We start from the raw sequence: 57,671 nt of genomic DNA, 5'->3' as shown, positions 1-57,671 counted from the left end.
TCCGGGCGCAACGCGCCGTAACACGCGCCAGCCGCACCACGACAGCAGAGCGCCATTGTCCGAAAAGCCACTATTCATTTCATGTGCATGTGGCTATAACGCACAATGACATGGGCAATAATGCATAAAAAGCACATAGCCCAGCCACGAAACAGCATCGCCACACTGCCCATGCCACCGCGCACGGGCCGACCAGCGCACCGGCCGCCACCGCCGGGCCTTGCCACGTGAAAGGTGATTCGACCCATGCGCCAACACCCCACCCGCAACTCATCGCACCTGCTGGGCATTGTCTGGCCGTTCATCGTGGTGGCACTGCTGCAGGCGGCCATCAGCGGCGTGAGCCTGAATGTGATGTCCAGCGTGCGCGCCTATGTCAGCGGCGAAAGCCTGTGGTCCAAGGCCCAAAAAGACGCCATCTACTACCTCAAGCTGTACGCCGATACCCGCGACATCAACTACTACCAGCAATACCAGCGCGCCATCGCCATTCCGCTGGGCGATCACGAGGCCAGACTGGCGCTGGATCGCGCGGAGCCGGACCTGGCCCGTGCCGAGGCCGGCTTTCTGCAAGGCGGCAACCACCCGCAGGACATCCCGGGGCTGATCTGGCTGTTCCGCAACTTCCGCCACTTCAGCTACCTGGAAACCGCCATCAACCACTGGAGCACCGGCGACCGCCTGGTGCTGCAGCTCACCCAGATCGCCGAGCAGATGCACCACGGCCTCGGCCGGCAGCAGGCCAGCACCGCGGACGTCGCCCGCTGGGCACTGCAGATCCAGCAGATCAACGCGCAGGTCACCCCGATTGAAAAAGCCTTCTCCGACACCCTGGGCGAAGGCTCCCGCTTCATCCAGCTACTGCTGCTGGCGGCCAACCTTACCACCGCCAGCATCCTGATCCTGCTGGCGGCACTGCGCACCGGCAAGCTGCTAAGCCAGCGCCGCTCGTTCGAGGCTGCACTGGATGCCGAAAAGGAACGCGCCCAGGTCACCCTGGCCTCGATCGGCGACGCCGTGATCACTACCGACGAAACCGGCTTCATCTCCTACATGAACCCGGCCGCCGAACAGCTCACCACCTGGCTGGACGAGCAGGCGCGCGGCCTGCCGCTCACCTCCATCTTCCGCATCATCGACGAACATTCGCCGCAGAACGACTGGCGGCTGATCGACCAGATCCTGGCCGGCGAGTGCAGCGACGGCAATCTGCACGCCCAGCTGATGGTGCGGCTGGACGGCAGCGCCATCGCGGTATCGCTGGTGGCGGCCCCCATTCACAGCAACAACCGCATCAGCGGCGCCGTGCTGGTGCTGCACGACATGACGCGCGAACGGCAGTACGTGGCCAACCTGTCCTGGCAGGCTACCCACGACGCCCTCACCGGCCTTGCCAACCGCCGCGAGTTCGAACACCGGCTGGAGCAGGCACTGGGCAAGCTGGAGCAGCACAGCGGCCAACATGCCGAGCATGCGCTGATGTTCCTCGACCTGGACCAGTTCAAGGTGGTGAACGACACCTGCGGCCACGCCGCCGGCGACGAACTGCTGCGCCAGATCTGCACCCTGCTGCAGCAACAGCTGCGCGATGGCGACACCCTCGCCCGGCTGGGCGGCGACGAATTCGGCATCCTGCTGGAACACTGCCCGGCACTGCCGGCCGAGCAGATTGCCGAAGCGCTGCGCCAGACCGTGCAGGATTTGCACTTCGTGTGGCAAGGTCACCCGTTCAATGTCAGCGTCAGCATCGGCCTGGTGCACATCAACCACGCCATGACCACCCTGGCCGAAGCGCTGCGCGCCGCCGACGTCGCCTGCTACATGGCCAAGGAAAAAGGCCGCAATCGGGTGCAGATCTACCATGCCGACGATTCTGAGCTGTCGCTGAAATTCGGCGAGATGGCCTGGGTGCAGCGCATCCATCTGGCACTGGAGGAAAACCGCTTCTGCCTGTATGCGCAGCAGATTGCGCCGCTTGGCGACACGCTGGAAGCCGGCGCCCATATCGAATTGCTGCTGCGCCTGCATGATGAATTCGGCCGGCTGGTGCCGCCGATCAGCTTCATCCCCGCCGCGGAACGCTACGGTCTGATGCCGCTGATCGATCGCTGGGTGGTGCAGAATGCCTTTACCATCCTGGCGGCGCGGCAACGCTGCGGCAAACCGGAAGCCATCACCACCTGCGCCATCAATCTGTCCGGCACCACCATCGGCGACGATGCCTTCCTTGACTTCCTTCGCGATCAGTTCCGCCTGCACGCCGTCGTGCCGCACACTATCTGCTTTGAAATCACCGAGACCAGCGCCATCGCCAACCTCAGCGATGCCATCCACTTCATCACCGAGCTGCAGAAGATCGGTTGCCGCTTCTCGCTGGACGATTTCGGCTCCGGCATGTCCTCGTTCAGCTACCTGAAGCACCTGCCGGTGGACTATCTGAAAATCGACGGCAGCTTCGTGAAGGACATGCTGGACGACCCGATAGACCACGCCATGGTCTCGGCCATCAACCACATCGGCCATGTCATGGGCAAGCGCACCATTGCCGAATTTGTGGAAACGCCGCAGATCATGCAGGCGGTGGCGGCGCTGGGCATCGATTACGCGCAAGGCTACGCCATCATGCGGCCGCAGCCGTTTACCTGCGAATGCGAAGTGCAGCACCAGTTTCAGCGCAACTGCCTGCCCGCCCCCGCCGTCACACCACAAATCGACCCGCTGCAGCAAGACCTGCAGGCCACCAGCAAAGGAAGCCTTTAGTGAATGATTTTCAGCGCCAGGGCCCGCTGCGCGACCCCGCCAGCTACCCGCAATGGACGCAGCAATTGCTCAGGCAGTGCCAGCCGGCCAAACAGCAGGTCGTGGCGCACGAGCTGTTCCGCCGCATGGCTGCCGGCACACTGAGCCAGCCGGCCATGCGCCTGTTCCTGCTCGGCACCTGGCCGGTGATCGAGCAGTTCCCGCTGTACATGGCGCAGAACCTGCTGAAGACCCGCGCCGGCCGCCAGCGTGGCGAAGACCTGGCACGCCGCTATCTGGTGCGCAACATCCGGGTGGAGCAGAACCACGCCGACTACTGGCAGGCGTGGGCGGAGTGCTACGGCATTACCATGGCGGAACTGCAGGCGCAGCAAGTACCGCCGGAGATGCACGCGCTCAGCCACTGGTGCTGGCATTGCAGCGCCAACGACGAACTGCTGCTGGCGATGGCCGCCACCAACTACGCGATCGAAGGCGCGACCGGCGAATGGTCGCAGCTGGTCTGCGCCAGCGGGCGCTACGAGGCATCACTGCCGGAGGCGCGGCGCAAGCGCGGCATGAAATGGCTGAAACTGCATGCCCATTACGATGACGAGCACCCGTGGGAGGCACTGAACATCATCTGCACGCTGGCCGGCGAACAGCCATCCAGCTGCCTGCAATACCAGCTGCAGGCCGCCATCAGCAAAAGCTACAGCTATATGCAGCTCATTCTCGACCGCTGCCTGCAGCTGGATAGCGACAACCGGCACGCCAGGCATGCGGCCAACGTTTGCCTGACTGGCAGCAAATAAAAAAGCCGGGGAGCAACCCGGCTTTTCTGTGCAGCGCGACGAGGTGATTACACCACGCCGGCCTCGTGCGCCTGCACGTCGGCATGATAGCTGGAGCGCACCATCGCCCCCACCGCGGCATGCTTGAAGCCGATCTGGTACGCCTTGTTCTCGAACGCCTTGAACAGGTCCGGGTGCACGTAGCGCAGCACCGGCAGGTGGCTGTCGGTCGGCTGCAGGTACTGGCCGATGGTGATCATGTCGATGTTGTAAGCACGCATGTCGGCCATCACTTCGTACACTTCCTCGTCGGTTTCGCCGAGGCCGACCATGATGCCGGACTTGGTCGACACCTCCGGGCACAGCTTCTTGAAGTCTTGCAGCAGCTGCAGCGAGTGCAGGTAATCCGCCCCCGGACGCGCCTGCTTGTACAGCCGCGGCGCGGTTTCCAGGTTGTGGTTCATCACGTCCGGCGGGGTCTTGCTGAGGATGTCCAGTGCGATGTCCAGGCGACCGCGGAAGTCCGGCACCAGCACTTCGATCTGGGTTTGCGGCGACAGCTTGCGAATCTCGCTGATACAGTCGGCAAAGTGCTGGGCACCGCCGTCGCGCAGGTCGTCGCGGTCCACCGAGGTGATCACCACGTACTTGAGCTTGAGCGCGGCCACGGTCTCGGCCAGGTGCTTCGGCTCGTTCGGGTCCAGCGGGTTCGGGCGGCCGTGGCCGACGTCACAGAACGGGCAGCGGCGGGTGCAGATGTCGCCCATGATCATGAAGGTGGCGGTGCCCTTGCTAAAGCACTCGCCGATGTTCGGGCAGGTGGCTTCCTCACACACGGTGTGCAGCTTCTGCTCGCGCAGGATCTGCTTGATCTCGTTGAAGCGCTGGCCGTTCGGCAGCTTGGCGCGGATCCACTCCGGCTTTTTGAGCTTTTCGTCCAGCGGCACGATCTTGATCGGGATGCGCGCGGTCTTGTCGGCGCCCTTGTGCTTTACGCCGGCCTGGTTGTCCAGTTTCATGCAGTCTCCTTCATCACCGTCAGGTTGCGCTCCAGGTGCGGCAACAACTTCTCGGCAGTTTGCGCCACGGTAAGCGATACACCGTGATTCTTCAATTGGGTCACCCTGAGGCCGGCATAGCCGCAGGGATTGATCCAGCTGAACGGGGTCAGATCCATGTCCACGTTCAGGCTCAGGCCGTGATACACCGCACCGTTCTTGATGCGCAGCCCCAGCGAGGCGATTTTCTCGCCGGCCACGTACACACCGGGCGCATTCACGTCGCCGTAGGCTTCGATACCGCATTCGGCCAGCAGGTCGATCACCGACTGCTCGATACGGCGTACCAGTTCGCGCACGCCGATGCCCATGCGTTTGAAGTCGATCATCAAATACACCACCAGCTGGCCGGGGCCGTGGTAGGTCACCTGCCCGCCGCGGTCGCACTTCACCACCTCGATGCTGCTGGGCATGATCAGGTGCTCGGGCTTGCCGGCCAGGCCCAGGGTATACACCGGCGGGTGCTCCAGGCACCACAGTTCGTCCGGGGTGTCCGCGCCGCGCTGCTCGGTGAACGCCTGCATGGCGTGCCAGGTCGGGGTGTATTCCACCTGGCCCAGGTATTTGACGATGCGACTCATGGCAGCCTTACAGCACCCACTTCACCAGCGCGTGGCCGGTCAGCGAGCGGTAGATGTTGTCCAGGTGCTCGCGCGAGGTGGCGGTCACGGTGATGGTCAGCGATACGTACTTGCCGCTGGAACTGTCGCGCGAGGCAATGTGCGCGTGCTCCAGGTCCGGCGCGTGCACACGCACCACTTCAAACATGATGAGCTGGAAATCCGGGTGACTCTCGCCCATCACCTTGATGGGAAAGCGGCAGGGAAACTCCAGCACGTCATTGATATCGATTGCTTGCTTGCTCATGTTACTTCCTGTCCTGCAAAAGGTTGGCCGCATCCGGGGCCGGCATGCCCCACTAGATGCGGCCAAATGTGGGAATTACCAGCCCAGCCAGAGCTTGATGCTATCCCACAGGCGGCTGATGAAACCACCCTCTTCCACGCCCTGCAGCGCGACGACCGGTTTTTCCGACAGCACCTTGCCATCCAGCGACACGGTCAGCTTGCCCACCTGCTGGCCCGGCTTCACCGGCGCGATCAGCGGCTGCACCGTGCTCAGCTCGGCCTTCAGGTGGCCGGACTGGCCGCGCGGCACCGTGGCGTACACGTCACGGGCAAAGCCCACCGGCAGCTGCTTGCTGGCGCCCTTGTACACCGCGATCTCTTTCACGGCCTTGCCGGCAGCATACAGTTTCGGGGTCTCGAAGAACTGCAGCGCGTAGTTCAGCAGCTTGCTGCTTTCCACCGCGCGCGCTTCCTCGCTGGCGGTGCCCACCACCACCGATAGCACGCGACGGCCGTCACGCTTGCTGGAAGCGATCAGGTTGTAGCCCGCCGAATCGGTGTGCCCGGTCTTCATGCCGTCCACGTTCGGGTCGCGGTACAGCAGCAGGTTGCGGTTCGGCTGGGTGATGTTGTTGTACGCGAACGACTTGATCGAGTAGATCGGGTAGTACTGCGGGAAGTCGCGAATGATGGAGGTCGACAGTGTCGCCAGGTCACGCGCCGTGGTGTAGTGCTGCGGATCCGGCAGGCCGGTGGCATTGCGGAAGCTGGTGGCGGACATGCCCAGGCGCTTGGCTTCGGCGGTCATCATCTGCGCGAACACTTCCTCGCTGCCGGCAATGGCTTCGGCCAGCGTCACGCAGGCATCGTTGCCTGATTGCACGATCATGCCCTTGATCAGGTCATCGACCTTGGCCGGCACTTTCGGGTCCAGGAACATGCGCGAGCCTTCCTGCTTCCAGCCGTGCTGGGACACAGTCAGCATCTGATCCAGCGTCAGGCGCTTTTCCTTCAGCGCCTTGAAGGTCAGGTAGGCCGTCATCAGTTTGGTCAGCGACGCCGGCTCGATGCGTGAATCCGGGTCACGGGCGGCCAGCACCTGGCCGCTGTAGAAATCGGTAACAAAATAGGCCTTGCCGGCAATTTCCGGCACCGGCGGGACAAACCCGGTCGCGGCTTGGGCCAGGGCGGACAGCGACAGGGCTGCCGCCAGCAATACGGTGGTGGTGGTTTTTTTCATTGGAACATCTATGGACGTGAGTTGCCGCAAAACAGCCCGCCATTATACACGGCGATCGGCGGCTGCCCTGCCCGGCAGGATACAAAATGTAGCGTGACAGCCGCCACCGGCCACCACACCCGGAGCAGGCTTGACCGGGGCCGTCGCGGCAAGTTTCGTGTGCCGGCGTTTTTTGCCACCGGCCCCGAAGCCGCCAGCCGCCCGCCGACGCGACAAAACCGGCCGCCATGGCACCAACCGTCGCCAGCCGCGCCCGTGCATTGCGCTGCACAAATCTGTCCCGTACAAGCATTCCACCGCCGGGTGCTTCCTGCTACTCTGCCCCTTCAAGGGACAAAAATACGGAATCACCAACCATGTCGCACCCTAAGGACTACCTGGAACGCATCCTCACCGCCAACGTCTACGACGTGGCCATCGAAAGCCCGCTGGAGCTTGCGGCCAACCTTAGCCGCCGCACCGGCAACACCATTCTGCTCAAGCGCGAAGACTTGCAGCCGGTGTTCTCCTTCAAGCTGCGCGGCGCCTACAACAAGATGTCCAAGCTCACTGTCGAGCAGCGTGAAAAAGGCGTGATTACCGCCAGCGCCGGCAACCACGCCCAGGGCGTGGCGCTGTCGGCGCAGCGTCTGGGCTGCGAGGCCACCATCGTGATGCCGGTCACCACCCCGCAGGTGAAGATCGACGGCGTCACCCGCCGCGGCGGCAAGGTGGTGCTGGCCGGCGAATCGTTCAGCGATGCCTACCAGCACACCATGAAGCTGGTGGCGGAAAACGGCATGACCTACATCCCGCCGTTCGACGACCCGGACGTGATAGCCGGCCAGGGCACCATCGGCATGGAGATCCTGCGCCAGCACGCCGGCCCGATCGACGCCGTGTTCGTCGCCATCGGCGGCGGCGGCCTGGCCGCCGGCGTGGCCAGTTACATCAAGCGCCTGCGCCCGGAAACCAAGATCATCGGCGTGCAGCCGGTGGATTCCGACGCCATGAAGCAGTCGATCGCCGCCGGCCAGCGCGTGGAGCTGAAGGACGTCGGGTTGTTCGCCGACGGCGTGGCAGTGAAGCTGGTGGGCGAAGAGACCTTCCGCATCTGCCGCGAGCTCTTGGACGAGATCATGCTGGTGGACACCGACGCCATCTGCGCCGCCATCAAGGACATCTTCGAGGACACCCGTTCCATCACCGAGCCGGCCGGCGCGCTGGCGGTGGCGGCGGCCAAGGCCTACGTGGAACGCGAAGGCTGCAGCGGCAAGACGCTGGTGGCGATCAACTGCGGCGCCAACATGAACTTCGACCGCCTGCGCCACGTGTCGGAGCGCTCCGAGCTGGGCGAGCGCCGCGAGGCCATCATCGCGGTAACCATCCCAGAAAAACCGGGCAGCTTCAAGAAGTTCTGCAGCGTGATCGGCAACCGCAACATCACCGAGTTCAATTACCGCTTTGCCGACCCCAGCATCGCCCACGTGTTCGTCGGCGTGCAGATCAGCGGCAAGGAGGACGTTGGCCGCATTGTGACAGACCTGCGCAGCAACGAGCTGGAAGGCCTGGACCTGACCGACAACGAGCTGGCCAAGCTGCACATCCGCCACCTGGTGGGCGGCCATGCACCGCAGCTGAAGGACGAGCGCGTGTTGCGCTTCGAGTTCCCGGAGCGCCCGGGTGCGCTAATGCGCTTTCTGGAGGCGATGCAGACCGACTGGAACATCAGCCTGTTCCACTACCGCAACCACGGCGCCGACTACGGCCGCGTGCTGATCGGCATCCAGGTGCCGGCGGAAGACAACACCGCCTTCACCGCCTTCCTCGACAACCTGGGCTACCCGTGGGTGGAAGAGACCGACAACCCGGCCTACAAGCTGTTCCTCGGCAAGACACTGCGCTGAGCCTGGCGTAAACTCGTGCGGCCAACTGTCCAAACGTTGGCCGCATTTCTTTTGGAGACCGCAGCAACATGATCAAGGCCGTACTGTTTGACCTTGACGGCACCCTGGCCGACACCGCCCGCGACCTGGGCGCCGCCCTCAACCGCCTGCTGGCCGAAGAAGGCCTGCCGCCGCAGCCGTACGAGGCAGTGCGCCCGATCGCCAGCCACGGCGCACGCGGCCTGGTGAGCCTGGGCTTCGGCATCGACAAGAGCCACCCGCGCTTCGAAGAATACCGGCTGCGCTTTCTCGACCACTACGAGCACAGCTTCGCCGACGAAACCGTGCTGTTCGACGACATCAACCCGCTGCTGGACGCGCTGACCGCGCGCGAGCTGCAGTGGGGCATCATCACCAACAAGCCGATGCGCTTCACCGACCGGCTGGTACCGGCACTGCCGTTTGCCAGCACACCGGCGGTGGTGGTCAGCGGCGACACCGTGGGCGTGGCCAAGCCGGACCCGGCGCCGATGCTGCACGCAGCCCAGCAGCTGGGCATCGCCCCGGAGCAATGCCTGTACGTCGGCGATGCCGAGCGCGACATGCAGGCCGGCCGCGCGGTGGGCATGAAGACCGTGCTGGTGAACTGGGGCTATATCTCCGACGACGACGACACCGCCAGCTGGCCCGCCGACATCGCCATCGACCATCCGCTGCAGCTGCTGCAGCACCTGTAAGCCTGCGTGCCGGCCCGCCCGGCACGCCTCATCCGACACCGCCGCCATGACCAGCCACGACGCCGCCACGCCCAGCAAGAAAACCGCCCCACGCCGCAAGAACGACCCGGAAGGCATGAAGAAGCGCATTCTGGATGCCGCCGTGGCCGAGTTCGCCCAGGCCGGGCTCAGCGGCGCCACGCTGGACGCCATCGCCGAGCGCGCCGGCACCATCAAGCGCATGGTGGTGTACTACTTCCGCAGCAAGGAAGAGCTGTACATCGCCGCGCTGGAACGCTGCTACGGCGAGATCCGCGACATCGAAACCGGGCTGGTCTTGAAAGACCTGCCGCCGGTGGAGGCGGTGATCCGCCTGGCCGAGTTCACCTTCGACTACCACGCCAGCCACACCGACTTCATCCGCCTGGTCAGCATCGAGAACATTCACCACGCCAAGCACATCGCCCAGTCACAGAAGATCAAGTCGCTGAACCGCAGCATCATCAACGAAATCGACGCGGTGCTGTCGCGCGGCAAGGCCGAGGGCCTGTTCCGCCCGGAAGTGGACGCCACCGACCTGCACATGCTGATGAGCTCGTTCTGCTTCTTCCGCGTCGCCAACCGCTACACCTTCGAGACCATCTTCGGCCGCAATATGGTCAGCGATGCGGCACGCGAATCGCACCGCAAGATGCTGGTGGAAGCGGTGCTCGCCTACCTGCGCCAGCCCTGAACTGCTCCGCGGCCGAACGTTGGCCGCAGGCAAAAAAAAACGGCCTTGCCGGGGGAGCCGGGCAAGGCCAAAGCAACGCCGAGAAGAAAACGGGAAAAACGTAACGGGATCAGCCCGCGGCGATCATGCGGCGGAAATGCTGCTCCATGCGCTCGCTATCCGGCGCGCGGCCGGTAAACAGCGCGAAGGCGCCCACCGCCTGCCACACCGCCATGCCGCCGCCATCCAGCACGCGACAGCCGCGCTGGCGCGCCAGTTGCAACAGTTCGGTTTCCAGCGGGAAGTACACCACCTCCGCCACCCACAGATCACCGTGCACCAGCTCCGCCGGCAGCGGCAGGCCCGGATGGCCATACATGCCGGTAGGCGTGGCGTGCACCAGCCCGCTGGCCCCCTGCATCGCCTGTTGCACATCGGTCAGCCCGCTGACGCGGCGATCGGCAAAGAAGCCCTGCAACCGTGCGGCCAACGTTGCGGCACGACTGGCGTCCTGATCGACGATCACCAGCTCCTGCGTGCCGGCCACCAGCAGCGCATGCGCCACCGCCGAGCCGGCACCGCCGGCGCCCAGCAGCACCACGCGGCGCAGGTCGTCGCCGGCGAAATGGCGACGGAACGGCTCGGCGAAGCCGGACCAGTCGGTGTTGTGGCCGTAGCGTTTGCCATCGCGGAACACCACGGTATTCACCGCGCCGATCTGGCGCGCGTCTTCCGACAGCTCGTCCAGATACGGCATCACCGCCTGCTTGCATGGGTGGGTGATGTTGACGCCGGCAAAACCGCAGGCTTCGGCGGCGGCCAGCAGCTCCGGCAACGCTTCCACTCCCTTGCCCAGCCGGGTCAGGTCGATCAGCTGGTAATGCAGGTGAAAGCCGGCGGCCGCCGCCTCCTGCTCATGCAGATAGGGCGACTTGGAGCGCTGGATGTCGGCACCGATCAGGCCGACCAGCACCTTGTCGTGTGCCGCCGCCTCGGTAGCGAAAGTGGATACTTCAGTGATCATGTGTTGCCTCGGTAAGTTAGGTCCGGCGCCGCCGTGGCGCCGGATAGCGCCGCTACCGGCTTAACGCAGCTTGGCCAGCTCGCTGTTCAGCTCGCTCATCAGCGGCTCGCCGACATCGGCGCTGAATTTCTTGGTCACGCCCTGCAGCTTGATGCGGATGCGGGTTTTTTCCGCTGCCGACAGCTCGTTCACCTTCATGGTGGCCTTGAGCTTGGTCAGTGCCTGGCTGGTGGCATCGCGGTTGACCTTGCGCTGGTACAGCGTGGCGTCACGCGCCGCCTTCTGGATCAGCGCCTTTTCGTCGGCGGACAGCTGGCTCCACAGCTTCTGGCTCACCAGCAGCACTTGCGGGTTGTAGGTATGACCGGTCAGCGACAGGTATTTCTGCACCTCGTTGAGCTTGGTACCCAGAATGGTGGCTTCCGGGTTTTCCTGACCATCCACCGCCTTGGTTTCCAGCGCGGTGTACAGCTCGGTGAACGGCATCGGCACCGGGTTGGCACCCAGCGCGGAGAACATCTCGATGTACAGCGGCGACTGCACCACGCGCAGCTTCAGGCCGGCGATGTCTTCCATCTTCACCACCGGGCGCACGTTATTGGTGACATGGCGGAAGCCCAGCTCCCAGTAGCCCAGCCCCACCAGGCCCTTGCCGTTCAGCTTGGCCAGCAGCTTGCTGCCCACCGGGCCATCGACGATGGCATCGGCTTCCTTGCCGCTGTTAAACAGGAACGGCAGATCGAACAGCACGAATTCCTTGGACTGGCTGGCCAGCAGGCCGGCGTTCAGCACGGTGAAATCCACGGTGCCGCCCTGCAGCGCCGACACGGTCTGCACGTCGCCGCCCAGCATGCCGGACGGGAACAGCTTGACCTGTATCTTGCCGCCGGAGGCCTTGCCGATCAGCTCGGCAAACTTGGCGGCGCCCAGCCCCTGCGGGTGTTCCTTGGCGTTGAGGAACGAGAAGCGCAGCGTGCGTTCCTTGATGTCTGCGGCCAACGTTTGGCCACTGGCCGCCAGGCCCAGCAGGGCAACGCCGGTCAGCACGGCAATCTTGTTGAATTTCAGCATGGTGTCTCTCCTAGTGTTATGGGTGCCCGGGTTCTCTCCTCCCCGGGGTACGGCTTGAAAACAGATCAGTGCGCGAACCAGGCCGCCGGCACGGTAACCAGGCTGGGGAACAGCACCAACAGGAACAGCACCGCCAGTTCGGCAAACAGGAAGGGGTTGATGGCACGGATCAGGTCGCCCATCGAGGTACGCGTTGCGCCGCACACCACGTTGAGCACCGTGCCCACCGGCGGCGTAATCAGGCCGATGGCGGTGTTGATCACGAACAGCACGCCGAAGTAGATCGGGTCGATACCGGCTTGCTGCACCACCGGCACCAGCACCGGCGCCAGGATCAGGATGGTGGGCGCCATGTCCATGGCGGTGCCCACCGCCACGATGATCAGCATGATCACCAGCAGCAGCAGCGTCGGGCTGTCCATCAGCGGCGCCAGCAGGCCGGCCATCTGCGACGGCAGGTCGGCGATGGTGATCATCCACGCCGATACCAGCGAGGCGGCCACCAGGAACATCACCACGCCGGTGGTCTGCGCCGACTGGGTGAACACGTGGAACAGCTGCGACGGTTTCAGCTCGCGATACACCACCATGGCGACGAACAGCGAGTACACCGCGGCCACCACCGCCGCTTCGGTGGGGGTGAAGATGCCGAACTTCAGGCCGCCGACGATGATGCCCGGCAGCAGCAAGGCCCAGAAACCGTCGCGGAACGCGGCCACCACTTCGGCACGCGACTTGCGTGCGCTCGGCTGCACGTTCTCGCTGCGCGACACCCACCACCACGCCAGGCACAGCGCCAGGCCGATCAGGACGCCTGGCACGATGCCGGCCAGGAACAGCTTGGAGATCGACAGGTTGCCGGCCACCCCCAGCAGGATGAAACCGATGCTGGGCGGGATGATCGGCGCGATGATGCCGCCGGCGGCGATCAGCGCACTGGAACGCGCCTGGTCATGGCCGGCGCGCACCATCATCGGCACCAGCAGCACCGCCAGCGCCGCGGCATCGGCCACCGCCGAGCCGGACAGGCTGGCCAGGATGCAGGAGGCGATGATCGCCACGTAGCCCAGGCCGCCCTTGACGTGACCCACCAGCGCCAGCGCCACGTTGACGATGCGGCGCGACAGCCCGCCGACGTTCATCACCTCGCCGGCCAGCAGGAAGAACGGCACCGCCAGCAGAGTGAAGCTGTCTGCACCGTTGATCAGGTTCTGCGCCACGATCTGCGCATCGAACATGTCCATGTGATACATCAGCGCCACGCCGGACAGCAGCAGGGCAAAAGCGATGGGCATGCCGATCGCCATGGCACCCAGCAGGGAGCCCAGGAAAATAGTCAGTACCATGATTGCTTGCTCCCGCTCACTCGGCCATGTTCAGCTGGGTACCCACGTCGGACAGCGGTGCGCCGCCCAGTACCCGCACGATATCCAGCGCCACCAGCAACGCCGACAGCGCGCTGAACACCACCCCGGCCGCGTACAGCAGGCCGCTCGGCAGGCCGGACATCGGCGCCGGCACGCTCATGTTGATCTGCATCTGCTGCCAGCTGCCGCTGCCGAACAGCCACAGCAGGTACAGGATGCTCACCTGGCACAGCAGGTGACAGGCCTTCTGCCCGAACATCGGCAGGTGGCGGGTCAGGCTATCGACATTGAGGTGGCCCTTTTCGTACACGGCCACGATAGAGGCGAGAAAGGTCATCCACACCATGCTCCAGCGCGACAACTCTTCCGACAGGGTGATGCCGCCGTTGAAGGCGTAGCGCAGCACCACATTGGTAAATACCAGCACCACCATGCTGGCCAGCAGCAGGGCCATCAGCCCCTTGAGTACCAGCAGTACCCGCTTGATCCACTTATCCATACAACCTCCGCACAGGTTGGCCGCAGGCACCGCCCGGCGCCGCGCCCTGCCCGTTTCCGTTACGCTTGCTTGTTCAAGTGGCAGGCCAGGTGATGCACCGCCAGGCTGTAGCCGTTGATCCCCAGACCGCAAATCACACCACTGGCCACCTTGGAAACATAGGACAGGTGGCGGAAGGCTTCGCGGCGATGAATATTGCTGATGTGCACCTCGATGATCGGGCCGCTGAACGCGGACAAGGCATCCATCAGCGCGATCGAGGTGTGGGAATAGCCGGCCGGGTTGATCACGATGCTGCGATGCTGCTCGCGCGCCTCGTGTACCCAGTCGATCAACTGCGCTTCGGAATTGCTGTGACGGAAGTCGATGGTGAAACCGTATTCGCGCGCCACGCTGCGGCAGCCGCGCTCGACATCGGCCAACGTTGCGTGGCCGTAGATTTCCGGCTGGCGCTTGCCCAGCAGGTTCAGGTTGGGGCCGTTAAGCACCAGGATGTCGGTGGCCATGTCACACCACCTGCCGTGCTGCCGCGCGCTGCGGCGGATTGAAACGGAACATGCTGTTCTCCTCTTGGTCTGTGTTGCTTTTTTATTTTATGTACCGCACGGTACATAACTAGAGAATGGTACAGCGCTTGATGTGTGTCAATGCGTATCTGCCGCCACAACCAATTTTTGTACCACGCGTTACATTCTTGCCACGCCGTGGCACAGCACCGCCGGCTGCTTATGCCGAAGGCAAGCCATGACAGCGCCGACCACGCCGGGCGCCCGGCGGACACAGCGGCCGGCCGACACCATAAAAAAAGCGCCCCGCAGGGCGCCAAGGAGAGATTGCCGGCGGGCCGGCAAAGAGCATCACACCGGTTGGCGGCGGCGCAGCTGCGCCTGTGCGGCCAACCTTACCGGCGCATTGGCGGCGCCATACTGGTCGTAGCTGCCGATGCGCTGCACCATCTCGAAGAAGAAGCGCTCTTCGAACGGCGCCGAATACACGTGCAGGAATTCGCCGCCCTGCGCGTCGCGGTCGTACAGCACGTTGTGCGCCTGCAGCCGGGCCACGAAGTCGTCGTCCAGGTTGAAGCGCGCCAGCAGGTCGTCGTAGTAGTTGTCCGGGATGTCCAGCAGCGGTACGCCATTGCCACGCGCCTGCGCCACGGCGGCAAAGATGTCGGCAGTGGAAAAGGCGATGTGCTGCAGGCCGGAGCCCTTGTAGGTGGACACCGAGCGCGCGATGGCGGTGTTGCGGTTTTCCGAGATGTTGAGCGGGATGCGCACACTGTCGTTGCTGCTGCGCACCACCCGGCTCTTCATCAAGCCGTACGGGTCCGGCAGCGTCCACTCGTGCTCGGTGACAAAGCCGAATACCGCGCGAAAATGCAGGATCCAGTTGTCCATGCTCTCGGCCGGCAGGCCGATGGCAAAGTGGTCGATGCGCTGCAGCAGCGCCGGGCCGGAGGTTGGCCGCAAGTCGAAATCCGACTGGTAGATCGAGCCTTCGCCGGCATCCACCAGGTATTGCAGGCTGCCGTCCGGCGCGCGCACCGCCGGGATGTGGCGCTCGTTCGGCCCCACCCGGCTTTCGAACGACTTGCAGCCATACAGCTTGGCGCGCTGCAGCGCCTGCTGCGCATGGTCGGTGCTAAAGGCGGCGGCACACAGCGACGGGCCGTGCGACACGTAGAAGGCGTGGGCGAAGGAATCGGTTTCCGCATTCAGAATCAGGTTGATGTCGCCCTGCTGGTACAGCGTCACCGCCTTGGACTTGTGCTCGCCGCTGCGGCTGAAGCCGAACCCCTGCAAGGCTTTGCCCAACCGCGCACCGGATTCCTCGTCCACCGCGAACTCTAGGAACTCCACGCCCTGGTACTGCGCCGGCGGCGGCGGCGCAAACAACGGCACGTCCGGCAGCGGCTGCTGTTGCCGCGCCAGCGTGGCCAGCGTCATTTCTTCCAGGTAGCGCAACGAGCGCAGGCCGTCGCCGGCGGTGAGCCGGGTCGGCGCGGCGCGGAAGCCGTCGTTGAATACTTCCAGCGACAGTGGGCCGCGATAGCCCGCCTGCAGGATGGGCGCCAGGAAGGCACCGAGGTCGAAATCGCCCTGGCCGGGAAAGCTGCGGAAGTGGCGACTCCACTCCATCACGTCCATGTTCATGACCGGCGCGTCGGCCAGCTGCAGGAACACGATCTTGTCGCCGGGAATCTGCGCCAGCAGCGACAGGTCGTCCTTGATCGACAGGGTGTGGAAGCTGTCGAGGATGATGCCGAGGTTGGGATGGTTGGCCGCCTGCACCAGCTGCCAGGCATGGCGGTAGGAGTAGACATGCTTGCCCCAGGCCAGCGCCTCGTAGCCGACCTGGATGCCGCGCTTGCCGGCGCGCTCGGCCAGCTGGAACAGGTCGTCGGCAATCAGCGCATCGTCGCGGCTGGTGTCCGGCGCCACGCTGCTGCAGACCAGGATGCGATCGGTGCCCAGCTCGCCCATCAGGTCGAACTTGCGCTCGGCGCGGTCCAGATTACGGCCCAGGCGCTCGCGCGGGCCGCCCTCGAAATCGCGGAACGGCTGGAACAGCATGATTTCCAGCCCCAGGTCGGCGCACATCTGCCGCACGGTGGCCGGGGTGCCGTCGAAGTACAGCAGATCGTTTTCAAAGATTTCGACGCCGTCGAAACCTGCGGCGGCAATGGCTTCCAGCTTTTCCGGCAGCGTGCCGCTGAGTGACACGGTGGCAATGGAATGCTGCATGTCGTCCTCCGTCTTGTGGGTTGCGTGAAATCATTATGTACCAAACGGTACATAGATCACAACCCGACGCGACGGTCACGCACGGCAAAAAACACAGCGCGTCAGCGCGCCATTACAAATGCATTTTCACGCAATAAAAATCAGAAAACCACTCAATGAACAAATAAAAATGCCCGACCACAAGGCCGGGCATGGCAACAACGGCGGGCAGGCCGTCTCAATCCTGCAACAGGGCAAAACCGAAACCGCCCCGGCCATTGGCCTTGACGCTGTACATCGCCCGGTCTGCCGCCATCAGCAACTGCTGCGCGGTAACGCCATGCTGCGGGAACATGCTGATGCCGATACTGGCCGCCACGCGCAGGGTGCCGCCCTGGAACGGAATGCCCGGCGCCAGGCAGTCGATCAGCTTGCCGGCAATCAGCGCACTATCGCGTTCGGTGTCCGGGCCGTCCAGCAGCACCACGAACTCATCGCCGCCCAGCCGCGCCACGGTATCGGTGCCGCGCACCGACAACCGCAGCCGCTGCGCCACCGCCACCAGCACCGCATCGCCGGCATCGTGGCCCCAGCCGTCGTTGATGTCCTTGAAGTTATCCAGGTCGATGAACAATACCGCCGCGCAACCGCCGTGGCGCTTGGCGCGGGCGATGGCCAGGTCGAGGCGGTCCTGCAGCATGCGGCGGTTGGGCAGCTCGGTCAGCGCGTCGTACTGCGCCATCTGCTTGAGCTGCTCCTGACTGGCCTGCAGCGAGCCGAGCTGCTCGCCGATCTGCCGCTGCATCTGCTGGAAGCTACGCGCCAGTTCGCCGATTTCATCCTGCCGCTCCAGCGGCAGGTAGCCGATTTCCTGGCCGCGACCGAAAAGGTTGGCCGCGGCGATCAGCTGCCGCAGCGGCCGCAACACCAGCCGCGCCAGGAACAGCGTGCCCAGCAGCCCCAGCAGGCCAAAGCCCAGCACGCTGATCATGATCAGCAGGCCCAGGTGCTGCGCGCCTTCGCGCACGCTGGACAGGGGCTGCGCCAGGCCGACATACAGCTGCCCTTCTTCCGAGCGCAGCTTCAGCGGCTGGCGCACAAAGGCCATCACCACCGGCTGCAACAGGCCATCGCTGGTGGGCTGCTGAAACACCACCTGGTTCACCGCGCCGGTCACCAGCTTGCGCGTGGCGGCAAATTCGTCCTGCAGCAGCACGCGCCGGCCGCGATCGAAGCCGAAGGTCTTGCTGTGATCCGGGTGGATCAGGATGTCGCCCTGGCCGTTGGCCAGGAACAGGCGGAAATCCAGCGGCAGGTCGGTCGCCAGCAGCGCGAACATGCCGTCGACGTCCAGGTTGATCACCACCACGCCCAGTGCCTTGCCGTCGCCGTCGTGCACCGGCATCGCCAGCTGCATCGACGGCCGCTCGGCCCCGGTATAGAGGCCGCGCTCGTGGTTGATGGTGATGCGCGACATGTAGACAGTATCGCTGGGCAGCTGCAGCGTCTCGGACACGTAGGAGAAGTGTCCCTTTTCTTGCAGGTCGGCCTCCGGCACCGTGATGAACGACGGCCCCAGCCGGTCTACCCGCACCTGCTCCAGGCCAAAGCTCTCGGCGCTGATCAGGCGAATCTGGAAATAGGCCGGATTGGCCCGCATCATCAGCTCGAACAGTTCGGCCAGCTGGGCGTTCAGCCGCGCATCCGGTTGCCTGAGCGTGCGGCGCACCGACGGGTGACTGGCCAGCACCTGCAGGTTGCGGGCGATTTCCTCCAGCGAGGTGTCCACCCGTCGCCCGAGCACCTGGGTGGCGGCCACCAGCGACTGCTGCGACGACTCCACCAGCAGGCTGCGGCTGATGCCGTAGCTGTAGGCGCCGGTCACCGCGGAGGCGCAGATGCCGACTGCGGCCAACAGCAGCGCCAGTTTGACGGCAATGCCGTACTTCATGGCTGCAATACCTTGCCGGCCCGATCCCCCGCCAGGATGCGACTCCACAGCTTGTCGCGGCGCTCTTCGCTTTCCGCCGGTTCCAGCCAGACGATGCGCGCCGTATTCTTGAAGTACGGCGACGGCGAGGTGGTATTGGCCAGCCCCTGGCGCTGCAGCAGCACGCGGCCGGGCATGTCGTCTAGCACGAAGTTGATCCAGCGCGTGGCCAGCTGCGCATCACGTGCGCCACGGCTGATCGCCCAGCAATCCAGCCATGCCAGCGCCCCTTCGCGCGGAATGGCATAGCCGACATCGATGTTGGCCGCTTTCAGCAGCTGCAACTGTTGCGAGCCGAAGTTGGCAAACATCAGCGCCGCGCGTCGCTCCTTGAACAGCGCCACCGATTCGGCCGGCCCGGTATAGAACGCGCTGACATTGCGGCGCAGCGCGATCAGCTGCGCCACCGCCGCCGGCCACTGCTGCTCGCCGATGCGGAACGGCGATGGCAGCGCCAATGCCTGTGCCGCCAGCGAGAAGCTGTGCACCCCGCCGTTGTAGGCGATGATCTTACCCTGGTAACGCTTGTCCCACAGCGCCGTGATGCTGTCCGGCGCCTGTGGAATTTGCTTGCGATCGTAGATCAGCCCCATCTCGGAATAGGTATACGGGATGGCGTAGGTCTTGCCGCCATGCACCAGCCCCGGAATACCCTGCCGCTGCCGAAAACGCGGCAATTGCCGCGCCAGGTTGGGAATCGCCGCGGTATTGATTTCCGTTACCAGCCCCTGATGGATATAACGCTGCAATTCGGCCGTGTTGACAGCAAAAATATCGAAATTCGCGCCATTGTTTTCGTGCAGCTTGCGCCATAACTCGGCATCGGATTCAACAAAGGTAACCTCGACTTTGCTATTAGTGCGCTGCTCGAATTCCTTTACCACGTCGGCATCGGCATAACCCGGCCAGGTCAATACCCGTAGTACCCCGTCGGCCAGGGCCGGCAGGGGCGATAACAGCAGCAACGCGGTGGCAAGCAGCCGGCGCCAGTCAACAGGCATATTCATTGTTTTCCATTTATTTATTGGGTACAGCTGCAACGGCGAATCATTATTATTTTCCCGAACAATTTTGCCGGAAAACGTTAAAGATCCCACGTTAATTAATGGGCTTGCCTATTAAATATCACCGCTTAATCTGTAACGGCAAGCGCTTAGACGCGCAGGTTAATTTTTTGCCGACCACTAATGCCATGCAACTCATTTTTGGCATATCGGCCCACTAAAAACCATGCCGAAAGCACAAAAACTTCGCCGTACTGGCACCACACGACACACGCCAAGCCGCAGGCATAGCCCGGCAGCCAGCAGCTACGCCAGCTATTGTTGTTGGTAAGAGCATTACACGCTCATGACCACACCGAGGAGGCATCACCATGGCTGACCTGTTCGACAATCCCCTGGGCTTGATGGGCTTCGAGTTTGTCGAGTTTGCCGCCCCCAGCCCCGGCATGCTGGAACCGGTATTCGAGATGCTGGGCTTTAGCAAGGTGGCACACCATCGCTCCAAGAACGTAGATCTTTATCGTCAGGGCGGCATTAACTTTATCCTGAACAACGAACCGCACAGCCTGGCGGCGTACTTTGCCGCCGAGCACGGCCCGTCTGCCTGCGGCATGGCATTCCGCGTACGCGACGCGCACCATGCCTACCGGCGGGCGCTGGAGCTGGGTGCACAACCGGTGGAGATCCCCACCGGGCCGATGGAACTGCGCCTGCCGGCCATCAAGGGCATAGGCGGCGCCCCGCTCTACCTGATCGACCGCTTCGAGGACGGCAAATCCATCTACGACATCGATTTCGAGTTCCTGCCCGGCGCCGATCCGCACCCGCCCGGCCACGGCCTCAAGGTGATCGACCACCTTACCCACAATGTGTACCGCGGGCGCATGAGCTACTGGGCGTCGTTCTACGAGCGGCTGTTCAACTTCCGCGAGATCCGCTACTTCGACATCAAGGGCGAATACACCGGGCTGACCTCGCGCGCGATGACCGCGCCGGACGGGCTGATCCGCATCCCGCTCAACGAAGAAGGCGGCTCCGGCCATGGCCAGATCGAGGAGTTCCTGATGCAGTTCAACGGCGAGGGCATCCAGCACATTGCGCTGCTGAGCGACGACCTGCTCGCCAGCGTGGATCGGCTGCGGGCCGCCGGCGTGCCGTTGATGACGGCGCCGCCGGCCACCTATTACGAGATGCTGGACGAACGCCTGCCCGACCATGGCGAACAGGCGGCGCAGCTGCAGGCTCGCGGCATCCTGCTGGATGGCAATACCGGCGACGGCAACCGCCGGCTGCTGCTGCAGATTTTCTCGCAGACCCTGCTGGGGCCGGTGTTCTTTGAATTCATCCAGCGCAAGGGCGACGACGGCTTTGGCGAGGGCAACTTCAAGGCATTGTTCGAATCGATGGAGCGCGACCAGATACGCCGCGGCGTGCTGCAAAAGCCCTGACGCCCCGACGGCGGCCCGTCGCGGCTGCCTCTTAACAGAAAGGCCAGCCTTGTCCCTGCCCCCTACCGCGCGCCTGAATCATGTGCTGCTGCTCATCGCCGTCGCCACCTTGCTGGCCGGCGGCGCCGGCTACCTGTTGGCCACACTCGCGCTGGCACAGCAGCTCTGGCTGGCCGGGGTATTGCCGGTGCTGGTTGCGCTGCTGTACGACACGGTACGCAGCCTGCTGCAACGCAAGGCCGGGGTGGATATTCTGGCGCTGCTGTCCATCCTGCTGGCGCTGGCACTGGGCGAGGTGCTGACGGCCGCCGTCATCGGCCTGATGCTGGCCAGTGGCCGCACGCTGGAAGACTATGCCGCTGCCCAGGCGCAGCGGGAGATGGCCGCGCTGCTGCAGCATGCGCCACGCTATGCCCACCGTTTTGCCGGCGGCCAATGGCTCAAGATCGACATCAAGGAAATTGCCGCCGGCGACCGCCTGCTGGTGCGCAACGGCGAAGTGGTGCCCGCCGACGGCAACCTGCTGACCGCCGCCCTGCTGGACGAGTCCACGCTGACGGGCGAGCCGCTGCCGGTAAAGCGTGCGGCCGGCGAGGCACTGCACAGCGGCGCCATCAACGCCGGGCAGGCGTTCGAGATGCTGGCCACCGCCAACAGCGAGCACAGCACCTTCGCCGGCATCGTGCAGCTGATGCGGCAGGCGCAACAGCAACAAAGCCCGTCCAGCCGGCTGGCCGACCGCTACGCGCTGTTGTTCGTCCCGCTTACGCTGTGCATCGCGCTGCTGGCCTGGCTGCTCAGCCATGACCTGGGCCGCGTACTGGCCGTGCTGGTGGTGGCCACCCCCTGCCCGCTGATCCTGGCGGTGCCGGTGGCCATCGTCTCCGGCATGTCCAGCTGCGCCCGTCGTGGCGTACTGGTGAAAAGCGGCGCCGCGCTGGAGCGGCTGGCTCAGGCGGACACGCTGTTTTTCGACAAGACCGGCACGCTGACCGGCGGCCACGCCCGTCTCGCCATCATCCAGACCTCGACCGGCATCAAGGCCGACAACGTGCTGTGGTTGGCCGCATCGCTGGAGCAGGCCTGCAACCACGTGCTGGCCGAGTCGGTGGTCAGCGCGGCGCGCGAACACGGTATCGCACTGGCGCTGCCGCAGCAGAGCAAGGAAAGCCCGGGCGCCGGCATCAGCGGCAGCATTGCCGGTCATCAGGTGGTGGTCGGCTCCTATGATTTTGTCAGCAGCCAGGCCATCCCCGCCCCATGGAGCCCGCTGTTTCTGCAGCGGCTGGGTTACGAAGGCGCCAGCGGCGTCTTCGTCGGCATGGATGGCTTCATGGTGGGTGCGCTGCAGCTGATGGACAAGCTGCGGCTGGATACCCCGCGGGCGTTGCGCCGGCTGTCACTGGCCGGCATGCGCCGCATCGTCATGCTGACCGGCGACCGCAAGGACATCGCCAACACCCTGGGGGCGCAGCTAGGGGTAACCGAAGTGCTGGCGGAGCAGACCCCGGCCGACAAGTTGGCCGCCATCCGCCAGGCGCGCCAGCAAGGCATTGTGGTGATGGTGGGCGACGGCGTGAATGATGCTCCGGCACTGGCCGCCGCCGACGTGGGGGTGGCCATGGGCGCTCGTGGCGCCGCCGCGGCCGCGGAAGCCGCCGACATCGTGCTGCTGGTGGACCGGCTGGACCGGCTGGTTGAGGCGCTGCACATGGCGCGCCGCGCGCGCCGCATTGCCGCGCAGAGCGTCATCGTGGGCATGGGGCTGTCCATCGTTGCCATGTTGGCCGCAGCGCTGGGACACCTGCCACCTATTGCCGGCGCCCTGCTGCAGGAGGTCATCGACGTGGCGGTGATCCTGAATGCGCTGCGTGCCCGCCAGGGCGGGCCGAGCGCGGCGCAACAGATGTCGCCGCAGGATGCCGCCGAGCTGAGTGCCGAACACCGCGAGCTGGAGTCGCTGCTCGGCCAGGTGGCGCAGTTGGCCGACCGCCTGCCGGACCTGCCCGGCCCGCAGGCGGTTGCCGAGCTGAACAAGCTGCACCAGGCGCTCAACGAACAACTGTTGCCGCACGAGCAGCAGGAAGATCACGAACTGTATCCGCAACTGGCCCGCAAGCTGGGCGGCGACGACCCGATGGCCGCGATGAGCGGCACCCACCGCGAGATTTTCCGCATCACCCGGCTGCTGGACTGCCTGATCGGCGACTTGCCAGCCGACGGCCCCAGCCCGCTGGCGGTGCAGGAGCTGCAACGCCTGCTATACGGGCTGGATGCCATCCTGCACCTGCATTTCTCACAGGAAGAAGAGCTGTATCACAGCCTGAGCAACCCGCCCTGAGCGATGCCTGTTGCCGGCTGTCTGTTGTCAGCGGTGTGGGCAGGCCATCAGCCCGGTCCAAACACCGCTACCGCGCTCAGTTCGCCTGCAACGGCTGGGCACAGCCACGGCGTCCGGCGGCCACCGCCTGCCCCCCCTGCCGCTTGCGGCCAACATAGGCCACGCTGATACGGCGCTCCCGCGCCAGGTCTTTCATCCGCCGCGCCAGATTGTGATTGATGAAATCCAGCATGATCACCATGTGCGCCACCCCGGCCGGCAGCGGCCGGGTGAGGTCCGCCGGCTTGCGCCCGCTCCAGTGCACGACATCGCCATAACCGGATGCCAGCAGCGCACGTCGCGCGGTATCGATACGGTCACCTCCGACAATCATTGCTTTCATGGTCCGCCTCCCTTGACATAGGCACACTGTAAGCAGGCAAAGGTTGGCCGCAGAACCAAGAAAAAGCGCATTGCTTATCTGCTGCGACAATACGGGCGGCCACGCCGGACAGGCAGCGTCTGTGGACGCTATGCGGGGCCGCATGTAACGGTCTAATGCTGGGGGCTGTCAGTCGCCTGGGCACGTAGCACATGCGCTTGCATGCGCCCTTGAGAATTCGGGAGAAAGGTCGAGAACAACAGAAAAGACGAGGGGCAAAAAAATAACCTCCTGAATCGTCACGTCCAGGAGGCTTTATAAGTTACGGACTCGCCGTGATTCCTGAACTGCTAGCGAGGAACGCGCAGTAATCCAAGAACTGTTTGAATGATACGTACAGGAGGCCGCGGCGACTATTCGTAAAAATACCTAGCCTTGTGCCGCGGCTTTTTGCAGATAGTTTTTCAGCTGCGGAAAATCGTTCATCACCTTGATTTCATTGAACATTTTATCCGCCTCGCCATAGTTGCGCCGCAACAACTTCAGCCACTGCTTGGTACGGCTCAGCGCATAGTTGCTGCCGGCGGCACGCAAGTGACATTGTTCGGCCAAGTCCAGTATCCACGGCAGCAGGTTTTCCCATGCCAGCAGCGGCAGCACTTCGCCATGCTGCTGCATGTGCTTGATGCGCAATGCCAGATCCGGTGCCGACACCAGCCCGCGGCCAATCATGACGGTGTCACAGCCACTCGCCTCGCGGATGCCACGATAGTCCTCCGCCGTCCACACCTCGCCATTGGCCACCACGGGGATGCTGACGGCCTCACGAATGCGCGCCAGCCAGTCCCAGTGCGCCGGCGGCTTGTAGCCCTCCACCTTGGTACGGGCATGCACCGTCAACTCGTTCGCCCCCGCGCTGGCAATCGCCTGCGCGCACGCCAGCGCCAGGCTGGTGTCTTCGTAACCCAGCCGCATCTTGGCAGTAACTGGCGTGGCAGCCGGCACCGCCTCACGCACCGCCTTGACGATCTGGTGCAGCAGCTCCGGCTCTTTCAGCAACACCGCACCGCCGCGATGGCGATTGACAGTCGGCGCCGGGCAGCCAAAATTCAGATCGACGGCCGAGGCGCCCAGCTCTGCAGCGCGTACCGCGTTGGCCGCCAGCCAGTCGATATCCGACCCCAATAACTGCACCCGCAACGGCGTGCCACTGCGGGTGCGGGAGGCGTTATCCAGCTCCGGGGCCAGGCGGTGAAAGGTGCGCGTCGGCAGCAGCGAGTTGGTGACGCGGACAAACTCGGTGACGCAAAGATCGATGCCACCGATGCGCGTCAGAACGTCGCGCATGATGTCGTCGACCAGCCCTTCCATCGGAGCCAAAACGATTTTCATGAAACTTGCCAGTAAACGGGAGCACGGATTGTATACAAGCCGCCGCGCGGCAACCAGCCGTTGCCGACCAGCTGCGGCCAACGGCGCCCTGCCACCGGGGCAGCGAGGCTTGACGCCGCACGCCAAAGCACAGATTCTCGCCCGTCTTTTACGGCAGCAAGGCACAGGAACATCATGACTGACAAACGCGCCATCATTATCGATACCGACCCGGGGCAGGACGATGCCGTGGCGATTCTGGCTGCCCTCGGCGCGCCGGAGCTGGATGTACTGGGCATTACCGCCGTCGCCGGCAACGTACCGCTGGCGCTGACGCAGCGCAATGCTCGCATCATCTGCGAATGGGCCGGCCGCCCGGAAGTACCGGTGTTCGCCGGCGCCGCAGGCCCGCTGCTGCGGCCCTTGGTTACCGCGGAACACGTGCATGGCAAGACCGGCATGGATGGCGTACCGCTGCATGAGCCCGCGATGCCGCTGCAAGCGCAATCCGGCGTCGACTTCATCGTACACACCCTGCGGACGCACCCGGCCGGCAGCGTGACGCTGTGCGCGCTCGGCCCGCTGACCAACCTGGCGCTGGCGCTGCGCCTGGCGCCGGACATCGCGCCGCGCATCAAGGAAATCGTGCTGATGGGCGGCAGCTATTTCGAGGGCGGCAACATCACGCCGGCGGCGGAGTTCAATGTCTATGTCGACCCGCATGCCGCCGATGTGGTGCTGCGCTGCGGCGCGCCCATTGTAATGATGCCGCTGGATGTCACCCACAAGGCGTGCACCTCGGCCGAGCGCATCGGCTGGCTACGCGCCCTGCCCAACCGAGCCGGCAATCTGGCCGCCGACACCATGACCACGCGGGAGCGCTACGACGTGCAGCGCTATGGCGAGTTTGGCGCGCCGCTGCACGACCCGACGGTGATCGCCTACCTGCTGCAGCCCGCACTGTTCAGTGGCCGTCAGGTCAATGTCGGCGTGGAGCTGGCCGGCGAGCTGACACTGGGCGCCACGGTGATCGACTGGTGGGGCGTCAGCGGCCATGCGGCCAACGTGCAATATATGACCGAGATCGATGCCGACGGCTTTTTCCGGCTGCTAGCCACCTGCCTGGCGCGACTACCATGAGCGAGGAGCACACTATGACGCAACCAACCTTGCCGGCAGGCCGCTACCAGCACTACAAAGGCGGCCTGTACCAGGTACTGGGCGTGGCGCGACATTCCGAGAGCGCCGAATTGCTGGTGGTGTACCGCCCGCTGTACGGCGAGATGGCACTGTGGGTTCGACCTTTAAGCATGTTTACCGAGCAAGTGCTGGTGGCCGGCGAGTGGCAGCCGCGCTTCCGGCTGCTGCAAGCCGATTAGCCGCTGCAGATGCTGATTTTCCGCACCGACCAATACCCGTTGCCGCTGCCGGCCGGACATCGTTTCCCCGCCGAAAAATACGCCTTGCTGGCTGATGCCGTCGCCCGGCTGGCTCCCGCACGGCTGGATGTTGCCCCCGCCGCCACGCACAGTGAACTAATGCTCGCGCATGCGGCCAACTATGTTATGGCCCTGTTCGATGGCAGCATCGACGCCAGCAGCATGCGCGAGATCGGCCTGCCGTGGAGTACGGCGCTGGTGGAACGCAGTGCGCGCTCGGTTGGTGCCACCATTGCCGCGGCACGCAGTGCCTTGCAATACGGCGCCGGCGTTAATCTGGCCGGAGGCACCCACCATGCCGGCCATGCCAAGGGCAGCGGCTTTTGCGTGTTCAACGATGTGGCGGTCGCCATCCGGCTGCTGCAGCGTGAAGGCCGCGTTCGCCGCGCCGCGGTCATCGATCTGGACGTGCACCAGGGCAACGGCACCGCCGAACTGTTCCAGGGCGACGGCAGTGTTTTCACGCTGTCGCTGCATGGCGAAAAGAACTTCCCGTTCCGGCGGACGCCGTCTACGCTGGATGTGGGGGTTGCCGACAACACCAGGGACGACGCTTACCTGCAGCTGCTGGATAACGCGCTGCACACCCTGGCGGCCAATTTCCAGCCGGACCTGGTGTTTTACCTGGCCGGCGCCGACCCATATGCGGGCGACCGCCTGGGCCGGCTGGCACTGAGCAAGGCAGGACTGCTTGCCCGCGACTGCCGCGTGTTCGACCTGTGCGAACAGCGGCAATGGCCACTGGCTCTGGTGATGGCCGGGGGCTATGCCGTGCCGATCAGCGACACGGTGGACATCCATTTGCAGACAGTGCGCGAGCTACTGTCGCGTCATCACCCGAAAGGAGGTTGATCTATGGAACCTGTAACCGCCACATTTGCCGGCGGCTGCTTCTGGTGTACCGAAGCAGTGTTTCGCCAGCTGGACGGGGTGGTCGATGTCATCCCCGGCTATATAGACGGACATCTGGAGGACCCGGATTACGAACGTGTCTGCCACGGCAACACCGGTCATGCCGAAGCCATCGAGCTGACGTACCTGCCGGACAGGGTCAGCTACCAGACTTTGCTGGCAGTGTTTTTCCTGACCCACGATCCCACTACGCTGAATCGCCAGGGCCATGACATCGGTACCCAGTACCGCTCGGCGATATTTGCCCACGATCAGGCACAGCTACAGGCAGCACGCGACATGATCGCCAACCTGGAAGCCTCCGGCAGCTACGACGCGCCCATTGTCACCGAGGTGAAGATGGCACCGCGTTTCTATGCCGCCGAGCACTTCCACCACAATTATTTCTCGCATAACCAGACGGCGGGCTATTGCCAGGTCGTCATCGCACCCAAGCTTTACAAGCTGCAAGATCAGCACCCGGAGTTGCTGAAAGCCTGACAGGCTGCGGGGCTGGCACCGCCAGCCCCGTTCGCACTCCCCAGCGCATAGCCTTGCGTTACAATGGTGGCATTGCCCGCGCTAGTCACCCGTCATTGCCAATGCCCACCCAAAAATCCGAAAAGCTCTTCGCCAACATGCCGTCACTCGGCTCCTGGTGGCGCATGATTGGCGACCTTTCCCTGCGGGTGAAGGCCAGCTTTGTGCTGCTGTGGCTGCTGTTGTCGCTGGCCATCCTGGTGGCCGCATTGTTTCTTACCGAAGAAAGCCGCCAGCAGCAGTTTGAAGCCGCCACCCTGCACATCAAGAAAACCCTGGAAGAACGGCTGCTGATCTGCGAAACCGCCATCTACGGCTTTGCCCAACTGTCTGCGGCCAACTATGGCAGCGAGCAAACCCGCCTGCGCCAGTTTGCGCAGAATATCGGCACCCGCTACCCCTACATCTACCTGATGGGCTTTCAGCCCAGTGTCAGCCTGGCCGACCGTGAAGGCTTCGAAGCCGCGATGAGCTTTCGCAGCAAGCAGCCCTTCTCCATCAAGGACTACAACGGCAAGAAGGAAACCAGCTGGCAGGATGCGCAATTCTGGCGCCCGGCGCCTGCCCGCCCGTACTACATCCCGCTGGTGGATACCCAACCGGCCAGCGCGCGACGCTACGACTTCATGGCTGGCCTCGACATCGCCCGCGACCAGGTACTGGGGCCGGCGGTGCAGCAGGCCATCCGCAGCGGCGAGATCGAAGTCACCCCGCCCTTCAGCCTGCAGGGTGGTGAGCACGGCTTCGGCTACCTCAAGGCGGTGTATCGCGAAGGCGTGGTGCCGGAAAGCGTGGCCGAACGGCAGGACAGCGTGATCGGCATCATCCTGCTGGGCGTGCGTGCCGAAACCCTGCTCACCGTGCAGGGCGACAGCAGCCGCCAGCTGGAACTGCGGCTGCTGCCCAACGACCCGCAGCAGCCGCTGGGCAGCATCGGCACACTGCCGGCGGCCACCATCTCCACCGCCAGCAGCGGCTGGCTGCACCAGATGCTGTTCCCCTCGCGGCAGATGCAACTGTCCATCGAGCGCGACTATTTTCCTTACCGGCTGGAAGTGCTGCGCGGCGACGACGCCAACCGCATTCCACTGCCGCTGTATGGCCTGGCACTGGGCGCCGGCGCCATCATCACCGCGCTACTGCTGCTGATTGCCGCCTCGCAGAACAACGAGCGACTGCAAAGCGAGCACTATCACCAGACCCTGCACCGCGAACGGCAGCAGGCGCTGATCACCCTGGAAAGCATCGACGACGCGGTACTGGTGCTGGACGGCAACTACCGCGTGGAATACCTCAACCCCAAGGCGGCACTGCTGCTGGGGGTGGCGCAGCAGCGCGCGGTGGGCATGCTGCTGAGCGAGGTGTGGAAGGTGCGCTTCGAGCTGGCGCGCGAGGCGATTGCCGACCCGGTGCAGGCCTGCCGCCAGCAGTTGCAGCGGGTCGAGCTGCCGGAGAACGCCTATTTGCTGCGCCCGGATGGCCAGGGCGCCTTTATCGAAGGCACCGTGTCGCCGCTGCTGGACCAGGACGACAAACTGCGCAGCATCGTCATCACCTTCCGTGACATGGCGCCGCTGCGCCAGCGCATGGCCGAGGCGCTGGAACGCAGCGAGCAGCGGCTGAAACAACACCAGGCCGAGCTGGCGCGCGTGGCGCGTATCAACACCCTGGGTGAGATGACCTCCGGCATCGCCCACGAGATCAACCAGCCGCTGTCGGCGATTGTCAGTTACAACGAAGCCTGCCTCAGCATGCTGGAAGACGACGAGCCGGACCGCATCCTGCTCAAGACCGCGCTGTTCTCCTCGGTGAAACAGGCGCAAAGAGCTGGGCATATCGTCAAAAAACTAAGAGAATTCGTCGCCAGCAAGCAGGCCGAGCTGAGCGCGGTGGAAGTAAACCAGGCCGTGCTCAATGTCATCACGCTGATCGAGTCGGAACTGCGCGACCATGCCGTCACCGTCGACACCGACCTGGCCAGCGGCCTGCCGCGCGTGCAGGCCGACGCCATCCAGGTGGAACAGGTGGTGATGAACCTGTGCAAGAACGCCATGGAAGCGCTGATGGAACTGCAGGGCGAACGCCGGCTGTTCATCTACAGCGAACCGCGCGGCCAACGTGTACGCGTCGGCGTGCGCGACAACGGCCCGGGCATGCCAGCCGAGACACTGCAAAAGGTGTTTCAGCCGTTCTTCAGCTCCAAGTCGCAAGGCATGGGGCTGGGGTTGACCATCAGCCATACCATTATCGAAAACATGGGCGGGGTGCTGCATGCCGGCAACCTCGACACCGGCGGTGCCGAGTTCTATTTCGAGCTGCCCATGATCACGCCGCACGGCGAAACAGAAGGAGCAAGCGCGTAATGCCAGCCATGACCCCGACAATCTTTGTCATCGATGACGACCCGGCCGTGCGCGATTCGCTGGCGCTGCTGATCGGCACCCAGGGCATGCGCGTGCAGACCTTTGAGCACGCCGAGGCATTCCTGCAGAAATTCCACCCGGACGAGATCGGCTGCCTGGTGCTGGACATCCGCATGCCGCAGACCTCCGGCCTGGCGCTGCAGGACATCCTGAACCTGCGCAACATCCGCATGCCCATCATCTTCATTACCGGCCACGGCGACATCGAAGAATGCCGCCGCGCCTTCCGCGGCGGCGCGGTGGATTTCCTCACCAAGCCGATCAACGCCCCGCAGCTGCTGGACAGCCTGAAAAAGGCCATCCGCATCAGCATCCAGCAGCAGGAGCAGGTAACCGCCACCCAGGATGTGCGGCAGAAGCTGGAGCGCATCACCGAACGCGAGCGGCTGATCCTGCGCCACGTCGCCGAGGGCCTGTCCAGCAAGGAAATCGCCCGCGAGCTGGATCTGTCGCCGCGCACGGTGGAAGCCCACCGCGCCAAGCTGTTCGAAAAACTTGAAATCAATTCGCTGGCCGAGCTGGTGCGCTTCTATCTGCACGCACTGGATGCCACCCAACCCAGCCACTAGCAAGCCTCACCATGACCCGACTCTTCAACAAAATCGGCCTGGTTGCCCGCCACGGCAAACCGCACATCATCGAATCGCTGCTGGGGTTGGCCGCACACCTGACCCGCCGCGGCTTCCACGTGCTGGTCGACAAGGACAGCTGCGACAACAAGCATGTCGCCGGCTACCCGGTGGTCGACCGCGACGACCTGGGCAAGCTGGCCGACCTGGTGATCGTGCTCGGCGGCGACGGCACCATGCTGTCGGTGGCACGCATGCTGGCGCCCTACCGCGTACCCATGGTTGGCATCAACCAGGGCCGGCTGGGCTTCATGACCGACATCCCGCTGCACGAGATGCTGGGCGCGGTGGACGGCATCCTCGACGGCCAGTTCGTACCGGAAGAACGCATCCTGCTGCACGCCTCGGTGATCCGCGAGGACGCCGAAGTGGTCAGCGCGCTGGCGCTGAACGACGTGGTGATCAGCCGCGGCTCGCTGGGCTCAATGATCGAATTCGAAGTGTTCGTCGACAACCAGTTCGTCTACAGCCAGCGCTCCGACGGCCTGATTATCAGCACCCCCACCGGCTCCACCGCCTACTCGCTGGCCTCCGGCGGCCCGATCCTGCACCCCACGCTGCAGGCGTTCGCGCTGGTGCCGATCTGCCCGCAGTCGCTGTCCAACCGCCCGATCGCCATCAGCAACAACTGCGAGGTGGAGTTCATGCTCACCCGCGGCCTGGACACCAAAGTGCACTTCGACGGCCAGTCGCACTGCGACCTGATGGAAATGGACCGCGTGATCATCCGCAGCTACCGCAACACGCTGAAGATCCTGCACCCGATCGGCTACAACTACTACGACATGCTGCGCCACAAGCTCCACTGGGGCGAGCGCCTGCTGTGAGGCCAACATGCTGTTATCGCTGAACGTCAAAGATTTTGTCATCGTCGACCAGCTGCAGCTGGAATTCGCCGCCGGCTTCACCGTGCTGACCGGCGAAACCGGCGCCGGCAAATCCATCATCCTCGATGCGCTGGGCCTGCTGCTGGGCGACCGCGCCGAAGTGAGCCAGATCCGCGAAGGCGCCGAGCGCGCCGAGCTCTCGGCCCATCTCGACATCGCCCGCCTGCCCGACCTGCAAGCCTGGCTGGCGACCAACGAACTGGCCGGCGACGACGGCGAGCTGCTGATCCGCCGCATCGTCGACCGCGGCGGCCGTTCGCGCAGCTTCGTCAACGGCCAGCCGGCCACCCAGGGCCAGCTCAAGACCATGGGCGACTACCTGGTGGATATCCACGGCCAGCACGCGCACCAGTCGCTGGTGCGCCCGGACGCGCAGCGCGAGCTGCTGGACGCCTACGCCGGCGCCACCCAGCTGGCGCGCGACGTGCGCAGCGGCTGGCAGGACTGGCAGCATGCCCGCAAGGCGCGCGAGGACTCCGACCGCCGCCAGCGCGAATCGGAGGTGGAACGCGAGCGCCTGACCTGGCAGATCGGCGAGCTGTCCGAACTGGGACTGGCCGCCGACGAATGGCCGCAGCTCAACCAGCTGCACAGCCGGCTGGCCAACGCCGCCGAGCTGGCGCAATCGGCGCAGGCAGCGGTGGACGTGCTGTCGGAAATGGACGGCAGCTGCCTGACCCTGCTATCGCAGGTGCAGAGCCGGCTGGGCAAGCTGTCCGGCTACGACACCCGGCTGGCCGAATCGCTGGCGCTACTGGACTCGGTGGACGCCGAGCTGCGCGAAGTGGTGTACAGCCTGCGCGATTACGCCGGCGGCTTCGAGGAAGACCCCGGCCAGCTGGCCGACGTCGAGGCGCGCATCCACGCGCTGATGAGCGCCGCGCGCAAATACCGCTGCCAGCCGGAAGACCTGCCCAAGAAACTGGCCGACTGGCAACAGCAGCTGGCCGAGCTGGAAGCCGCCACCGACATCGAGGCGCTGAGCGTGGCGGAAAGCGCCGCGCTGGCACGCTACCGCGCGCAGGCCGAAGCGCTGTCCGCCAAGCGCCGCCAGGCGGCCGCCGAACTGTCGACCCGCATCGGCAACGAGATGCAGCGGCTGGCGATGGAGGGTGCGCGCTTCGCCATTGAGCTGTCCGCCGCCAGCGAACCCACCGCCCATGGGCTGGAAACCATCGAATACCTGGTGGCGGCCAACCAGGGCGGCACGCTGCGGCCGCTGGCCAAGGTGGCCTCCGGCGGCGAACTGTCGCGCATCAGCCTCGCCATGCAGGTGGTGATCAGCCAGGTGGCCAGCGTGCCGACACTGATCTTCGACGAAGTGGACGTGGGCATCGGCGGCCGCGTGGCTGAAGTGGTGGGCAAGCTGCTGCGGCAGCTGGGCGAACGCTACCAGGTGCTGTGCGTCACCCACCTGCCGCAGGTCGCCTCCTGCGGCAACCAGCACTGGCGTGTCAGCAAGGCGGCGGAAGCCGGCCGCACCGTCAGCCGCATCAGCCCGCTGGACGCCGAAGGCCGCATCCTGGAAGTCGCCCGCATGCTGGGCGGCGAGGACATCACCGCCACCACGCGCCAGCACGCCAGCGAGATGCTGGCCAGTAATGCCTGAGCGGCACAGCACCAGCCATCAGCCCGGCCTCGCGCCGGGCTTTTTCATGCCGCCAGCCAGGCGCTGTACAGTTCACCGCGCATCGGCACGCCGGACTCCTGGCGCAGTATCACCGGGCGACTTTGCCAGCGGGCAAAGCCGGCGGCGGCCAGCTGTGCAGCAAGGTAGGCCGGCGCATGGCTGTAGCGGCCGCTGCTGTTGAGATGGAAGCCCGCCGCATCGCCGGCCAGCAACTCGCTGGAAAACACCAGTTGCCCGCCCGGCTGCAGGCTGCGGGCAATGGCCGGCAGTACGACGGATAGCTCGCCGATGTAGATGAAGGTATCCATGCACACCGCCAGCTCGAAGCGCTCGGGCTGTGTTGCCAGCCAGCTGCCCAGTTCCGCCTGTGCCAGCTGTTGGTAGATGCCCTTGGCCAGCGCCTCGCGCAGCATGCCGGCACTCAGGTCCACGCCAACCAGGCGGCTGGCATGCGGCTGCAACACGCTGCCGATCAGCCCGGTGCCGCAGCCCAGGTCGGCGATGCGCCAGGCGGCTTGCGGCCAACCCTGCTCCGCCGCCAGCGCCGCCACCATGGCCGGGCCCTGATAATCCAGCTCACCCAGCTTGCGCTCGAAGCTGGCGGAAAACTGGTCAAACGCCTGCTGCACATAGTCATCGCTGCAGCGCGCCGGGGTGTCGCTGCCACCGCAGGCGGCCAGCAGATGCTGCGCGATGGCGTTGTCCGGCTGCTGCTGCAGCCACTGCCGCAGCAGCGCCTGCGCTGCCTCGGGCTGGCCGATTTCGTGCAGCGCCTGCGCCAGTGTGGCTGGCGGGTGTTTGCCGGCGCCCTCGCAGACGATGCCGCGGTAGTTGCATTGCTGCGCCAGCGTCGCCTCGCCGCCCGCCGCATGGTGCGCGGAGAGCAGGAACCAGGCATCCGGCAGTTCCGGTTTGAGTTTCACCGCCTGCAGCCAGGCCTGCTCCGCCTGCTCGGCATTGCCCAACGCCGCCTCGCTGGCACCCAGATTGGTCCAGAAAAAATACTGCCCGACGTCGCGCGCCAGCGCGGCGCGGAAAGCCGCCACCGCGTCGGCGTAGTGCTGCAGGCTGGCACTGACGATGCCCAGGCTGAACCACCACGCCGCCGGCGCGCTGTCCGCCTGCACCGCCTGCTGCAGCCAGGGCAGCGCCTCGGCATCGCGCCCCTGCTGGTGCAGCGCACAGCCCAGCCAGTGCCGGCCGGCGGCATCGTCGGGGTTGGCCGCAAGGTGCTGGCGGTACAGTGCCTCGGCGGCGGCGAGGTCGCCGGCCAGGTGCTGGCGCTGGGCGGACTGGAACAGGGATTCGGTAGCGGAGGACATGGTGTGACGGCGAGCGGGGAAAGGCTGTCACTATATGAACTTTGCGCGGCAGCGGCCAGCGGGAAGCCCCATGCAGGGCGTTCCGCCAGCATGCGGCCAACCTGAGTGTGGCGGAACGCCCGGCCTTGCCGGGCTTCCGCCCTACGGCGCTACTTCACGGCGGCGACGAAGTCGGCGAACGCCGCCACCAAGCGATCCACATCCGCCGCGGAGGTGTCCGGGCACACCAGGATCATGTTGTGGAACGGGGTGATCAACAGGCCGCGGTTGAGCAGGAACAGGTGCACGATGTGCTCCAGTTCGCTGTCCAGAATCTTGTCGGCCTCGCTACCGTTGGCCGGCGGCACTGCGGTGAACTGGAACTCGGTGCGCGCGCCAATCTGGGTGACGCACCATGGCAGGCTGTGCTGCTCGATGACGCGGCGCAGCCCTGCGGCCAACCTTTCCGCCAGACCGAACATGTACTGGTAGGCGCTGTCGGTCATCACCTCGGCGAGATTCGCCCGCATCGCCGCCATGGCCAGCAGGTTGGCGGTGAGCGTGGTGCCGATGCCGCTATGCCCCGGCGGCGCGCTGCGCTTGGCTTCCTCGGCACGGCGGGCAGTCTGCTCGCTGAAGCCGTACACCGCGCACGGCACGCCGCTGGCTACCGGCTTACCCACCACCAGCAGGTCCGGCTGCAGGCCGTGGGCGCGAGTGTAGCCGCCGGGGCCGCTGCTGATGGTGTGGGTCTCGTCGATCAGCAGCAGCGTGCCGTAGCGCTGGCACAGCGCCTGCGCCGCCTGCCAGAAGCCCGGCTGCGGCAGCACCATACCGATATTGGTCATCGCCGGCTCGGCCAGCAGGCAGGCCACCTGGCCATCCTGCAGTGCGGCTTCCAGCGCCGCCAGGTCGTTGAACTCCACGCTGCGGGTGTGGCGGGTGATGTCGTACACCTGGCCCAGCAGGCTGTCGCGAGTCTGCGGCTGGCCGTCCACCAGATCGACGAACACATCGTCCACCGTGCCGTGGTAGCAGCCGTTGAAGATCAGCACCTGGCTGCGATGGGTGATCGCCCGCGCCCAGCGGATGGCAAAGCGGTTGGCATCGGAGGCGGACAGCGCGAACTGCCAGTACGGCAGGCCGAAGCGGCGCGCCAGCTCCTGCGCCACCCACACGCCGTCCTCGCTGGGCAGCATGGCGGTGTAGCCGCGCTGTGCCTGGCGGGCGATGGCATCAGCCACCGGCTTGGGGCTGTGGCCGAACATGGCGCCGGTGTCGCCCAGGCAGAAGTCCACGTAGTCGTGGCCGTCCACATCCTGGAAGCGCGCGCCCTGCGCCGCCGCTACGTACAGCGAGAACGGCGTCGACCAGTCGTTCATCCAGTGCAGCGGCACGCCGAACAGCAAATGGCCGGCGGCACGCGACGACAGCTCGCGCGAACGCGGCATGCGGGCGATGAAGGCATTGCGTTCAAGGTGGTGCAGCGCCTGGGCCTTGTCCCAGTCGATGCCGTGGCGGGTGCTCATGCTGTTCTCCTTGTGTTTTGTCTTGTGCCGGCATGCGGCCAACGTTGGCCGCATGCCGTGAATCGGTGTGGTCGCACTTACACGTGCAGCTGCAGGTGCTCGCGCTCCCAGGCGGTAATGCCGCGGTTGAAGGTTTCAAACTCTTTTTCCTTCACCGCGCAGAACGCCTGCACGAACTCCTCACCCAGTATCTCCGCCAGCTCCGGGCAGGCCTGCATCAGCTCCACCGCGTCTTCCAGGCTGCGCGGCAGCTCGTAGTCCAGGTCGTAGGCGCTGTCGTTCATCGGTGCGGAAGGCTCGATCTTGCCCACCATGCCCAGGTAGCCGCAGGCCAGGGTGGCGGCCATCGCCAGGTAGGGGTTCACGTCCACGCCGGGCACGCGGTTTTCCAGCCGGCGCGCCACCGCGCCGGACGGCGGAATGCGGATGCCGCAGGTGCGGTTGTCGTAGCCCCAGCGCACATTGATCGGCGCCGCGGTGTGGCGGCTCAGGCGGCGGTAGCTGTTCACGTACGGCGCCAGCATCGGCATGGCATGCGGCAGGTATCGCTGCATGCCGCCGATGTGGTGGAAGAACAGCTCGCTGGCGCTGCCGTCCGGCTGCGAGAAGATGTTCTCGCCGCTTTCACTGCTCACGATGCTCTGGTGGATGTGCATGGCACTGCCCGGCTCGCCTTCCATCGGCTTGGCCATAAAGGTGGCGAAGATATTGTGACGGTAGGCGGTTTCGCGCACCGCACGCTTGAACAGGAACACCTGGTCGGCCAGCACCATGGCGTCGCCGTGGCTGAAGTTGATCTCCATCTGGCAGGCGCCCACCTCGTGGATCAGCGTTTCCACATTGAGTTTGGCTGCCTCACAGAACGCAGACAGTTCCTGGAAGAAGGGGTCGAAATCGTTCACCGCATCAATGGAAAACGACTGGCGGCCAACCTCGCTGCGGCCGGCGCGGCCGGATGGCGGGCGCAGCGGCTCGTGCGGGTTGTTGTTCTGGCGGATCAGGTAGAACTCCATCTCCGGCGCCACCACCGGGCGCCAGCCGCGGTTTTCGTACAGCTTCAGCACCTTGCGCAGCACCGCGCGCGGCGAGATGCCCACCGGGCGGCCGTCGAAGTCCTCGCAGTCGTGGATCACCACCGCCACCGGCTCGATGGCCCACGGCACTAGGCGGATGGTGGACGGGTCCGGCCGGCACACCATGTCCGGGTCGTTGGCGCCGGCAAAGCGCTCAAACTCGGCGAATTCGCCGTTCACGGTGATGGTGAGCACCGCCTTGGACATCTTCATGCTGTCCTCGGCCAGGAACAGGTTCTTGGGCACGATCTTGCCGCGCGCCACCCCGGTCATGTCGGGTATCACGCACTCCACTTCGTGGATACTGTGTTCGCGTATGAACGCGGCGAGTTGTTCATTCATGGTCGTTCTCCTCCGGTATTCCGATCATCATGTTCCGTTGGTTCCCGTCCTTGCCCAGCTTGATCCATCCCTTGCAAAACAGAAAACCGCAGCAAAACGCAGGTGGTGCTACGCATGGTAGATTTGATCAAATAACCATGTCAACAATTTGATCAAATGCGAATTTGCATCACTGCACTGCTCTGCTATGCTTGCGGCCAACTTTGCCCGCCTCCCCGCCATGAAAACCGCTTCCGCCTCCACCCTGCAGGACGATATCTACGACAAAATGCGCCACATGCTGATGCTGGGGCGCTGGCTGCCGGGCGAGCGGCTGAAGATCAACCACCTGGCCAGCGAGCTGGGCGTGAGCCAGATGCCGGTGCGCGCCGCGCTGCAAAGGTTGGCCGCAGAAAAGGCGCTGGTGAACGTGCCCAACTGCGGCGTGACCGTGCCGCAGCTCAGCGTGGCGCAGTTCGACGACATCCTGCAAAACCGCATCCTGCTGGAAGGCGAAGCCGCTTACCTTGGCGCGCAGCGGCTGGATGCCGCCGGCCGCGAGCAGCTGCTGGCACTGTGCCAACGGATGGAAGATGCCATCGCCGCCGACGATGTAAAAGGCTACCTGGACGCCAACGAGCTGTTTCACCTCGCGCTGTACCATGCGGCCAACTCGCCGCTGCTGCTGTCGCTGATCGAAACCGTGTGGCTGCACGTGGGGCCGATTTCCAACCAGCTGCACCAGGACCTGGATGTGTGGAAAACCATGAACGATGCCCACAGTGTGCTGCTGCGGGCATTGCAGAATAATGACGCCGACGGCGTGCGCGCCGCCATTGCCCAGGACCTGCGCACCGCCGGCAGCTACCTGCGCCGCCTGTGCCTGGATTGAGGAACGACCATGCCGAGTTATCAGACTGTTGATCTTGCCAAGAGCTACCGCCTGCTCAACCACGGCCCCACGGTGCTGGTGAGCAGTGCCCACGGCGGGCGCCAGAACGTGATGGCCGCCGCCTGGAGCATGCCGCTGGACTTCAACCCGCCCAAGGTGGCGGTAGTGATCGACAAGTCCACCTTCAGCCGCCAGCTGATCGAAGCCTCCGGCGAGTTCGTGCTCAACGTGCCGCTGCAGCCGCAGGCTGCCGCCGTGCTGCGAGTGGGCTCGGACAGCGGGCTGGACGTGGCCGACAAGTTCGCCGCCAGCGGTCTGGTTGCCGCGCCCGGCCACGCGGTGGCAGCGCCGCATGTGGACGGCTGCGCCGGCTGGCTGGAATGCCGGCTGATCCGCGAGCCGCACAACCAGCAGCAGTACGACCTGTTCATCGGCGAGGTGGTGTCCGCCTGGGCCGACCCGACGCTGTTCGTCGACGGCCACTGGCAGCCGATTCACGACGATGCCAAGCGCACGCTGCATTACATCGCCGGCGGGCACTTCTTCACCATCGGCGCCACGCTGGACGTGCCGCTGCCGGAGTGAGCAATTGCGCCGTCAGCAACAAAAAAGGCAGCGCTTTCGCTCTGCCTTTTTGCATTGCCATGCGGCCAACGTTGGCCGCAGGCCGCGTCAGCTCACGTGAATGAGCGGCTCGCCCGCTGCCAGCTCGCCAATGCGGCTGGCGTACTCGAAACCGGCGGCATGGAACAGCTGCAGCACCTGCTCCGCCGCTTCCGGCGCCACCGCCACCAGCAGGCCGCCGCTGGTCTGCGCATCGGCCAGCACCCGCAGCTGCCACTCAGCCACGCTGTCGGCACAATGCACGTCGGCGCCGAAGCTGGCCAGGTTGCGCTCGATGGCGCCGGGGCCAATGCCCTGCTCGGCAAAGCCGCGCGCCTCGCGGATCACCGGCACGCTGGCCATGTCCACGTTGGCGGCCAGGCCGGAGCCGCGGCAGATTTCCAGCAGGTGGCCCAGCAGGCCGAAGCCGGTAACGTCGGTGAGCGCATGCACCGCATCCAGCGGCGCCAGCTGCCCGCCCACCTTGTTGAGCTGGGTGGTGGAGGCGATCAGCGCGCGGTAGCCGGCTTCGTCCAGCAGGCCCTTTTTCATGGCCTGCGCCAGCACACCCACGCCCAGGCCCTTGCCGAGGATCAGCACGTCACCGGCCTTGGCATCGCAGTTGCGCTTGATCTGCTCCGGGTGCATCAGCCCCATCACCACCAGGCCGTAAATCGGCTCCGGCGCATCGATGGAGTGACCGCCGGCAATGGGAATGCCCGCCTCGCGGCAGACCGATTCGCCGCCCTGCAGGATGTCGCGAATCACCTCCACCGGCAGGGTGTTCACCGGCATGCCGACAATGGCCAGCGCCATGATGGGCGTGGCGCCCATGGCGTAGATGTCGGAAATGGCATTGGTGGCGGCGATGCGGCCAAAGTCATGGCCATCGTCGACGATGGGCAGGAAGAAGTCGGTGGTGGCCACCAGCGCCTGGCTGTCGTTCAGGCGGTAAACCGCGGCGTCGTCGCTGGTTTCGCGCCCTACCAGCAAGTCCGGGTACGGTAGCAGGTCCTTGGCGCCGGCAAGAATCGATTGCAACACGGACGGCGCGATTTTGCAGCCGCAACCGCCACCGTGAGACAATTGCGTCAATCTGATATCAGCCATCGTAAAGCTCACAAAACCATGTTGTTCAAGGCCGCGACCGTAGCACAGCTATCCCAGTTTGACGAGATCATCGACGTCCGCACCCCGGCGGAATTCGCCGAGGACCACATCCCCGGCGCCATCAACTGCCCGGTGATGAGCGACGAGGAGCGCGTGCGGGTAGGCACGCTGTACAAGCAGGTGTCGCCGTTCGAGGCACGCAAGGTGGGCGCCGCCATCGCCGCACGCAATATCGCCCGCCACCTGGACGAACAGTTTGCCCGCCACCCCAAATCCTGGCGCCCCTTGGTGTACTGCTGGCGCGGCGGCCAGCGCTCCGGCTCCATGGCCATCATCCTGGCGCAGATCGGCTGGGCCGCGCACCAGCTGCAGGGCGGCTACAAGGCTTACCGTCACCAGGTGCTGGACGAGCTGGCCACCCTGCCGGCGCAGCTGGACCTGCGCGTGGTTGGCGGCCCCACCGGCAGCGGCAAGAGCCGCCTGCTGCACGCACTGACCGCTTCCGGCGCCCAGGTGCTGGATCTGGAACAGTTGGCCGCACACCGCGGCTCGGTACTGGGCCGGCTGCCGGATGCCGAGCAGCCCAGCCAGAAGCGCTTCGACAGCCTGCTGATCGCCGCCATCAAGGCGCTGGACCCGGCGCGACCGGTATTCATCGAGGCGGAAAGCAAGAAAATCGGTTTTGTGTCGCTGCCGGATGCGCTGTTCGCCCGCATGCACCAGAGCCCCTGTCTGCAGGTGGCGGCACCGTTGGCCGCACGGGTGGCGTTCCTGCAGCAGGACTACGCCTTCTACCTGGCCGAGCCGGAACGGCTGATCACCCAGCTGGGCTTTTTGCGCAATGTGCACAGCAAGGCGCAGCTGGAAGCCTGGTATGCGATGGCGCGCAGCGGTGACTTCGACACCCTGGTGGGCGAGCTGCTGCTCAAGCACTACGACCCGCTGTACCACCGCTCACAGGGCAAGCACTACACCGCCGGCCAGCAAGCCCTGGCGTTGCCGGCGCTGGACGACGACACCCTGGCCGACGTGGCACAGCAGCTGGCCAGCGCCGGCTAAGCGCCGCCAACCCACGCCGCGCTGCCGCGCGGCACCTCCTTGCCAAGGTATGCGGCCAACGTTGGCGCGCCTTGGCTCGGCTGCCCGGCCTGGTTTGTCAGCGACAGCAAGCGCCAGTCGGCCAAGCGCTTGCGGCCAACCCGCCGGCTTGAGCGCACGATGCCAGCCCGGCTCCACCGCCCGCAAGCCAGCCCCCGCTTCTGCCGCCGACCAACCCGGCAATAAAAAACCGCCGTAGCACAAGGCACGGCGGTTGCATGGCGGGGTGTCGGATTTAGTGACTGCCCAGCACCCCCTGCACGGCCAGCTCCAGTATGCGTTTGGCCGTGTGCATGTCGGCCTGGTGGTAGGCGGACTTCAGGTACGGCACGTAATAGCTCGGGTCGTTGCTGTCGCTGACGTCCGGCTTTTCCGGCAAGTCGTTGATGTAGCAGAAGCGCAGGAACAGCTCGCCCGGCTGCGGCTCCTCGATGCACATGCTCATCTGGCCGCCGATGTGCTGGTCGCTGGGCTCGGTGTGGTAATGCACGGCCTGCAGCTCGGTGAACCGCACCTGCTCGCGCACTACCAGCGCACCGAACTGCACTTCGCGCCGCAGCGTATCCTCGCTGCGTTCCAGAATGTGTACCGCACTGATGTTTTCATCGAAGCGCTGCGGGTCCTCCGCGCGCAACACCAAGCCCTGCCACAGCTGGGCGCGGCTGATATTCAGGCCCAGTGCCTGCTGGTTGAACATCTGAACCAAGTGCTCGTATTTCATTTGTCGTTTACGCCTTGTAACCAATGCTTTGATTGTAAGTCAGTCGCTAAAAAACAACAAAACGCGCGACAGTAACCCGGCCCATTTAATAGCAAACACTTTTGTTTAAACAAGATTTGAAGCCGGATTAAATCGAACGGTTAATTTTATTTTGCATATTGCATATTTATCAATATCTATAAATGCCATTAACATTTAAGCGGTTTGTGTAATACGCCTGCCATGAGAGAATGCCGCTATTGCTTTGCTAACCCACCACGACAGCCAGTGGCCGTCTGTCGGCAAAGCCCATAAGCAATCAGGGTTTCCCTCAAAAAAATGACCAGCAAGAATCAATATCTGCAGCAGCCGGCCGTCGCCGAATTCGTCAGCCAGCTGGCCTGCTGGCTGGACGGCGACCGTTTTGGCGAACACCAGTTCAAGGTGCGCGACAAGATCCTGCCCGCCGACTACGACCGCGATTTCCGCGCCGGCACGCTCGAAGAGGCGTTTCAGCGCTTCTACTGGAATGGCCGCTATTTCCACGAAAGCCAGGCACTGCTGGACGACTATCGGCTACGGCTGCGCAACGCCTTGCGCGACGCCGACAGCCACACCCTGCTGGCCGCCATCAACGACGTGCTGCTGTGGGGTTCCGGCGGCAAGGTCATCAAGCTCTATACCTACAATCGCGACTGGGCCGCGGCCAACCATCCGCAGCTGCTGGACAAGCTGCAGCGCAGCCTGGGCATTCTGCAGTCCGCCACGCCGGATGCCGCGCCGTTCGACGGCGAGCTGCGCATGAATGCCGGCTTTACCAAGGTGTATGCGCTGGCCGGTGACAACATCATGATGTACGACGGCCGCATCGGCGCCGCCATGGGCTACCTGGTGCGCCAGTTCTGCGAAAGCCGCCGCATGCTGCTGCCGGAGGCGCTGTGCTTCCCGTGGGCGCCCGGCGCTTCCACCATGAACCGCAATCCCAGCACCGACATGCTGCATTTCAAGCAACTGGCCAATCGCAGCCGCTTTCACGCCGAGTGGAAGATCCAGGCTAGCTGGATTGCCTGCGCCGCGCTGCAACGCGCCAGCGCCGCCTGGTGCAGCGGCCCCAACGCGCTGCGCCACTTCGAGGCCGCGCTGTTCATGCTGGGTTACGAAATCCCGATGGCGCAGCGCAAGGTCAACAAGCAGCGCCCGGCGCTGGGGCTGTAAGCCGTCACCCTCAGCCACCCCGCCAGCGGGGTGTTTTCATGTGCGCAGCGCGCTGATGCGGTACACGCAGCGCTGGCCGCCCGCCAGCAGATGCTCGCTGCGCTCCACCTCCGCCACGCCGGCAAACAGGCGGCGAAACTGCTGCAGCTCCGTGCGGCAAAACGCCGGACAGGCGCTGGCGGCGGCACAGATCGGGCAATGGTGTTCCAGCAGCAGCCAGTCGGCGCCCTGCTGCTGCACTTGCGCCATATAGCCGTCTTCGCTGCGCAAGGTCGCCAACTGCTGCAGCCGCTCCCCCGGCTCACACGCTGTCAGCGCCTGCTGATAACGCAGCTCGACCTGCTGCGCGCGTGCCGCGATCAGCGCCTCCAGCCCGGCCGCGCCCAGCTGCTCGCCCAGCAACTGCAGCAGCTGTGCACTCAATTCGCCATGTCGATCGGGGAAAACCGCGTGCCCCGCGGCGGTCAGCAACCAGTATTGTGCCGGCCGCCCCACGCCCTCGCGCCGCGACTCGCAGGCCACCAGCCCTTGCACCTGCAGCTGCTGCAATTGCTTGCGCACCCCCATGCCGCTCAGGCCGCTGTGCGCGGCCAGCTGCTGCACGGTCTGGGCGCCGGCGGTCTTGAGCCACTGCAACATGCCGTTGGCCGCCATCAGGATGCCTGCTTCACGGCATGCGGCCGTGCGGCCAACTTGCCAAGCTGCCACACCGCCAGCAGGCACATGCCGCCGCCCAGCGCGATGGTCAGCCGCGTATCCAGCAGGGTCAGCGCGCCGCCCAGCAGCGCCACCAGCACATTGCTGATGCAGAACACGGTGGACAGCAGCCCCATCACCGCGCCCTGCCCGTGATGAGCGAACTGCTCGGCGCACCAGGTGGGCAATAGCGCGTTGTAGATGGCCAGCGGCAGACCCAGCGCCATCACCAGCAGCACGCCGGGCTGCGCCGGCAGGCCGGCCAGCAGCAGCAGGCCAAGCGCGACGATCAGCGCATTGCGCCGCGCCAGCAGTAAGGGCTCGCTGCCATGGCCGCGCTTGCCCAGCGCGGCGCTGGACAGCGTCATCAGCAGGCACAGCCCGGCCGTCACCCAGGCGATGCCGGTGCTGTCCAGGCGGGCGAACTCCACCAGCCACAGCGGGTAGAATTCGTAGAAGGCATTCACCCCCAGCGCGAACAGCAGCTGCATCCAGAACAGTGCGGCCAACAGTTTGTCCTGCCGCAGGAGGCTAAAGGCGTGCTGCTTGCGCACCACCGCCAGCAGCGACACCCCCTGCAGCCCCTCGGCGGCGCCGGTCTCCGGCAGCACCCACAGCAGGATGGCCAGACACGGCAGCAGAGTGAAGGCGCCGATCAGGAACGGCACCGGCTCGCCCAATGGCAGGGTAAAGCCGCCGATCATCGGCCCCACCAGCCAGCCCATGTACAGCACGGCATTGAGAATGGCAAAGCTGCGGGCGCGATCCAGCTGCGGATGCAGGTCGGCCACGATGGCGCGCGCCACCGCCACATTGCCTTCGGTCACCCCGGTAAGAAAGCGCGAGAACACGAACAGCAGGTACCAGCGCATGTCCAGCGCCCAGGCAGTCAGCAAGTAGCCCAGCAGGGTCAGCGTCAGGGTGGTCAGCAGGATGCGGCGGCGCCCCAGCCGGTCGGACAGCGCACCGATGAAGGTGCTGCCCAGCAGGATGCCCAGCGGGTTGGCCGCCAGCGCCAGCCCCAGCAGCAGCTTGGGCGGCAGACCGGCAAAGTGGTTGAAGGCATCCGCCGGCGCATCCACAAAAATGGGTGCCAGGATCGGGTACGGCATGGCGACGCCGGCGGTGCTCATCAGCGCCACCAGGCAGACCGCCAGCAGAATCAGTTTCGGGTGGGCAACAGTCACGGCGTGGGCATCATTCATTCAAGGGTCCGCCAGTATACACAACGTTTGTCATATATAAACTTTTGGTTTGCAAATTGCGCTGCAGCACCGGCTATGTTTCTGGCATCATGCAGGCAAACCTTCACCGGAACGCCGCCATGAGCACCAGCCGCATGCAATGGGAGCAATTGCTGTCCACCCGCCGCTTCAAGGTCCGCGAAGGTGTGATCTGCGAAACCCACACCCCGGCCACGCTGGAAGGCGCCGCCGGCCTGCGCAGCGACTTCCACATCGACCACGACCGCGTGGTGTTTTCCAGCGCCTTTCGTCGTCTGGGCCGCAAGACCCAGGTGCACCCGCTGGCGCCCAACGACCATACCCACAACCGCCTGACCCACAGCGTGGAAGTCGCCAGCGTTGGCCGCAGCCTGGGCAACCGCGTCGGCGCCATGCTGCAGGCGGCCGGCAGCCTGCCCGCCGGTTACACGCCGTTCGACATCGGTGGTGCGGTGCAGGTCGCCTGCCTGGCGCACGACATCGGCAACCCGCCGTTCGGCCACACCGGCGAAGACGCGCTGCGCGAATGGTTCCGTGACCCGGCCCACGCCGCATGGTTGCAGGGCCTGAGCGCCGCCGAGCGGCAGGACATCCAGACCTACGAAGGCAATGCCCACGGCCTGCGCATGGTGTCCACGCTGGAGATGTACCGCGGCGAGGGCGGCATGCGGCTGACCTCGGCCGCACTGGGGGCGCTGATCAAATACCCGTGGACTTCCGATGCGCAGCCGGCGCAGGCGCGCGGCAAGTTCAACCTGTACCGCACCGAGCTGCCGTACTTCGAACGCGTGGCGGCCGAGCTGGGGCTGATCCGCAAGGGCGAACACGAATGGGCGCGCCACCCGCTGTCCTACCTGATGGAAGCGGCCGACGACATCTGCTACGCCATTCTGGACCTGGAAGACGCGGTGGAGATCGGCATCCTCGACGTGCACGAATTCGAGGCGCTGTTCAGCCACTTCGGCGAGATGGAGCGGGTGTGGCGCACCCAGGACATCACGCAGAAATGCGCGATGCTGCGCGGCATTGCCGTGGGCCGCTGCGTGGCGGAGGTGGCGGAAAAATTCATGCTGCACCAGGACACGCTGCTGGCCGGCAGCTTCCAGGGCAAGGACCTGATCGATGTCTGCGCGCAGGACATCAAGCGCACATTGCTGGACGCCAAGGCGCTGGCCAGCCAGAAGGTCTACCGCCACCGCACCAAACTGGTGACCGAGCTGGCGTCCTACCCCTGCATCGGCACGGTGCTGGATATCGTGGTGCCGGCGGTGTACACCCAGGTCACGCAAGGGCCGCAGGCACTGGGCGCACGCCAGGCGCTGGCGCTGGGCCTGCTGCCGGCCATGCCCGAGCACGGCGGCAGCCTGTACCTGGCGTATATGGCCGTGCTGGACTACATCGGCGCCATGACCGACAACTATGCGGCCAACCTGGCACGCGAGATTTCCGGCGTCGGCATCCTGTAAGCCCCGCGCCGGCGGCCGCAGAACAAAGCGTTCTCTGCGCCGCCGGCAAACTGCGGGTAAACCCTTGCCGCAAGGTTGGCCGCAGGCCGCCACAATGGCGCCACCACCGCATCGGGTTTTTCCATGTTCGAACGCATTCTCACCATCATCCTGCCGGTACTGGTCATCGTGCTGATCGGCTGGCTGTACGCCCGCCACGCCCGCCCGGACATGCGCGCCACCAACAAGCTGAATATGGATGTCTGCGTGCCGCTGCTGGTGTTCTCGGCGCTGGCGGCCAAGGATTTCCAGCTGGCGGCGCAGTGGAAGCTGATGCCGGCGGCGGCGCTGCTGGTGGCACTCTCCGGCCTGCTGAGCTGGCCGCTGGCCAGGCTGGCCGGCATCAGCCCGCGCACCCTGCTGCCGCCGGTGATGTTCAACAACTGCGGCAATATGGGCCTGCCGCTGGCGCTGCTGGCGTTTGGCCGCGATGGCTTCAACGCCTTCGTGGTGCTGTTCGTGATCTCCAATCTGCTGCACTTCACGCTCGGCGCCTTCATCTTCAGCAGCCGCACCAGCCTGCGCAGCCTCGGCAAAAACCCCATCGTGCTGGCCACCGCGCTGGGCCTGCTGTTCGGCCTGGCCGGCTGGCATTTGCCGGACTGGCTGATGGGCGGCCTCAAGCTGCTGGGCGAAGCCACTATCCCGCTGATGCTGTTTGCGCTGGGGGTGCGCATGGTGGACGTCAGCTTCAAGGGCTGGCATGTCGGCCTGCTGGGCGCGGTACTGTGCCCGCTCACCGGCCTGGCCGGCGCAGCCATCGCCGTGCCGCTGCTGCAGCTGGACGCCGGCCAGAGCGCGCAGGTGATCCTGTTTGGCGCCCTGCCGCCAGCGGTGTTGAACTTCCTGATGGCCGAACTGTACCAACAGGAGCCGGACCGCATGGCCTCCATCGTGCTGATCGGCAACCTGCTGAGCCTGCTGTTCGTGCCCCTCGGCCTGGCTTTTGCGCTGTAGGCCAAGGCAGGCTACAGTCGGTACTGCACTGCGGCGACCCGTTCGCCGCTTTTTCATCTGTCGCCTTCGGAGGCCGCGTGACCCAATTGACCCGCTTCTGCCTGGTACGCCACGGTGAAACCGCCTGGAATGCCGAACGCCGCCTGCAAGGCCAGACCGACATCCCGCTGAACGCGCAGGGCGAAGAGCAAGCCAGCCACCTGGCGCAAGCCCTGCAGCGACGCGGCCAACGTTTCGATGCCCTGTACAGCAGCGACCTGATGCGCGCCCACCACACCGCACTGCCGGTGGCCGCCGCGCTGGGGTTGGACATCACCCTGCTGCCGGAGCTGCGCGAACGCCACTTTGGCGCCCTGCAGGGCGTTACCCTGCACGCCGGCGCCGACCAGCAGCCGGCGGCGTGGCAAGCCTACGCCAGCCGCGATGTCGAGCACGACCTGGCCGGCGGCGAAAGCCTGAACTGCTTCGCACAGCGGGTACGCGGCGCGCTGGAGCGCCTGGCCGCCCACCATCACGGCAAAACCGTCCTGCTGGTCAGCCACGGCGGCGTACTGGACGTCATCTACCGCCTCGCCTGCGGCCAACCCTTGCACGAGCAGCGCCGCGTCCCCATCCCCAACGCCGCGTTGAACTGGCTCAGCTTCGATGGCAGCCAGTGGCAGCTAGAACGCTGGGCCGACGAGTCGCATCTGGCGCAAGCGCTGGATGAACTGTAAGCCAGCGCCTCCTCGTACGACTGATCTCCTCCCGCCCCAGGAAACCATCATGAGCAAGATCTTCAAGACCCCGCAGCAATGGCGCGAGCAACTGACGCCGGAGCAGTTCCACGTCACCCGCGAAGCCGGCACCGAGCGCCCGTTCAGTGGCGAACACTACTTCCACCAGCGCCGCGGCCGCTATCACTGCATCTGCTGCGATGCACTACTGTTCGAATCCAGCACCAAGTTCGATGCCGGCTGCGGCTGGCCCAGCTTCTGGGAAGAAGCCGTACCCGGCAGCATCACCCGCCTGCGCGACAGCAGCCACGGCATGGTCCGCACCGAAGTGCGCTGCGCACAATGCGACGCCCACCTTGGCCACGTGTTCGAAGACGGCCCACCACCGACTGGCGAGCGCTATTGCATCAATTCCGTCGCGCTACAGTTTGTGGAGGATGGCGAGGTGTAGGTGTTGTAGGGAGGCAGATTAATTGAAAAATCTGGGCACGAGACGTGAAATGCCCGCCTCTCCCAGCCGCAACGACCCCGCGTCCGAGAAGGTGCGGGCACAAGGCTCGCAGCGATGCTAGCCCTACTTACTGGGGGACCGCATGATCGATAACGAGCTTGCCAAGCCAGAAGCAGTTGCAGACGGTGACAACCACGCCGGTAGTCGACAGCCCGGAAGTCAGCCGGCACCCAGAGCGACTGAAACTGCCGAGGCACGATGTCGACCCGAAACAGCGCACGCAAAGCGCCAGGAAACGCGAACACGCGCTGACTTCTACAAGATGCGCACGACGTAGCCAACGCATTGCCATGGCTACGGCCGTGCCGATAGCTGCAACCATACAGCCCAACTATCGCCTTGCCGCCGCAAAGCCGCACCATTCATGGGGCTCCCGTAACCTGCTTCGGGCCGAATCGGGAATCCCAGGCAGCAATATGACCACCGCCCGGCAACATGCACGTGCGGTGCACACCGGCGGTTTTGAAATACCAGCCACGGCCTATTTGAAACAGCTATAGCTTGCGTCGCAAACTCTGCCTCGCACCGGGGCCTGCAGCGCGCTACCCCTTCGCCACTTCCGCCTGCTTGCCAGTCTTTGCGGGTGCTCTACCCCATTAGGCTCACTCGGAGCCAGGCCGGAGCGACCACATCGACAGTGGGAAATGATGGTCGGAACACCGTTGCAGTCTAAATCCGACACCACACCCTATTTTTAATAAATCATTGAAATAGTTTTAAAAAATATTGAATTTGGCGTCGCCAGCAGGGTCCAACCTAGCAAATCCACGCGCCTTTCATGGTGTGCTGTCGCCGTCGAGTTCAATGGTGGGCCTGCTGGCCATGTTCCAAACGGATGGCACCTTCCCGTTGTGGAAGCCTCTCATCCTGGCATCGATTCAGTCATCACTTTCACGCATGTAGCACACAGCCGCGCCTACCTCAGGTAACAGCACGCTGCTGTGCCGCGCTTTGCCATCATCGGCACCACCACAGACGTCGCCCAGCACTCCATGTCGGCATAGACAAGAGGAGTGTGATCATGTCTTTCAAACCCCGCCACGGGCCTGCCTCGGCCGCGCTACAGCAGCAGACAGCCGCATCGTCGACAATAACGGCGCATTACGATGCGGAGCAGCATCAGCAGAAAACCAAAACAACTCCGGCGCCCACCACGCTTGAGCGCCCCCCGGCGACACGTCTCAGCCGCCGTCTGGAACAGCTGCGCCCGATACTGCGCCCCACCCCGCACGTGCCCCTGATCATGGAAGGCATGAATCTGTTCGCCAAACTCGAGTTCGTCAACCCGGTAGGCAGCATCAAGGACCGTTCCGCCTACTGGATTCTCAAACGTGCCGCCGAGCGTGGCGAGATCAACGAGGAGACGACGATAGTCGAATCTTCCTCCGGCAACTTTGCCACCGCACTGGCCACCTTCACTCACCTGGTCGGCCTGCGCTTCATCCCGGTGATCGATCCCAACATCGCCGCCAGCTACGAGTCATTCCTGCGCAACATCTGCACCTCGGTGGCAAAGGTAGATGAGCGCGATGACACCGGCGGCTTCCTGAAAACCCGCCTGGAAATGGTCAAGCAGCTGTGCGCCACGATTCCGAACAGCTACTGGACCAACCAGTACGCCAACGAAGACGCCGTCGAGGCGCACTACCTGCTCACGGCGGGTGAAATCTGCGACAGCTTCGACTCGCTTGACTACGTGTTCATCGCGGTCAGCACCGCCGGCACCATTGCCGGCGTCTCCCGCCGACTCAAAGAACACTTCCCGAACATCAAGGTCATCGGCGTCGATAGCGAGGGCTCCATCATCTTCGGTGGCGCGCCGCGCAAACGCCACATCCCCGGCCTTGGCTCCAGCATCATCCCGCCGCTGCTATCACAAGCCCTGATCGACGACGTGGTGGTGGTACCGGAGAGCGAGACCGCCGCCGCATGCCAGGAGCTGCTCACTACCCAGGGGCTGTTCGTGGGCGGTTCCAGCGGCACTGCCTATGCCGCGGTCAAGCGCTACGCCCCCAAGATGGTTGGCCGCAAGCGCCCTACCGTGCTGTTCCTGTGCGCGGATCGCGGCACGCCTTATCTCGATACCGTGTACGACAGCAACTGGACGACACGGCTTGAGTAGGGAGACACATCATGAAATTCGAACTGTCCATCATCAACGGCAAGACCGTTGCCGACATCCTTCGTCCCCGCCGGAAAGAATGTGTCGATATTGTCCGACATGCCTATCTCACCCATGCGGCAGGGCACTCCGTCAATCCGGACAGCTATTTCCTGCGCTTTCCAGACAAGCCGGACTGCCGGATCATTGCCTTGCCCGCCTATCTTGGCGACGACACCGACGTGGCCGGGCTGAAATGGGTTGCCAGCTTTCCCGGCAACGTCCAGAAAGGTTTTCCCCGCGCGTCGGCGGTACTCATCCTCAATAACTACGACACCGGCTATCCCTTCGCCATTCTCGAAGGCTCGATCATCTCGGCCTCGCGCACCGCTGCTTCAGCCGCGCTGGCGGCATACTGGTTGAACGGCAAGGCCCGGCGGGCACACTCGCTGGGCATCGTGGGTACCGGTTTCATCGCCCGCTACATCTACGAATTCCTGGTCGACACCGGATGGGAAATCGAGGAAGTCCAGCTGTACGATGCGGCCCCTCACGAGGCGGAAAAGTTCATCAAGACAGCGTGCCGCCAGGAGTTGCACCGCAGCGTCACGGTGGCTTCCAATGCGGAAAGCCTTATCCGCAGCTGCGACCTGATCGTCTTCACCACCGTCGCCTCGACGCCCTACATCACCGATGCCGCGCTGTTCACCCACAACCCGGTGGTGCTGCACATTTCGCTGCGCGACCTTGCGCCCGAGGTTCTTCTGCAATCGCAGAACGTGGTCGACGACGTCGAACACGTGATGAAGGCCAATACCTCACCCCACCTTACCGAGCAACTTACCGGCAACCGGCAATTTGTCACCGGCAGCCTGGCCGAAGTCATGCTTGGAGAGCGCACCGTCGACCACAGTCGCCCGGTCATTTTCTCGCCGTTCGGCATGGGGATACTCGACCTGGCGGTCGGCAAGTGGGTATATGACCAGGCGGTCACCAGCGGCCAGAATGTGCGACTGCCCACCTTCTTCCATGAGGTGGTGCGATGAAAACCGCCATGGCAAACAGGCCGGAAACGGTCACTCGTGCCGAGCATCTCTTGGCCGAGCTGCTCGCCAGCGTCATGCATGTTGACCGCGTGCCGATCGATCAGGACTTTTTCGCAGAGCTTGGCGCCGACTCGCTAGTGATGGCGCATTTCTGCGCCCGGGTGCGGAAGTGTGCGGACCTACCACCAGTCTCGATGAAGGACGTTTACGCCCATCCAACAATCCGGCGCCTGGCGGCCGCAATCGCCGCTACGGCACCTACCGCCCCCCAGCCGACGGCGAGCGCGGCGGCGATAGCAGCAACCCCAACCACCGCGCGCGAGTACCTGCTGTGTGGCACGCTGCAGGCGCTGTTCTACCTCGGTTACACCTACCTTGGGGTGTTCGCCGCCGTCGAAGGCTATCAGTGGCTGATCGCCGGGGCGCAAGGCCTAGCCAAGATGCTGCGCCTGGGGCTGTTCGGCAGTGCGGCTTTCTTCGTGATGTGCCTGGTACCGATCGCCGCGAAATGGCTGCTGATCGGTCGCTGGCAGTCACAACAGATCCGCCTCTGGAGCCTCGCCTATATACGCTTCTGGATCGTCAAGACACTGATCCGCTCCAACCCGTGCATTCACCTGTTCATCGGTTCGCCACTGTACGGGCTTTACCTGCGGGCGCTGGGGGCAAGCATCGGCCCACGAACCGTTATTCTCTCGCGGCATATCCCGGTGTGCACCGACCTGCTGACTATCGGCGCGGGTAGCGTGCTCCGCCGGGATGCCTTCTTCCAATGCTACCGGGCCGAGGCCGACCGGATAGAGACCGGCCCGGTGACGCTGGGCCAGAACGTCCTTGTCGGTGAAGCCGCCGTGCTCGACATTGGCACCACCATGGGCGACGGCGCACAGCTTGGCCATGCTTCGGCCCTGCATAGCGGCCAAACGATACCCGCCGGCGAACACTGGCATGGCTCGCCGGCACAACCTACCACGACCGATTATGTCCGGGTCGCGCCGACCCGCTGCAGCACGCTACGGCGCACCCTCTATGGCGCCTTCACCCTGATCGGCGTTTTCTTCCTGCTGGCGCCACTGCTGGAAAGCGGCTTCGGCCTGCTGTTCCTGTGGTCATCGTCACTGGCCGGGACGCTAGACCCGAGCCTACACAGCAGCAGCGGCAGCCTGACCGCGTATGGCTGGCTGGCTGAAGCGCTGACCTTCGCCACCGTTTTTTTCTTCGGTGCCTTGCTGGTCGGCCTGCTAGCCGTCGGCCTGCTTCCCCGTGTCTTGGGCATGTTCATCAAGCCGGATACGGTCTACCCCCTCTACAGCTTTCACTACGCGATACATCGGACCATTGCCTGGCTGGGGCGGCAACGCTTCCTCACCGTGCTCTTCGGTGACAGCTCCTACATCGTCCACCTCCTGAGCTGGATAGGCTATCGCCTGACGCCTGTCGTACAGACCGGATCGAATTTCGGCAGCGAAGTAACCACCACCAACCCCTTGCTCACGTCGGTGGGTAGCGGAACGATGGTTGCCGACGGTCTGTACCTGATCAACGACGAGGTATCCAATTCCTCGTTCCGGGTATCGCGAACCGCGATCGGCCCATGCAACTTCGTGGGCAACTACGTTACCTATCCTGCCGGCGCCAAAACCGCAGACAACTGCCTGCTTGCCATCAAGGTCATGGTGCCGATCGATGGCCCGACTCGCCAGGGCGTGGGCCTGCTGGGCTCCCCACCGTTCGAGATTCCACGTTCAGTAGAGCGCGACAGTCGCTTCGACTATCTCCAGCATGGCGAAGCGCTGCGCCAAGGGTTGGCCGCAAAGAACCGCTTCAACCTGAAGACCATCAGTCTGTTCCTGTTCACCCGCTGGCTAGGGGTGCTGCTGGTCGTGCTCATCGATCTGGCAGCAGTCGAACTGTTCTATGACGTGTTAGCCCATGCACTCATGGCCGCACTGTTCACGTTTAGCGCAGTGACCGCCATTGCCTACTACGCACTGGTGGAGCGCTGCTTCATCGCACTCGCACCGGCACCACCACCCATCTGTTCCATCTACGACCCGGATTTCTGGTGGGTGGAGCGCAACTGGAAACTGCACCCGATCAGCGTTTACCACCTGTTCGACGGCACGCCGTTCAAAGGCCTGCTCTGGCGGCTGATCGGCGTCAGCGTCGGCAAGCGACTGTTCGACGACGGCGTGCACATCTCCGAACCCACCCTGACCACCATCGGAGACGAGTGCGTACTCAACCATGCCAGCAAGATCCAGTGTGAATCACAGGAGGATGGCACCTACAAGTCCGGCCCGACCACGCTAGGTGCCGGCTGCACACTAGGCGTAAACGCCTTCGTGCACTACGGCGTGACCATGGGCGACGGCTCGCTCCTGGTCGCAGACTCCTTCCTCATGAAGGGCGAAGATGTGCCGCCGGGTACACGTTGGGCGGGAAACCCGGCGCGGGAGAATTAAGATGAACAACATCAAATTGCAGGAACGCAGCATTACCGCCGGTAACGGAAAAGCATTCTGGCAATCGGTCATGCTCGACAGCGGCTTCACCGCGATACCGCGCTGGACGCTGGACACGACTGCAGATATCGATGAATACGAGATAGCGATTCCCGCCGAGCTAATGACAGCAGTACATCAGTTGGCTACGGCACTGTCGCTACCGCTCAGCGTGGCGCTGTTGAGCGCACACGCCAAGGTGCTCGGCGCACTCAGCGGCGAGCAGGAAGTGACCATTGGCTACGCCCAGGGAGGCAGCTCGCCGCTGCCGTTGCCGCTGTCGCTGGCAGCGCGCACATGGCGCGAGCTACTGCAGTACACCGCCCAGGCGGAGGCAACCCTGCTGGAATACCAGAACTTTCCCGTCGCCGAACTGCAACGCGAACTGGGCCTCACCGCACCGTTGTTTGAGGCCGAACTGGCCATCGACTCAGAGGGCAATCGCGGCCTGGCCGCAAGCACCGTGCTGGCCGTCGGCTTTGCACAAAGCCCACACACACCGCCGCCTGATGGCTACGTGCTGCAACTACGATACAGAACGGATGTCCTGGACGACGCATGCGCGGCCAGAATTGCCGGCTACCACCTGACTGCGCTGGCCCTCATGACGGCCGCCCCCGACGCAGCACATGCCAGCCAGACCCTGCTGTCGGCAGAAGAACTTCACTACCAATTCGACGGCTTTGCCGGCCCGCACCGCGAGTTGCCGGACGGCGCGATGCATGAGCTGTTCGAGAAGCAAGCGCTGATCCATCCGGACACCATTGCCGTCATGCATGGCAACCAGCAACTGACGTACCGGCAGCTCAACGCACGCGCCAATCGGCTGGCCCGCACGCTCCTGACCCAAGGCCTGCGCCGCGAAGGCGTGGTCGCCGTCGTCTGTGAGCGCAACCTCGACTGGATAACGGCAGTCTTCGCGATCTTCAAGGCGGGAGGTGCCTACCTGCCAATCGAGCCGCACTTTCCAGCCGATCGCATGGCTCGGATGCTTACCCGTGCCGACTGCCATTTCGTGCTCACCGAGCAGGACAGCTGCGCCACACTCGATCCACTACTCGACACCCCCGCCATGAGGCAGCTGGAAATCCAGCGTCTATTCATTGGCCCGGCCAGCACGGAAGCCGGCCTTATCGCCGATCTCGGTATCGGCACCAGTGCCGACCAGCTCGCCTACATCTACTTCACCTCCGGCTCTACCGGAGAACCCAAGGGTGCCATGTGCGAGCACGCGGGCCTGGTCAACCACCTGTTTGCCAAGATCGATGACTTGCAGATCGGTGCGGGTAGCGTGGTCGCCCAAACCGCACCGCAATGCTTCGACATTTCCCTGTGGCAACTGGTCGCCGCGCTGCTGGTCGGTGGGCACACGCAACTGATCGAGCAGGAGGTCATCCTGGACACCAAGCGCTTTGTCGACAAGTTGGTCGATGCCAAAGTCAACGTACTGCAGGTAGTGCCCTCCTATCTTGAAGTTGTGCTCTCTTACCTGGAGGCGCAGCCCCGCGCACTGCCGGACTTACGCTACGTGGCAGTCACCGGCGAGGCGCTGAAAAAGGAGCTGACACAACGGTGGTTTGCCGCCCTGCCGGAGATCAAGCTGGTGAACGCTTACGGGCTCACCGAGACCTCGGACGACACCAATCACGAAATCATGGACCGCGTGCCCAGCCGGGAGCGGGTGCCGCTTGGCCGAGCGGTCAACAACGTACACGTCTATGTCGTTGACGAGCAGCTGTCACCGGTACCTCTGGGCGCACCCGGCGAGATCGTGTTCTCGGGGGTATGTGTTGGCCGCGGCTATATCAACGATCCGGAGCGCACACAGCACGCCTTCATGCCCGATCCACATCACCCTGGCCAGCGGCTGTACCGCAGCGGCGACTTCGGCCGCTGGCTGCCCGAAGGCAAGCTAGAGTACCTCGGCCGGCGGGATGCCCAGCTCAAGATCCGCGGCTTCCGCATTGAACTCGGCGAAATCGAGAATAGCCTGCTGCGCCTCCCTGGCGTACGCGATGGCGCCGTCGTCGCAGTCGACCGGGTCGGACGCGGCAAACAACTGGTGGCCTTCTACGCCGGTGAGCAAGCACTCGCCCCCACCACGCTGCAGCAACAGCTCGGCGAATCGCTCCCTCAATACATGATCCCGTCGGCATTCCACTGGCAACCCAAACTGCCACTGACTGACAACGGCAAGATCGACAAGCGAACGTTGGCCGCATATGCCAGCGAAACCGACCTGGCCAAACCGAACCACGGCCAAAGCCGCACGCCGACTGAGCAACAGCTGGCGTGCGCCTGGGCGGAAATCCTCTGCATCCCGCCGCAGCAAATCGGCCCGGATGCCCACTTCTTTGAGCTTGGCGGCACCTCGCTATCCGCCCTGCAGCTGGTAACTCAATTGAATCGTGCCATCTCCGTGAAGGAGCTGGCCGCTCACCCGGTTCTCGCCAATCTGGCCCACCTCATCGACACGCGGGCCAGATAGCCGTTACAGAAGGAGCTTGCTCAAAATGTCATCACTCTTTGCCACCCCATCATCCTCACCGCCGGCCATGACGCCCGATGTGACGATACGCGCCGGAAAACCGCCACTCCTACAGGTGGACAGCAGCGGCGATGCCACCCGCTGGGCCGCCGAACACCGTGACATGCTACGCACTGCCGTGCATGAGCACGGTGCACTACTCGTCCGTGGCCTCGGTTTGCATGACGTGACGGGCATCGCCGCCGTGTTCCTGCAGCTGGGTACACTGATGATCGAACGGGAGGCTTTCGCCTCCCGGCACCACTACTCCGACGCGCTCTATTCCTCGTCGAAGTGGCCAGCCAATCAAAGCATGTGTCTGCATCACGAGCTTAGCTATGTTCTCAAGCCACCCTCGCTGATGCTGTTCGCCTGCCTCTCCGCCCCCCTCGAAGGTGGAGCGACCCCGCTTGCCGACGAGATCGAGATATTG

Annotated in this window: 49 protein-coding genes (1 of these 49 running past the window's edge); 28 read left to right on the top strand and 21 right to left on the bottom strand. The window is 64.5% G+C overall.

Translation table 11 applies throughout. The annotated features are described in order from the left end of the window. Positions 1-246 precede the first annotated feature (246 nt). Positions 247-2,760, top strand: a complete 2,514-nt coding sequence (locus ACFOLG_RS03875) for an EAL domain-containing protein (RefSeq protein ID WP_386088594.1) — start codon at positions 247-249, stop codon at positions 2,758-2,760. Further along, a complete protein-coding gene (locus ACFOLG_RS03870) occupies positions 2,760-3,554 on the top strand; it encodes a TenA family transcriptional regulator (RefSeq protein WP_386088592.1) in 795 nt (264 codons plus the stop codon). Before ACFOLG_RS03875 ends, ACFOLG_RS03870 begins: the two co-directional genes overlap by 1 nt. 47 nt (positions 3,555-3,601) lie before the next feature. Here the strand turns inward: ACFOLG_RS03870 and lipA are convergent, their stop codons facing one another. From lipA to ACFOLG_RS03850, 4 genes are all read right to left on the bottom strand, one after another. Continuing rightward, on the bottom strand, positions 3,602-4,552 hold the full coding sequence (gene lipA, locus ACFOLG_RS03865; RefSeq protein WP_386088589.1) for a lipoyl synthase: 951 nt from the start codon (positions 4,550-4,552) through the stop codon (positions 3,602-3,604). Then, positions 4,549-5,172: a lipoyl(octanoyl) transferase LipB gene (gene lipB, locus ACFOLG_RS03860; protein WP_386088587.1), complete on the bottom strand. Its 624-nt coding sequence runs from the start codon at positions 5,170-5,172 to the stop codon at positions 4,549-4,551. Before lipB ends, lipA begins: the two co-directional genes overlap by 4 nt. A gap of 7 nt (positions 5,173-5,179) precedes the next feature. After that, positions 5,180-5,458: an HP0495 family protein gene (locus tag ACFOLG_RS03855; protein WP_386088585.1), complete on the bottom strand. Its 279-nt coding sequence runs from the start codon at positions 5,456-5,458 to the stop codon at positions 5,180-5,182. Between the two features lie 75 nt (positions 5,459-5,533). Then, the gene (locus ACFOLG_RS03850) at positions 5,534-6,679 is read right to left on the bottom strand and encodes a D-alanyl-D-alanine carboxypeptidase family protein (RefSeq protein ID WP_386088583.1); all 1,146 of its coding nucleotides are present in this window, start codon (positions 6,677-6,679) and stop codon (positions 5,534-5,536) included. A gap of 356 nt (positions 6,680-7,035) precedes the next feature. On the opposite strand from ACFOLG_RS03850, the gene ilvA reads away from it, so the two are divergent. The 3 genes from ilvA (at position 7,036) to ACFOLG_RS03835 (ending at position 9,993) form a co-directional block, all read left to right on the top strand. After that, positions 7,036-8,565, top strand: a complete 1,530-nt coding sequence (gene ilvA / locus ACFOLG_RS03845) for a threonine ammonia-lyase, biosynthetic (RefSeq protein WP_386088581.1) — start codon at positions 7,036-7,038, stop codon at positions 8,563-8,565. A 68-nt stretch (positions 8,566-8,633) separates the two neighbouring features. Further along, on the top strand, positions 8,634-9,281 hold the full coding sequence (locus ACFOLG_RS03840) for an HAD family hydrolase (protein ID WP_386088578.1): 648 nt from the start codon (positions 8,634-8,636) through the stop codon (positions 9,279-9,281). Positions 9,282-9,327: 46 nt separating this feature from the next. Next, complete coding sequence (locus tag ACFOLG_RS03835) at positions 9,328-9,993, top strand: TetR family transcriptional regulator (RefSeq protein WP_386088575.1); 666 nt, start codon at positions 9,328-9,330, stop codon at positions 9,991-9,993. Positions 9,994-10,102: 109 nt separating this feature from the next. Here the strand turns inward: ACFOLG_RS03835 and ACFOLG_RS03830 are convergent, their stop codons facing one another. From ACFOLG_RS03830 to ACFOLG_RS03795, 8 genes are all read right to left on the bottom strand, one after another. After that, entirely contained in the window at positions 10,103-10,996 is an 894-nt protein-coding gene (locus ACFOLG_RS03830; protein ID WP_386088573.1) for a shikimate dehydrogenase, read from the bottom strand. A 60-nt stretch (positions 10,997-11,056) separates the two neighbouring features. Further along, a complete protein-coding gene (locus ACFOLG_RS03825; RefSeq protein WP_386088570.1) occupies positions 11,057-12,067 on the bottom strand; it encodes a TRAP transporter substrate-binding protein in 1,011 nt (336 codons plus the stop codon). 65 nt (positions 12,068-12,132) lie between these two features. Beyond that, complete coding sequence (locus ACFOLG_RS03820) at positions 12,133-13,413, bottom strand: TRAP transporter large permease subunit (protein ID WP_386088567.1); 1,281 nt, start codon at positions 13,411-13,413, stop codon at positions 12,133-12,135. Positions 13,414-13,429: 16 nt separating this feature from the next. Continuing rightward, the gene (locus ACFOLG_RS03815) at positions 13,430-13,933 is read right to left on the bottom strand and encodes a TRAP transporter small permease (RefSeq protein WP_386088565.1); all 504 of its coding nucleotides are present in this window, start codon (positions 13,931-13,933) and stop codon (positions 13,430-13,432) included. Positions 13,934-13,992: 59 nt separating this feature from the next. Beyond that, positions 13,993-14,439, bottom strand: a complete 447-nt coding sequence (gene aroQ, locus ACFOLG_RS03810; protein WP_386088563.1) for a type II 3-dehydroquinate dehydratase — start codon at positions 14,437-14,439, stop codon at positions 13,993-13,995. A 351-nt stretch (positions 14,440-14,790) separates the two neighbouring features. Further along, entirely contained in the window at positions 14,791-16,677 is a 1,887-nt protein-coding gene (locus ACFOLG_RS03805; protein ID WP_386088560.1) for a bifunctional sugar phosphate isomerase/epimerase/4-hydroxyphenylpyruvate dioxygenase family protein, read from the bottom strand. Positions 16,678-16,894: 217 nt separating this feature from the next. After that, positions 16,895-18,607: a diguanylate cyclase domain-containing protein gene (locus tag ACFOLG_RS03800; RefSeq protein WP_386088557.1), complete on the bottom strand. Its 1,713-nt coding sequence runs from the start codon at positions 18,605-18,607 to the stop codon at positions 16,895-16,897. Continuing rightward, positions 18,604-19,647, bottom strand: a complete 1,044-nt coding sequence (locus ACFOLG_RS03795; protein ID WP_386088555.1) for an extracellular solute-binding protein — start codon at positions 19,645-19,647, stop codon at positions 18,604-18,606. The genes ACFOLG_RS03800 and ACFOLG_RS03795 overlap by 4 nt, the downstream gene beginning before the upstream one ends. A 374-nt stretch (positions 19,648-20,021) precedes the next feature. On the opposite strand from ACFOLG_RS03795, the gene hppD reads away from it, so the two are divergent. Together hppD and ACFOLG_RS03785 are read left to right on the top strand one after the other, a co-directional pair. After that, the gene (gene hppD / locus ACFOLG_RS03790) at positions 20,022-21,098 is read left to right on the top strand and encodes a 4-hydroxyphenylpyruvate dioxygenase (RefSeq protein ID WP_386088552.1); all 1,077 of its coding nucleotides are present in this window, start codon (positions 20,022-20,024) and stop codon (positions 21,096-21,098) included. A gap of 49 nt (positions 21,099-21,147) precedes the next feature. After that, the gene (locus ACFOLG_RS03785; RefSeq protein ID WP_386088550.1) at positions 21,148-23,439 is read left to right on the top strand and encodes a heavy metal translocating P-type ATPase; all 2,292 of its coding nucleotides are present in this window, start codon (positions 21,148-21,150) and stop codon (positions 23,437-23,439) included. 76 nt (positions 23,440-23,515) lie between these two features. Here ACFOLG_RS03785 and ACFOLG_RS03780 read toward each other — a convergent pair whose 3' ends face one another. Both ACFOLG_RS03780 and ACFOLG_RS03775 read right to left on the bottom strand, forming a co-directional pair. Beyond that, a complete protein-coding gene (locus tag ACFOLG_RS03780) occupies positions 23,516-23,821 on the bottom strand; it encodes a DUF2325 domain-containing protein (RefSeq protein WP_386088547.1) in 306 nt (101 codons plus the stop codon). 408 nt (positions 23,822-24,229) lie between these two features. Next, positions 24,230-25,192 (bottom strand): tRNA dihydrouridine synthase, encoded by a 963-nt coding sequence (locus ACFOLG_RS03775; RefSeq protein WP_386088544.1) that lies wholly within the window; start codon positions 25,190-25,192, stop codon positions 24,230-24,232. Between the two features lie 174 nt (positions 25,193-25,366). Here ACFOLG_RS03775 and ACFOLG_RS03770 point away from each other — a divergent pair, with 174 nt between their 5' ends. From ACFOLG_RS03770 to recN, 8 genes are all read left to right on the top strand, one after another. Beyond that, positions 25,367-26,311 (top strand): nucleoside hydrolase, encoded by a 945-nt coding sequence (locus ACFOLG_RS03770; protein WP_386088542.1) that lies wholly within the window; start codon positions 25,367-25,369, stop codon positions 26,309-26,311. A 14-nt stretch (positions 26,312-26,325) separates the two neighbouring features. Further along, on the top strand, positions 26,326-26,550 hold the full coding sequence (locus tag ACFOLG_RS03765; protein ID WP_386088539.1) for a DUF1653 domain-containing protein: 225 nt from the start codon (positions 26,326-26,328) through the stop codon (positions 26,548-26,550). A gap of 9 nt (positions 26,551-26,559) precedes the next feature. After that, positions 26,560-27,462, top strand: coding sequence for a histone deacetylase family protein (locus tag ACFOLG_RS03760; protein ID WP_386088537.1), 903 nt, complete (start codon positions 26,560-26,562; stop codon positions 27,460-27,462). 3 nt (positions 27,463-27,465) lie between these two features. Continuing rightward, positions 27,466-28,002, top strand: coding sequence for a peptide-methionine (S)-S-oxide reductase MsrA (msrA, locus tag ACFOLG_RS03755; RefSeq protein WP_386088535.1), 537 nt, complete (start codon positions 27,466-27,468; stop codon positions 28,000-28,002). A 164-nt stretch (positions 28,003-28,166) separates the two neighbouring features. Beyond that, entirely contained in the window at positions 28,167-30,404 is a 2,238-nt protein-coding gene (locus ACFOLG_RS03750; protein WP_386088532.1) for a CHASE domain-containing protein, read from the top strand. 8 nt (positions 30,405-30,412) lie between these two features. Continuing rightward, the gene (locus tag ACFOLG_RS03745; RefSeq protein ID WP_386088530.1) at positions 30,413-31,033 is read left to right on the top strand and encodes a response regulator transcription factor; all 621 of its coding nucleotides are present in this window, start codon (positions 30,413-30,415) and stop codon (positions 31,031-31,033) included. A gap of 11 nt (positions 31,034-31,044) precedes the next feature. Next, positions 31,045-31,920: an NAD kinase gene (locus ACFOLG_RS03740; RefSeq protein ID WP_386088528.1), complete on the top strand. Its 876-nt coding sequence runs from the start codon at positions 31,045-31,047 to the stop codon at positions 31,918-31,920. A 7-nt stretch (positions 31,921-31,927) separates the two neighbouring features. Next, entirely contained in the window at positions 31,928-33,589 is a 1,662-nt protein-coding gene (recN, locus tag ACFOLG_RS03735; RefSeq protein WP_386088525.1) for a DNA repair protein RecN, read from the top strand. A 44-nt stretch (positions 33,590-33,633) separates the two neighbouring features. On the opposite strand, the gene ACFOLG_RS03730 is transcribed toward recN, so the two are convergent. The 3 genes from ACFOLG_RS03730 to ACFOLG_RS03720 form a co-directional block, all read right to left on the bottom strand. Continuing rightward, positions 33,634-34,932, bottom strand: a complete 1,299-nt coding sequence (locus ACFOLG_RS03730) for a methyltransferase domain-containing protein (protein ID WP_386088522.1) — start codon at positions 34,930-34,932, stop codon at positions 33,634-33,636. 149 nt (positions 34,933-35,081) lie between these two features. Beyond that, positions 35,082-36,440, bottom strand: coding sequence for an aspartate aminotransferase family protein (locus ACFOLG_RS03725; RefSeq protein ID WP_386088520.1), 1,359 nt, complete (start codon positions 36,438-36,440; stop codon positions 35,082-35,084). 77 nt (positions 36,441-36,517) lie between these two features. Further along, positions 36,518-37,855 carry a glutamine synthetase family protein gene (locus tag ACFOLG_RS03720; RefSeq protein ID WP_386088517.1) on the bottom strand — a complete coding sequence of 446 codons (1,338 nt, stop codon included), beginning with the start codon at positions 37,853-37,855 and terminating at the stop codon, positions 36,518-36,520. A 220-nt stretch (positions 37,856-38,075) separates the two neighbouring features. Between ACFOLG_RS03720 and ACFOLG_RS03715 the strand changes: the two genes are divergently transcribed. Next, positions 38,076-38,726 (top strand): GntR family transcriptional regulator, encoded by a 651-nt coding sequence (locus ACFOLG_RS03715; protein ID WP_386088515.1) that lies wholly within the window; start codon positions 38,076-38,078, stop codon positions 38,724-38,726. Between the two features lie 9 nt (positions 38,727-38,735). Beyond that, complete coding sequence (locus tag ACFOLG_RS03710; protein ID WP_386088512.1) at positions 38,736-39,311, top strand: flavin reductase family protein; 576 nt, start codon at positions 38,736-38,738, stop codon at positions 39,309-39,311. A gap of 87 nt (positions 39,312-39,398) precedes the next feature. Here ACFOLG_RS03710 and selD read toward each other — a convergent pair whose 3' ends face one another. Beyond that, positions 39,399-40,439, bottom strand: coding sequence for a selenide, water dikinase SelD (gene selD, locus ACFOLG_RS03705; RefSeq protein WP_386088510.1), 1,041 nt, complete (start codon positions 40,437-40,439; stop codon positions 39,399-39,401). 18 nt (positions 40,440-40,457) lie between these two features. Here selD and mnmH point away from each other — a divergent pair, with 18 nt between their 5' ends. Next, on the top strand, positions 40,458-41,498 hold the full coding sequence (gene mnmH, locus ACFOLG_RS03700) for a tRNA 2-selenouridine(34) synthase MnmH (RefSeq protein ID WP_386088508.1): 1,041 nt from the start codon (positions 40,458-40,460) through the stop codon (positions 41,496-41,498). Positions 41,499-41,772: 274 nt separating this feature from the next. Here the strand turns inward: mnmH and ACFOLG_RS03695 are convergent, their stop codons facing one another. Beyond that, entirely contained in the window at positions 41,773-42,258 is a 486-nt protein-coding gene (locus ACFOLG_RS03695) for an AtaL-like protein (protein ID WP_386088506.1), read from the bottom strand. Between the two features lie 318 nt (positions 42,259-42,576). Here ACFOLG_RS03695 and ACFOLG_RS03690 point away from each other — a divergent pair, with 318 nt between their 5' ends. Beyond that, on the top strand, positions 42,577-43,452 hold the full coding sequence (locus ACFOLG_RS03690) for a hypothetical protein (protein ID WP_386088504.1): 876 nt from the start codon (positions 42,577-42,579) through the stop codon (positions 43,450-43,452). A gap of 36 nt (positions 43,453-43,488) precedes the next feature. Here ACFOLG_RS03690 and ACFOLG_RS03685 read toward each other — a convergent pair whose 3' ends face one another. Further along, positions 43,489-44,091 (bottom strand): helix-turn-helix transcriptional regulator, encoded by a 603-nt coding sequence (locus ACFOLG_RS03685; RefSeq protein ID WP_386088502.1) that lies wholly within the window; start codon positions 44,089-44,091, stop codon positions 43,489-43,491. Between the two features lie 14 nt (positions 44,092-44,105). Next, positions 44,106-45,353: an MFS transporter gene (locus ACFOLG_RS03680; RefSeq protein ID WP_386088500.1), complete on the bottom strand. Its 1,248-nt coding sequence runs from the start codon at positions 45,351-45,353 to the stop codon at positions 44,106-44,108. 119 nt (positions 45,354-45,472) lie between these two features. On the opposite strand from ACFOLG_RS03680, the gene ACFOLG_RS03675 reads away from it, so the two are divergent. From ACFOLG_RS03675 to ACFOLG_RS03635, 9 genes are all read left to right on the top strand, one after another. Further along, positions 45,473-46,837 carry a deoxyguanosinetriphosphate triphosphohydrolase gene (locus ACFOLG_RS03675; protein ID WP_386088497.1) on the top strand — a complete coding sequence of 455 codons (1,365 nt, stop codon included), beginning with the start codon at positions 45,473-45,475 and terminating at the stop codon, positions 46,835-46,837. A 123-nt stretch (positions 46,838-46,960) separates the two neighbouring features. After that, positions 46,961-47,833: an AEC family transporter gene (locus tag ACFOLG_RS03670; protein WP_386088494.1), complete on the top strand. Its 873-nt coding sequence runs from the start codon at positions 46,961-46,963 to the stop codon at positions 47,831-47,833. 77 nt (positions 47,834-47,910) lie between these two features. After that, positions 47,911-48,549, top strand: a complete 639-nt coding sequence (locus ACFOLG_RS03665) for a histidine phosphatase family protein (RefSeq protein WP_386088492.1) — start codon at positions 47,911-47,913, stop codon at positions 48,547-48,549. 46 nt (positions 48,550-48,595) lie between these two features. Further along, positions 48,596-49,000, top strand: coding sequence for a peptide-methionine (R)-S-oxide reductase MsrB (gene msrB, locus ACFOLG_RS03660; protein WP_449369279.1), 405 nt, complete (start codon positions 48,596-48,598; stop codon positions 48,998-49,000). An 838-nt stretch (positions 49,001-49,838) separates the two neighbouring features. Next, entirely contained in the window at positions 49,839-51,182 is a 1,344-nt protein-coding gene (sbnA, locus tag ACFOLG_RS03655) for a 2,3-diaminopropionate biosynthesis protein SbnA (RefSeq protein ID WP_386088487.1), read from the top strand. Positions 51,183-51,193: 11 nt separating this feature from the next. Next, on the top strand, positions 51,194-52,207 hold the full coding sequence (sbnB, locus tag ACFOLG_RS03650) for a 2,3-diaminopropionate biosynthesis protein SbnB (RefSeq protein ID WP_386088485.1): 1,014 nt from the start codon (positions 51,194-51,196) through the stop codon (positions 52,205-52,207). Further along, the gene (locus ACFOLG_RS03645; RefSeq protein ID WP_386088483.1) at positions 52,204-54,672 is read left to right on the top strand and encodes a Pls/PosA family non-ribosomal peptide synthetase; all 2,469 of its coding nucleotides are present in this window, start codon (positions 52,204-52,206) and stop codon (positions 54,670-54,672) included. The genes sbnB and ACFOLG_RS03645 overlap by 4 nt, the downstream gene beginning before the upstream one ends. Position 54,673: 1 nt before the next feature. After that, positions 54,674-57,199, top strand: coding sequence for a non-ribosomal peptide synthetase (locus tag ACFOLG_RS03640; RefSeq protein ID WP_386088481.1), 2,526 nt, complete (start codon positions 54,674-54,676; stop codon positions 57,197-57,199). Between the two features lie 25 nt (positions 57,200-57,224). After that, on the top strand, positions 57,225-57,671 hold the 5' portion of the coding sequence (locus ACFOLG_RS03635) for a TauD/TfdA family dioxygenase (RefSeq protein ID WP_386088479.1). It continues 543 nt past the right edge of the window; the window shows 447 of its 990 coding nt (coding positions 1-447); it begins with the start codon at positions 57,225-57,227; the stop codon falls past the right edge of the window.

The sequence above is a fragment of the Vogesella facilis genome (genome assembly GCF_042648525.1).
Taxonomy (GTDB): Bacteria; Pseudomonadota; Gammaproteobacteria; order Burkholderiales; family Chromobacteriaceae; genus Vogesella; species Vogesella facilis.
Note: the sequence above shows the minus strand (reverse complement) of the source record. Positions and strands in the feature narration are given on the sequence as shown.

What these genes read in the sequence shown, in the direction of transcription:
- ACFOLG_RS03875 (WP_386088594.1), top strand. Translation starts at nt 247, where the DNA reads ATGCGCCAACACCCCACCCGCAACTCATCGCACCTGCTGGGCATTGTC.
- lipA (WP_386088589.1), bottom strand. Translation starts at nt 4,552, where the DNA reads ATGAAACTGGACAACCAGGCCGGCGTAAAGCACAAGGGCGCCGACAAG.
- lipB (WP_386088587.1), bottom strand. Translation starts at nt 5,172, where the DNA reads ATGAGTCGCATCGTCAAATACCTGGGCCAGGTGGAATACACCCCGACC.
- ACFOLG_RS03855 (WP_386088585.1), bottom strand. Translation starts at nt 5,458, where the DNA reads ATGAGCAAGCAAGCAATCGATATCAATGACGTGCTGGAGTTTCCCTGC.
- ACFOLG_RS03850 (WP_386088583.1), bottom strand. Translation starts at nt 6,679, where the DNA reads ATGAAAAAAACCACCACCACCGTATTGCTGGCGGCAGCCCTGTCGCTG.
- ilvA (WP_386088581.1), top strand. Translation starts at nt 7,036, where the DNA reads ATGTCGCACCCTAAGGACTACCTGGAACGCATCCTCACCGCCAACGTC.
- ACFOLG_RS03840 (WP_386088578.1), top strand. Translation starts at nt 8,634, where the DNA reads ATGATCAAGGCCGTACTGTTTGACCTTGACGGCACCCTGGCCGACACC.
- ACFOLG_RS03835 (WP_386088575.1), top strand. Translation starts at nt 9,328, where the DNA reads ATGACCAGCCACGACGCCGCCACGCCCAGCAAGAAAACCGCCCCACGC.
- ACFOLG_RS03830 (WP_386088573.1), bottom strand. Translation starts at nt 10,996, where the DNA reads ATGATCACTGAAGTATCCACTTTCGCTACCGAGGCGGCGGCACACGAC.
- ACFOLG_RS03825 (WP_386088570.1), bottom strand. Translation starts at nt 12,067, where the DNA reads ATGCTGAAATTCAACAAGATTGCCGTGCTGACCGGCGTTGCCCTGCTG.
- ACFOLG_RS03820 (WP_386088567.1), bottom strand. Translation starts at nt 13,413, where the DNA reads ATGGTACTGACTATTTTCCTGGGCTCCCTGCTGGGTGCCATGGCGATC.
- ACFOLG_RS03815 (WP_386088565.1), bottom strand. Translation starts at nt 13,933, where the DNA reads ATGGATAAGTGGATCAAGCGGGTACTGCTGGTACTCAAGGGGCTGATG.
- aroQ (WP_386088563.1), bottom strand. Translation starts at nt 14,439, where the DNA reads ATGGCCACCGACATCCTGGTGCTTAACGGCCCCAACCTGAACCTGCTG.
- ACFOLG_RS03805 (WP_386088560.1), bottom strand. Translation starts at nt 16,677, where the DNA reads ATGCAGCATTCCATTGCCACCGTGTCACTCAGCGGCACGCTGCCGGAA.
- ACFOLG_RS03800 (WP_386088557.1), bottom strand. Translation starts at nt 18,607, where the DNA reads ATGAAGTACGGCATTGCCGTCAAACTGGCGCTGCTGTTGGCCGCAGTC.
- ACFOLG_RS03795 (WP_386088555.1), bottom strand. Translation starts at nt 19,647, where the DNA reads ATGCCTGTTGACTGGCGCCGGCTGCTTGCCACCGCGTTGCTGCTGTTA.
- hppD (WP_386088552.1), top strand. Translation starts at nt 20,022, where the DNA reads ATGGCTGACCTGTTCGACAATCCCCTGGGCTTGATGGGCTTCGAGTTT.
- ACFOLG_RS03780 (WP_386088547.1), bottom strand. Translation starts at nt 23,821, where the DNA reads ATGAAAGCAATGATTGTCGGAGGTGACCGTATCGATACCGCGCGACGT.
- ACFOLG_RS03775 (WP_386088544.1), bottom strand. Translation starts at nt 25,192, where the DNA reads ATGAAAATCGTTTTGGCTCCGATGGAAGGGCTGGTCGACGACATCATG.
- ACFOLG_RS03770 (WP_386088542.1), top strand. Translation starts at nt 25,367, where the DNA reads ATGACTGACAAACGCGCCATCATTATCGATACCGACCCGGGGCAGGAC.
- ACFOLG_RS03765 (WP_386088539.1), top strand. Translation starts at nt 26,326, where the DNA reads ATGACGCAACCAACCTTGCCGGCAGGCCGCTACCAGCACTACAAAGGC.
- ACFOLG_RS03760 (WP_386088537.1), top strand. Translation starts at nt 26,560, where the DNA reads ATGCTGATTTTCCGCACCGACCAATACCCGTTGCCGCTGCCGGCCGGA.
- msrA (WP_386088535.1), top strand. Translation starts at nt 27,466, where the DNA reads ATGGAACCTGTAACCGCCACATTTGCCGGCGGCTGCTTCTGGTGTACC.
- ACFOLG_RS03750 (WP_386088532.1), top strand. Translation starts at nt 28,167, where the DNA reads ATGATTGGCGACCTTTCCCTGCGGGTGAAGGCCAGCTTTGTGCTGCTG.
- ACFOLG_RS03745 (WP_386088530.1), top strand. Translation starts at nt 30,413, where the DNA reads ATGACCCCGACAATCTTTGTCATCGATGACGACCCGGCCGTGCGCGAT.
- ACFOLG_RS03740 (WP_386088528.1), top strand. Translation starts at nt 31,045, where the DNA reads ATGACCCGACTCTTCAACAAAATCGGCCTGGTTGCCCGCCACGGCAAA.
- recN (WP_386088525.1), top strand. Translation starts at nt 31,928, where the DNA reads ATGCTGTTATCGCTGAACGTCAAAGATTTTGTCATCGTCGACCAGCTG.
- ACFOLG_RS03730 (WP_386088522.1), bottom strand. Translation starts at nt 34,932, where the DNA reads ATGTCCTCCGCTACCGAATCCCTGTTCCAGTCCGCCCAGCGCCAGCAC.
- ACFOLG_RS03725 (WP_386088520.1), bottom strand. Translation starts at nt 36,440, where the DNA reads ATGAGCACCCGCCACGGCATCGACTGGGACAAGGCCCAGGCGCTGCAC.
- ACFOLG_RS03720 (WP_386088517.1), bottom strand. Translation starts at nt 37,855, where the DNA reads ATGAATGAACAACTCGCCGCGTTCATACGCGAACACAGTATCCACGAA.
- ACFOLG_RS03715 (WP_386088515.1), top strand. Translation starts at nt 38,076, where the DNA reads ATGAAAACCGCTTCCGCCTCCACCCTGCAGGACGATATCTACGACAAA.
- ACFOLG_RS03710 (WP_386088512.1), top strand. Translation starts at nt 38,736, where the DNA reads ATGCCGAGTTATCAGACTGTTGATCTTGCCAAGAGCTACCGCCTGCTC.
- selD (WP_386088510.1), bottom strand. Translation starts at nt 40,439, where the DNA reads ATGGCTGATATCAGATTGACGCAATTGTCTCACGGTGGCGGTTGCGGC.
- mnmH (WP_386088508.1), top strand. Translation starts at nt 40,458, where the DNA reads ATGTTGTTCAAGGCCGCGACCGTAGCACAGCTATCCCAGTTTGACGAG.
- ACFOLG_RS03695 (WP_386088506.1), bottom strand. Translation starts at nt 42,258, where the DNA reads ATGAAATACGAGCACTTGGTTCAGATGTTCAACCAGCAGGCACTGGGC.
- ACFOLG_RS03690 (WP_386088504.1), top strand. Translation starts at nt 42,577, where the DNA reads ATGACCAGCAAGAATCAATATCTGCAGCAGCCGGCCGTCGCCGAATTC.
- ACFOLG_RS03685 (WP_386088502.1), bottom strand. Translation starts at nt 44,091, where the DNA reads ATGTTGCAGTGGCTCAAGACCGCCGGCGCCCAGACCGTGCAGCAGCTG.
- ACFOLG_RS03680 (WP_386088500.1), bottom strand. Translation starts at nt 45,353, where the DNA reads ATGAATGATGCCCACGCCGTGACTGTTGCCCACCCGAAACTGATTCTG.
- ACFOLG_RS03675 (WP_386088497.1), top strand. Translation starts at nt 45,473, where the DNA reads ATGAGCACCAGCCGCATGCAATGGGAGCAATTGCTGTCCACCCGCCGC.
- ACFOLG_RS03670 (WP_386088494.1), top strand. Translation starts at nt 46,961, where the DNA reads ATGTTCGAACGCATTCTCACCATCATCCTGCCGGTACTGGTCATCGTG.
- sbnA (WP_386088487.1), top strand. Translation starts at nt 49,839, where the DNA reads ATGGTGTGCTGTCGCCGTCGAGTTCAATGGTGGGCCTGCTGGCCATGT.
- sbnB (WP_386088485.1), top strand. Translation starts at nt 51,194, where the DNA reads ATGAAATTCGAACTGTCCATCATCAACGGCAAGACCGTTGCCGACATC.
- ACFOLG_RS03645 (WP_386088483.1), top strand. Translation starts at nt 52,204, where the DNA reads ATGAAAACCGCCATGGCAAACAGGCCGGAAACGGTCACTCGTGCCGAG.
- ACFOLG_RS03640 (WP_386088481.1), top strand. Translation starts at nt 54,674, where the DNA reads ATGAACAACATCAAATTGCAGGAACGCAGCATTACCGCCGGTAACGGA.